General features: G+C 61.5%; 49 protein-coding genes and 1 tRNA gene (1 of these 50 running past the window's edge). 19 read left to right on the top strand and 31 right to left on the bottom strand.

All coding sequences use genetic code 11. The features are described from left to right. From DWZ01_RS08545 to argS, 4 genes are all read right to left on the bottom strand, one after another. A protein-coding gene (locus DWZ01_RS08545) for a VanZ family protein (protein ID WP_117770213.1) crosses the window boundary here: on the bottom strand, positions 1 to 192 show its beginning. The gene continues 258 nt to the left of window position 1, outside the view; only the first 192 of its 450 coding nucleotides appear in the window; the start codon lies at positions 190 to 192; its stop codon lies beyond the left edge, outside the window. A gap of 7 nt (positions 193 to 199) precedes the next feature. Beyond that, a complete protein-coding gene (locus DWZ01_RS08540) occupies positions 200 to 1,600 on the bottom strand; it encodes a hypothetical protein (protein WP_117770212.1) in 1,401 nt (466 codons plus the stop codon). A gap of 313 nt (positions 1,601 to 1,913) precedes the next feature. Next, positions 1,914 to 4,496, bottom strand: coding sequence for a transcription termination factor Rho (rho, locus tag DWZ01_RS08535; RefSeq protein ID WP_233504642.1), 2,583 nt, complete (start codon positions 4,494 to 4,496; stop codon positions 1,914 to 1,916). A gap of 532 nt (positions 4,497 to 5,028) precedes the next feature. Beyond that, positions 5,029 to 6,882, bottom strand: a complete 1,854-nt coding sequence (gene argS, locus DWZ01_RS08530) for an arginine--tRNA ligase (RefSeq protein WP_055286535.1) — start codon at positions 6,880 to 6,882, stop codon at positions 5,029 to 5,031. 342 nt (positions 6,883 to 7,224) lie between these two features. Here argS and DWZ01_RS08525 point away from each other — a divergent pair, with 342 nt between their 5' ends. After that, a complete protein-coding gene (locus DWZ01_RS08525; RefSeq protein ID WP_022094807.1) occupies positions 7,225 to 7,710 on the top strand; it encodes a CarD family transcriptional regulator in 486 nt (161 codons plus the stop codon). Between the two features lie 107 nt (positions 7,711 to 7,817). Next, a complete protein-coding gene (locus tag DWZ01_RS08520; protein WP_089572031.1) occupies positions 7,818 to 8,417 on the top strand; it encodes an HD domain-containing protein in 600 nt (199 codons plus the stop codon). A 71-nt stretch (positions 8,418 to 8,488) separates the two neighbouring features. Here the strand turns inward: DWZ01_RS08520 and DWZ01_RS08515 are convergent, their stop codons facing one another. Further along, entirely contained in the window at positions 8,489 to 9,775 is a 1,287-nt protein-coding gene (locus DWZ01_RS08515; RefSeq protein WP_117770210.1) for a glutamate-5-semialdehyde dehydrogenase, read from the bottom strand. Positions 9,776 to 9,887: 112 nt separating this feature from the next. Between DWZ01_RS08515 and DWZ01_RS08510 the strand changes: the two genes are divergently transcribed. Continuing rightward, positions 9,888 to 11,306, top strand: coding sequence for an alpha/beta fold hydrolase (locus tag DWZ01_RS08510; protein ID WP_117770209.1), 1,419 nt, complete (start codon positions 9,888 to 9,890; stop codon positions 11,304 to 11,306). Between the two features lie 101 nt (positions 11,307 to 11,407). Here DWZ01_RS08510 and proB read toward each other — a convergent pair whose 3' ends face one another. The 5 genes from proB to DWZ01_RS08485 all read right to left on the bottom strand — a co-directional run bounded on the left by proB (position 11,408) and on the right by DWZ01_RS08485 (position 15,896). Continuing rightward, complete coding sequence (gene proB / locus DWZ01_RS08505; protein WP_117770208.1) at positions 11,408 to 12,535, bottom strand: glutamate 5-kinase; 1,128 nt, start codon at positions 12,533 to 12,535, stop codon at positions 11,408 to 11,410. Positions 12,536 to 12,638: 103 nt separating this feature from the next. Then, positions 12,639 to 14,144 carry a nicotinate phosphoribosyltransferase gene (locus DWZ01_RS08500; protein ID WP_117770207.1) on the bottom strand — a complete coding sequence of 502 codons (1,506 nt, stop codon included), beginning with the start codon at positions 14,142 to 14,144 and terminating at the stop codon, positions 12,639 to 12,641. A gap of 84 nt (positions 14,145 to 14,228) precedes the next feature. After that, positions 14,229 to 14,669 (bottom strand): hypothetical protein, encoded by a 441-nt coding sequence (locus tag DWZ01_RS08495; RefSeq protein WP_117635034.1) that lies wholly within the window; start codon positions 14,667 to 14,669, stop codon positions 14,229 to 14,231. Positions 14,670 to 14,733: 64 nt separating this feature from the next. Then, positions 14,734 to 14,806: transfer RNA gene (locus DWZ01_RS08490), tRNA-Ala, on the bottom strand. Positions 14,807 to 14,957: 151 nt separating this feature from the next. Next, entirely contained in the window at positions 14,958 to 15,896 is a 939-nt protein-coding gene (locus DWZ01_RS08485) for a radical SAM protein (RefSeq protein WP_117770206.1), read from the bottom strand. 525 nt (positions 15,897 to 16,421) lie between these two features. On the opposite strand from DWZ01_RS08485, the gene DWZ01_RS08480 reads away from it, so the two are divergent. Together DWZ01_RS08480 and trpS are read left to right on the top strand one after the other, a co-directional pair. After that, complete coding sequence (locus tag DWZ01_RS08480) at positions 16,422 to 17,621, top strand: MraY family glycosyltransferase (protein ID WP_117646362.1); 1,200 nt, start codon at positions 16,422 to 16,424, stop codon at positions 17,619 to 17,621. Positions 17,622 to 17,782: 161 nt separating this feature from the next. Continuing rightward, positions 17,783 to 18,832: a tryptophan--tRNA ligase gene (gene trpS, locus DWZ01_RS08475; protein ID WP_089572045.1), complete on the top strand. Its 1,050-nt coding sequence runs from the start codon at positions 17,783 to 17,785 to the stop codon at positions 18,830 to 18,832. Positions 18,833 to 19,215: 383 nt separating this feature from the next. Here trpS and DWZ01_RS08470 read toward each other — a convergent pair whose 3' ends face one another. The 5 genes from DWZ01_RS08470 to pckA form a co-directional block, all read right to left on the bottom strand. After that, positions 19,216 to 19,536, bottom strand: coding sequence for an MGMT family protein (locus DWZ01_RS08470; protein ID WP_117770205.1), 321 nt, complete (start codon positions 19,534 to 19,536; stop codon positions 19,216 to 19,218). An 80-nt stretch (positions 19,537 to 19,616) separates the two neighbouring features. After that, positions 19,617 to 20,471, bottom strand: a complete 855-nt coding sequence (locus tag DWZ01_RS08465; protein WP_117848665.1) for a DegV family protein — start codon at positions 20,469 to 20,471, stop codon at positions 19,617 to 19,619. A gap of 119 nt (positions 20,472 to 20,590) precedes the next feature. Continuing rightward, positions 20,591 to 21,040 (bottom strand): MarR family winged helix-turn-helix transcriptional regulator, encoded by a 450-nt coding sequence (locus tag DWZ01_RS08460; RefSeq protein WP_035137250.1) that lies wholly within the window; start codon positions 21,038 to 21,040, stop codon positions 20,591 to 20,593. A gap of 173 nt (positions 21,041 to 21,213) precedes the next feature. Beyond that, positions 21,214 to 21,933, bottom strand: coding sequence for a B3/4 domain-containing protein (locus tag DWZ01_RS08455; protein ID WP_117848663.1), 720 nt, complete (start codon positions 21,931 to 21,933; stop codon positions 21,214 to 21,216). A 228-nt stretch (positions 21,934 to 22,161) separates the two neighbouring features. Continuing rightward, on the bottom strand, positions 22,162 to 23,832 hold the full coding sequence (gene pckA, locus DWZ01_RS08450) for a phosphoenolpyruvate carboxykinase (ATP) (RefSeq protein WP_199412423.1): 1,671 nt from the start codon (positions 23,830 to 23,832) through the stop codon (positions 22,162 to 22,164). A gap of 379 nt (positions 23,833 to 24,211) precedes the next feature. Between pckA and DWZ01_RS08445 the strand changes: the two genes are divergently transcribed. Then, positions 24,212 to 25,792, top strand: coding sequence for a lipopolysaccharide biosynthesis protein (locus DWZ01_RS08445; protein ID WP_369832490.1), 1,581 nt, complete (start codon positions 24,212 to 24,214; stop codon positions 25,790 to 25,792). Positions 25,793 to 26,108: 316 nt separating this feature from the next. Here the strand turns inward: DWZ01_RS08445 and DWZ01_RS08440 are convergent, their stop codons facing one another. Continuing rightward, entirely contained in the window at positions 26,109 to 26,948 is an 840-nt protein-coding gene (locus DWZ01_RS08440; RefSeq protein WP_117848661.1) for a metallophosphoesterase family protein, read from the bottom strand. 253 nt (positions 26,949 to 27,201) lie between these two features. Here DWZ01_RS08440 and DWZ01_RS08435 point away from each other — a divergent pair, with 253 nt between their 5' ends. From DWZ01_RS08435 to DWZ01_RS08415, 5 genes are all read left to right on the top strand, one after another. Then, entirely contained in the window at positions 27,202 to 28,803 is a 1,602-nt protein-coding gene (locus DWZ01_RS08435; RefSeq protein ID WP_117770200.1) for a potassium/proton antiporter, read from the top strand. 226 nt (positions 28,804 to 29,029) lie between these two features. Next, positions 29,030 to 30,154 (top strand): 3-phosphoserine/phosphohydroxythreonine transaminase, encoded by a 1,125-nt coding sequence (serC, locus tag DWZ01_RS08430; RefSeq protein WP_117770199.1) that lies wholly within the window; start codon positions 29,030 to 29,032, stop codon positions 30,152 to 30,154. A 71-nt stretch (positions 30,155 to 30,225) separates the two neighbouring features. Beyond that, positions 30,226 to 31,389 (top strand): phosphoglycerate dehydrogenase, encoded by a 1,164-nt coding sequence (locus tag DWZ01_RS08425; protein WP_006235446.1) that lies wholly within the window; start codon positions 30,226 to 30,228, stop codon positions 31,387 to 31,389. A 177-nt stretch (positions 31,390 to 31,566) separates the two neighbouring features. Further along, positions 31,567 to 32,787 (top strand): M20 family metallopeptidase, encoded by a 1,221-nt coding sequence (locus tag DWZ01_RS08420; protein WP_117848659.1) that lies wholly within the window; start codon positions 31,567 to 31,569, stop codon positions 32,785 to 32,787. Between the two features lie 40 nt (positions 32,788 to 32,827). Beyond that, the gene (locus tag DWZ01_RS08415; RefSeq protein WP_117848657.1) at positions 32,828 to 33,511 is read left to right on the top strand and encodes a DUF1015 family protein; all 684 of its coding nucleotides are present in this window, start codon (positions 32,828 to 32,830) and stop codon (positions 33,509 to 33,511) included. Between the two features lie 129 nt (positions 33,512 to 33,640). Here DWZ01_RS08415 and DWZ01_RS08410 read toward each other — a convergent pair whose 3' ends face one another. From DWZ01_RS08410 to DWZ01_RS08400, 3 genes are all read right to left on the bottom strand, one after another. Further along, entirely contained in the window at positions 33,641 to 34,276 is a 636-nt protein-coding gene (locus DWZ01_RS08410; protein ID WP_117770196.1) for a histidine phosphatase family protein, read from the bottom strand. A gap of 17 nt (positions 34,277 to 34,293) precedes the next feature. Beyond that, on the bottom strand, positions 34,294 to 34,836 hold the full coding sequence (locus DWZ01_RS08405; RefSeq protein WP_117770195.1) for a histidine phosphatase family protein: 543 nt from the start codon (positions 34,834 to 34,836) through the stop codon (positions 34,294 to 34,296). A gap of 83 nt (positions 34,837 to 34,919) precedes the next feature. Further along, positions 34,920 to 35,591 carry a nitroreductase family protein gene (locus DWZ01_RS08400; protein ID WP_158556918.1) on the bottom strand — a complete coding sequence of 224 codons (672 nt, stop codon included), beginning with the start codon at positions 35,589 to 35,591 and terminating at the stop codon, positions 34,920 to 34,922. Positions 35,592 to 35,853: 262 nt separating this feature from the next. Here DWZ01_RS08400 and DWZ01_RS08395 point away from each other — a divergent pair, with 262 nt between their 5' ends. Both DWZ01_RS08395 and DWZ01_RS08390 read left to right on the top strand, forming a co-directional pair. Then, on the top strand, positions 35,854 to 36,456 hold the full coding sequence (locus DWZ01_RS08395) for an HdeD family acid-resistance protein (RefSeq protein ID WP_117770193.1): 603 nt from the start codon (positions 35,854 to 35,856) through the stop codon (positions 36,454 to 36,456). Then, positions 36,457 to 36,939 (top strand): DUF188 domain-containing protein, encoded by a 483-nt coding sequence (locus DWZ01_RS08390; protein WP_117770192.1) that lies wholly within the window; start codon positions 36,457 to 36,459, stop codon positions 36,937 to 36,939. A 167-nt stretch (positions 36,940 to 37,106) separates the two neighbouring features. Here the strand turns inward: DWZ01_RS08390 and DWZ01_RS08385 are convergent, their stop codons facing one another. Next, the gene (locus tag DWZ01_RS08385) at positions 37,107 to 38,201 is read right to left on the bottom strand and encodes a putative manganese transporter (protein ID WP_117770191.1); all 1,095 of its coding nucleotides are present in this window, start codon (positions 38,199 to 38,201) and stop codon (positions 37,107 to 37,109) included. 172 nt (positions 38,202 to 38,373) lie between these two features. On the opposite strand from DWZ01_RS08385, the gene DWZ01_RS08380 reads away from it, so the two are divergent. The 5 genes from DWZ01_RS08380 (at position 38,374) to DWZ01_RS08360 (ending at position 44,190) form a co-directional block, all read left to right on the top strand. Next, on the top strand, positions 38,374 to 39,342 hold the full coding sequence (locus tag DWZ01_RS08380) for a hypothetical protein (RefSeq protein WP_006235437.1): 969 nt from the start codon (positions 38,374 to 38,376) through the stop codon (positions 39,340 to 39,342). Between the two features lie 652 nt (positions 39,343 to 39,994). Further along, entirely contained in the window at positions 39,995 to 41,101 is a 1,107-nt protein-coding gene (locus DWZ01_RS08375) for a hypothetical protein (protein WP_117770190.1), read from the top strand. Between the two features lie 389 nt (positions 41,102 to 41,490). Beyond that, a complete protein-coding gene (locus tag DWZ01_RS08370) occupies positions 41,491 to 41,856 on the top strand; it encodes a helix-turn-helix transcriptional regulator (RefSeq protein ID WP_055285819.1) in 366 nt (121 codons plus the stop codon). 62 nt (positions 41,857 to 41,918) lie between these two features. Then, the gene (locus tag DWZ01_RS08365; RefSeq protein ID WP_022095001.1) at positions 41,919 to 42,137 is read left to right on the top strand and encodes a cation transporter; all 219 of its coding nucleotides are present in this window, start codon (positions 41,919 to 41,921) and stop codon (positions 42,135 to 42,137) included. 100 nt (positions 42,138 to 42,237) lie between these two features. Then, positions 42,238 to 44,190: a heavy metal translocating P-type ATPase gene (locus tag DWZ01_RS08360; RefSeq protein WP_199411382.1), complete on the top strand. Its 1,953-nt coding sequence runs from the start codon at positions 42,238 to 42,240 to the stop codon at positions 44,188 to 44,190. 279 nt (positions 44,191 to 44,469) lie between these two features. On the opposite strand, the gene DWZ01_RS08355 is transcribed toward DWZ01_RS08360, so the two are convergent. The 9 genes from DWZ01_RS08355 to DWZ01_RS08315 form a co-directional block, all read right to left on the bottom strand. Continuing rightward, a complete protein-coding gene (locus tag DWZ01_RS08355) occupies positions 44,470 to 44,859 on the bottom strand; it encodes a metal-dependent transcriptional regulator (RefSeq protein WP_117770189.1) in 390 nt (129 codons plus the stop codon). A 187-nt stretch (positions 44,860 to 45,046) separates the two neighbouring features. Then, a complete protein-coding gene (locus DWZ01_RS08350; RefSeq protein WP_117770188.1) occupies positions 45,047 to 45,817 on the bottom strand; it encodes a Cof-type HAD-IIB family hydrolase in 771 nt (256 codons plus the stop codon). Positions 45,818 to 45,823: 6 nt separating this feature from the next. Further along, the gene (locus tag DWZ01_RS08345; protein ID WP_117848655.1) at positions 45,824 to 47,683 is read right to left on the bottom strand and encodes an ABC-F family ATP-binding cassette domain-containing protein; all 1,860 of its coding nucleotides are present in this window, start codon (positions 47,681 to 47,683) and stop codon (positions 45,824 to 45,826) included. Between the two features lie 205 nt (positions 47,684 to 47,888). Continuing rightward, entirely contained in the window at positions 47,889 to 48,761 is an 873-nt protein-coding gene (gene pstB, locus DWZ01_RS08340; protein ID WP_199412244.1) for a phosphate ABC transporter ATP-binding protein PstB, read from the bottom strand. After that, positions 48,758 to 49,684 carry a phosphate ABC transporter permease PstA gene (pstA, locus tag DWZ01_RS08335; RefSeq protein ID WP_117773008.1) on the bottom strand — a complete coding sequence of 309 codons (927 nt, stop codon included), beginning with the start codon at positions 49,682 to 49,684 and terminating at the stop codon, positions 48,758 to 48,760. Before pstA ends, pstB begins: the two co-directional genes overlap by 4 nt. After that, the gene (gene pstC / locus DWZ01_RS08330) at positions 49,677 to 50,585 is read right to left on the bottom strand and encodes a phosphate ABC transporter permease subunit PstC (RefSeq protein WP_117848653.1); all 909 of its coding nucleotides are present in this window, start codon (positions 50,583 to 50,585) and stop codon (positions 49,677 to 49,679) included. Before pstC ends, pstA begins: the two co-directional genes overlap by 8 nt. 24 nt (positions 50,586 to 50,609) lie before the next feature. Continuing rightward, positions 50,610 to 51,548: a phosphate ABC transporter substrate-binding protein gene (locus tag DWZ01_RS08325; RefSeq protein ID WP_117848651.1), complete on the bottom strand. Its 939-nt coding sequence runs from the start codon at positions 51,546 to 51,548 to the stop codon at positions 50,610 to 50,612. A 297-nt stretch (positions 51,549 to 51,845) separates the two neighbouring features. Then, a complete protein-coding gene (locus tag DWZ01_RS08320) occupies positions 51,846 to 53,282 on the bottom strand; it encodes a M20 family metallopeptidase (RefSeq protein WP_055250866.1) in 1,437 nt (478 codons plus the stop codon). Positions 53,283 to 53,336: 54 nt separating this feature from the next. Then, positions 53,337 to 53,999, bottom strand: a complete 663-nt coding sequence (locus DWZ01_RS08315; protein ID WP_233506199.1) for an HAD hydrolase-like protein — start codon at positions 53,997 to 53,999, stop codon at positions 53,337 to 53,339. Between the two features lie 156 nt (positions 54,000 to 54,155). On the opposite strand from DWZ01_RS08315, the gene DWZ01_RS08310 reads away from it, so the two are divergent. Beyond that, complete coding sequence (locus tag DWZ01_RS08310; protein ID WP_117848649.1) at positions 54,156 to 55,016, top strand: DegV family protein; 861 nt, start codon at positions 54,156 to 54,158, stop codon at positions 55,014 to 55,016. A gap of 168 nt (positions 55,017 to 55,184) precedes the next feature. On the opposite strand, the gene DWZ01_RS08305 is transcribed toward DWZ01_RS08310, so the two are convergent. Beyond that, positions 55,185 to 55,943, bottom strand: coding sequence for a TIGR00730 family Rossman fold protein (locus DWZ01_RS08305; RefSeq protein WP_117848647.1), 759 nt, complete (start codon positions 55,941 to 55,943; stop codon positions 55,185 to 55,187). 233 nt (positions 55,944 to 56,176) lie between these two features. Next, positions 56,177 to 57,316 carry a tRNA guanosine(34) transglycosylase Tgt gene (gene tgt, locus DWZ01_RS08300; RefSeq protein ID WP_117848645.1) on the bottom strand — a complete coding sequence of 380 codons (1,140 nt, stop codon included), beginning with the start codon at positions 57,314 to 57,316 and terminating at the stop codon, positions 56,177 to 56,179. Positions 57,317 to 57,671 lie beyond the last annotated feature (355 nt).

Raw genomic sequence — 57,671 nt, 5'->3', positions numbered from 1 at the left:
CGCGCACTTGCGAACAACAAAGTTGGTCACCCATTCATATGGAAGTCCCACGCTGTGCAGGAAACCGCGGATAGCTTCCATGACCGTTAGGCTCAGCGAGCCCGACCCCGAGCCGGGAACCAGCGAATTGCCCCAGATCAAGAGCGCCATCAGGCAGGTTACAACCGCCCATTTTCGATTGATCTTAACCATGCAGAAGTTATGCCTCCGCGCGGAGCGGCGCGAAGCTGGCGGTACCGCCCTCGATAACGCTCAGATAGGCACGGCCCGTACGCTTGGCGGTTGAGGACTGCAGGCGCTCGATCTCTTCCTCGAGGATCTGATTGACGCGCTCGTGACGACGGTTTTCCATAATGCCGGCGGCAATAGCCTCGGCCCGCTCGATGCTCTCGCGCGAGATACGGGCAGTATCCTCGGGGAACACAGCACTGTGACGGCCGACATAGGCGGGGGCAGCAGGCTGAGGGGCAGCGACGGGAGCGGGGGCTGCAACAGGAGCGGGCTCGTCAATCTCATCCAGAATCGCGGTGGCGGCGGCCCACATGTCCTCGTGGCCCGAGTAATCGGCCATGGGAACATCAACCTCGAGCGAGGCGTCCGGAAGGTCGCCGGTGTCGATGCGATCTTGGGCATCAATCGATGCGGTGACGGCTGCAGGCTCATCGAGGTCATCGAGATCGATGTCCACGGCACCGGAGATGATAGGCATGCTGGCGAGGTTTGCATTGTACGGCGCAGCCTCAGCCGCCTGCTGCTGGGCAGGAGCGCCCCAAAGCGAGCTTTCGGCGGCACGGCGGGCGGCAACGGCCTCCTCGTCCGCAGTCATGGCTTCATCAACGTACGAATTGTCGGCAGAAGCGTTCGCGTCCGCCGAGGTAGCGCTGTAGGCGTTATTGGCTGCCGCGTTGGCGACGAGCGCCACGAAAGCCGCCGTGCTGCCCGCAGGGGCGGCCTGGGAGCCAGACACGGCGCGTGCCGCGGCGGCGATGTCGTCGCGATTGAAGGAGCCGGTCTGCCCGCCGTTGGTGAGCTCGTCGATGGCGACTTGATAGACGTCGCGCGAGTGTGCAGGGTCGCAGCTCACCGGCGAATCGTCGTCAAGCATACTGTCGATCATGGACCAAGCCTCGTCCTCGTCCATAGCATCTGCGGCTCGAGCGATGGTAGGGACACCATCATCGGCATGACGGCGCTGGAACGCACCAGTCAGGCCGGAAAGGAATGCCGAGGTAGACTGCTCCGCCTGAGCCTGAGAATCAGAAGCCGCAGCGTAAGGAGTCGCATCCTGCTGCTGAGCTGAAATCGAGGCGGTCTTGAACTCGCTTTGATGCTGATTGAGATTGGCGGCACCGCCCATGGCATCGGGCTGGAACAGACGCTCTTCACGCTGCGCACGATACTCGGAGATACCCAGCGAGGCGGCATAGATGCCCACGCCCGCCACCGCGCCCACGGCGAAGGGAACCGCACCCGCCACGACCGTCTCGTTCACAGACGAAAACGGCAGCGTCGCGGCATACATAACCACGGGAGCGGCAAGGCCGATCCCGCACGAAAGTCCGGCAAGGACTGCTCGTTGTGTTGCATCAGAAGAAGCCATGAGCTCTCCCCATCTTCCAGCACCCAAATCGCATCATTCAGTTGGCTGCGCGAGAGAAGATGAAGCGGGGCTATGCCCCAAAGCAACGGTATATGGTTCGTTTCATCTGCGTTATCCGTCGCGAAGCTTAAAAGCTATTATGCGAAACCGCCCTGTCGATTGCAAGCGACGATGTCGGATTGAAACGGGAAACCTGCTGCTTGCCAGTCTTATGGTCAAAAATAAGCGCGGAGCGGCGATATAGAAAAGGGCCGAGGCTCAAAGCCCCGACCCTTTATTGCATTGATGACTATCGCTGCGTGTGGATGACAACCTAGAACGTCTGCTCGTAGTCGCTGTGCTTTTTGGCCGAACGCACCAGGAACTCCTGGTTGGTGTTGGTGCCCTTAAGACCCTTGATAAACGACGCAGCTGCGCGCTCGGTGTTGTTCATGCCGGCAAGAATGCGACGCAGGCCAAAGACAAACGGACGCATCTGCTCGTCAACCAACAGGTCCTCGTTACGCGTACCGGAGGCAACGGGGTCGATAGCCGGGAAGATGCGGCGGTCGGCCAGGTCGCGGTCGAGCTTGAGCTCCATGTTGCCGGTGCCCTTGAACTCCTCAAAGATGACCTCGTCCATCTTGGAGCCGGTGTCGATGAGGGCAGAGGCCAGGATGGTGAGCGAGCCACCGTTCTCGATATTGCGGGCTGCGCCCAGGAAGCGCTTGGGCGGATACAGTGCCGCCGAATCGACGCCGCCCGAAAGGATGCGGCCTGAGGCGGGCGCCGCCAAGTTGTAGGCGCGGGCAAGACGCGTGATGGAGTCGAGCACCACCACGACATCGCCGCCCAGCTCCACGATGCGCTTGGCGCGCTCGATGACGAGCTCTGCCACACGAGTGTGGTTGTCGGCGGGCATATCGAAGGTCGACGCCACAACCTCGCCCTTGATGGAACGCTGCATATCGGTAACCTCTTCGGGGCGCTCGTCGACGAGCAGGCAGATGAGGTGCACCTCGGGGTTGTTAATCGAGATAGACTGGCAGATCTTCTTGAGGATTGTGGTCTTGCCGGCCTTGGGCGGGGACACGATCAAGCCACGCTGACCCTTGCCGATCGGCGACACGATGTCGATGGCGCGACCGGTAATGGAATCCTTGCCATGCTCCATGCGCAGCGGCTCGTTGGGATAGACCGGGGTGAGGTCACCGAACTTGGGGCGGTTGCGAATCTGCTCGGGGTCTAGACCGTTGACGGTCGTGATTTTGGCGAGGCCGGCGCGCTTGTCGCCGCCGCGCGAAGGACGAAGCGAGCCCTCGATGACGTCGCCCGTGCGCAGACGCGCGGAGCGGATGAGGTAGGCGGGCACGAAGGCGTCGTCGTTGGACTTCATGTAGCCATGGGCATGGATGATACCGGAGCTGTCCGGACGAATCTGCAGGATGCCCTTGATGTCGCGGAAGCCCTCGGCCTTCGCGGCGGTGACGTAGATCTCCTCGACGAGCTCGGCTTTCTTCTTGCCGGTCGTCTCAATCTCGAACTCCTTGGCCTTCTCGCGCAGCTCGGCGACCTTCATGGCCGCGAGCTCCTCGCGCGAAAGCGTGGGCTCGGTGGGAGCGGCATTGCGCTCCTTATTGCGCTGCTTGCGGTCGCGCTGACGGTTGCGGCGATCGTTGTTACGCTCGTCCTTGCGCTCGTTGCGGTCATTACGCTCGTCGTTGCGCTTGTGCTGACGGCGGTTGGGGCGAGCGCTCTCTTCGGTCTCGACGGGGGCGGTGCCATCGGTTGCGGAGGCGTCTTCGTTAGCCGAAGCATCATCGCTGGCCTCGGCATTGGAATCGCCCTGCGGCTCGGCCTCGGCATGCTGCTCGACGGCCTTGGCCTTAGCGGACTTCTTGCGACCGCGCTTGGGCTTCTCGGACGCAGACTGTTCGACGTCTTGGGGCTCGGCGGCATCAGTCGATGCATCGGCGGTCGTCTCGGCGGAAACCTCGGACGCACCCTTCTTGGCAGCCTTGGCCTTGGACGTGCGCTTAGCAGCAGTACGATGGCTGCGACCAGGACGGACGTCGGCGGGCTCGACATCGGCAGAAACGGCCTCGGAAGTCGTAGCATCCTGGACGGGCGCGTCGGCAGCGGTTGCAGGCTCGGCGGTCGCCGCAGCATCCCGAGCGGCGGCGGCTGCGGCTGCGGCCTTCTCGGCCTCGACGAAAGCCTTGGGCTTGCGACCGCGACGGTGCGGGCGCAAAGCCGGATCGACAACGGGAACTTCGCTGGCCTCGACAGGCGCAGCGGGCTCAACAGGCGATGTGCCCTCCCCTGCCGCGGAACGGACCGAAGCCTCAGCGAGCTCGGGGGTTACCTGATCGGCAACCTGCTCGGCCTTAGCAGCCGTGCGACGGCGTGTGCGCGGTACCGGCTTCTCGGTTGGCTGGTCGGCGACAGGGGTCTCGGTGGCGGCAGGCGTCTCGGGCACAAACGGAGCTGCAAGCTCGGTCAGAGCCGCGGCCTCACGCTCGGCAGCACGACGGCGGGCGCGCACCACCTGAGCCTCGCTAATCTGCGCCAACGCACGTGCCTGCGCGACCTCATCGGAAATCGGCGCCGAGGAGTCAGCTGCAACGGTACGCTTGGCGCGCGTCGTGCGCGTGGTACGGCGCTTGGGCTTGGTGACCTCCTCGCCGTCATCGGCAGGCTTGGCCGCGCGGCGCGTACGCTTGGGCTTTGCCGGAGCAGCCTCCTCACCAGTTGCAGACACGGCCTTCTCAGCCGCTACAGGCGTAGGCGTCGAAGCAGCCTTAGGCGTCTCAGGAGCCGAGGCTTGCGCGGGCGCCGCGACCTGGTCCGACGCAACCGGTGCAGCGGGAGCGGCTTGCGTCGTCGATATTTCGTTTTCTTGCTGTTGATCAGACACAGTGTTTGCTCAACTTTCTTTTCAAGCCCTGTGATCACATGCTCCCTGCATAAACCTTCAGGGCGGCTAAACAGTCTAGCTCCGTCAAATACCGACGGACATCATTGATCTGTATCGAGATATTTGCGTCATATACGCAGCGTTAGTGTAACACAACCGCAACCACCTGCAACTTAGTCATTGAGGACGTTCTTAAACGACTAGTCAAAAGGGACAATCTTTGGTTTACCGCCCACAAACCTGAATGCCTCCGCCAAAACTATGACGGTTTACTACGACGAATCGCTCAACCGCGACCACTCCGAAATTTGTTGAACTAAAACCGCAGGTAGATGCCTTGCACTTTTTTGCGAAAAGCCGGCGTGGTTGGAATTTCTCAATTCATCGTAGTAAACCGGCATAGTTTCGTATTTCCAGCAGTCCCAAATTCGTCAATACGACGGCGTTTGTGCAAAAAGCCCGACCTCCATATGGGAGATCGGGCTTTCAAGGCTCAGTTAAACCAAACTTGCGCGGTCAAATGACCCGTAGCTTACATCTGCTCGGGAGCGGAGACACCAACAAGGGTGAGCACCAGGGCGAGCGTCACGCGGACGGCGTCGCAAGCGGCCAGACGGGCACGCGAAAGCTCGGGGTCGACGGGACGGCCCTCGCTCGGCAGAACCTGGCAGGCAGCGTAGAAGCTGTGGAAGTCGCCGGCGAGTTCCTCAGCAAAGTGCGTCAGACGGAACGGGGCGCGGTCGCGAGCGCAGCTGGCGATGAGGTCGGTGAGCTCGTTGAGCTTACGCGAAAGGGCGAGCTCGGTCGGGTCGGTCAGCAGCGAGTAATCAACGTTCTCACCGATGGCCTTGGCGGCGACGGCCTTCATGCCCATCTCGTCAGCCTGCTCGGGCGTAACGTCGGCGGCACGGCGCAGGATGGAGCACACGCGGGCGTGAGCATACTGCACGTAATAGACCGGGTTGGAGTTGTCGCGCTTCTTAACGGCCTCAATATCGAAGTCGACCATCTGGTTGGAGCTCTTGGAGATGAGCGTGTAGCGGGCGGCGTCGGAACCGACCTCGTCGACGAGCTCCTGCAGGGTCACCATGGTGCCCTTGCGCTTGGACATACGGACGGGCTTGCCGTTGCGCAGCAGGTTGACGAGCTGGCCCAGCAGAACCTCAAACTTGCCGGGATAGCCAAGAGCGTCGCAGACGCAGCGGACGCGCTCGATGTAGCCGTGGTGGTCGGCACCCCAGATGTCGATGACGTGGTCGACGCGCTGGAACTTATCCCAGTGATAGGCAACGTCGGAGGCGAAGTAGGTGTACTCGCCGTCGGACTTGATCAGGACGCGGTCCTTGTCATCGCCCAGGTCGGTGGAGCGGAACCACAGGGCGCCGTCCTTGGTGTAGAGGTAGCCCATCTTGTCGAGCTTCTCAAAAGCGCGGTCGACGGCGGAGGTGCCGGCGGTCTCGCCCTCAGTGTCCTTCACATACAGTGAGCGCTCGGAGAACCAACGATCGAAGTCGCAGTTAACGGCATGGCAAAGGTCGCGCATGTTGTCGACCATCTTTACATAGCCGCGCTCGCGGAAGCTCTCCATACGCTCCTGAGGATCGGCGTTGACCCACTTATCGCCGTCAGTGCGCCAGAACTCGGCGGCCTCGTCGATGATGTAGTCGCCGCCATAGGAGTCCTTGCCAAGGGTCTCGGCAAAGTTATCCTGGTACGGATGAGTCTCGGGATGCTCGTCATTCTCGTCGGCAACGAAGGCGTCGCGGTCGGCAATCAGCAGCTTGTGAGCCTCGTCGATATCCACGCCCTGCTTGGCGATGATGTCGGCAAGCTGCATATAGCGCGTGCTGATGGAGTTGCCGAAGGTGTTCATCTGAGAGCCGTGGTCGTTGATGTAGAACTCACGCTGGATGTCGTAACCGGCGTGGTCCATAACACGGCAGAGTGAGTCGCCCAGCGCGGCCCAGCGGCCGTGGCCGATGTGCATGGGGCCGACGGGGTTAGCGGAAACGAACTCGACCTGGGTCTTCAGGCCACCACCGACGTTGGACTTAGCGAAGTCCATACCCTTCTCGCGAGCCTCGCCAAAGATGGCATTCTTGACGGCAACGGAGAGGTAGAAGTTGATGAAGCCGGGGCCTGCGATCTCGACCTTCTCGATCGCGGGGTCCTCGGGCATATGGGCAACGATGGCCTCGGCGATCTTGCGCGGGGCGCAGTGGGCCAGCTTGGCGGACTTCAGGGCCATGGTAGAGGTCCACTCGCCATGAGAAGTGTCAGCCGGTCGCTCGATAGCGCAATCGTCAAGTTCAAATGCGGAAAGGTCGCCGGCCTCCTGGGCCGCAGCAAGCGCAGCGCGTACCAGCTCTTCAATCTTCTCGGGCATAGATCCTCCTTGTGTTAAAGCCCCCGAGCTCTTGGTCACTCGTAGGGCAAAAGCCAGAGTTTGTAGCACTCTATCACAAGCGACGGGCACTGTCGCAGGGTAAAGCTAATAGATATTGCATATGCACAAAAATGACTACAGCTTGTATGGAGTCACTCAAAGATGCCAGTCTGCCTGCAGATTATGCAGGCGTTGAAAATGCATAAAGGTGTGAATGAGCTGCGTCTGTTATCGAATACTCTTACCTATCAGAGTTGTGTGCTTTTCCTGCATAAAGTAAGGGTTTGCGCACGTCAGCGTGTTATTCTAGACATACGTAAATTCGTATAAGTTGGAGGTAGCATGTTCTCAATCGGTCAACACGTCATTCATCCGGGTCAGGGAGTCTGCACCGTCGTCGGTTTTAGGGACGACACGCCGCAGCCCATGCTGTTGCTCGAGACCAAGCAGGGACATGCGCAGACGATCCTCATGTACCCCGTGGCGCAGGCCGATCGTTTGCATGCCGCCATCTCCCAGCAAGATGCCGAGCACCTGCTGAGCCACTATGACGAGCTGGAGTGCGACACCTTTACCGAGCGTAACAGCTCGCTTGAGGAGACGCACTTTAAGCAGCAGCTCAAGCTGGGCGCGCCCGAGACGGTCCGCGTGGCAAAGACCATGATGCACCGCATTCGCCAGGCCGAGGAAGCTGATAAAAAGCCCAGCTCTTACTACATGCGCGTACTCAAGGAGGCCAAGCGTCGCTCCATCGAGGAGTTCGCCGTGGCCTTGGGCGTCACCGAGGAGGACGCCGAAGCCCGCCTAGCCCAAGCCGCCCTCAACTAACCCAACCGCGCCAAAACCACCACAAAGGGGACAGACACCTTTGTGGTGGTTTTCTTGTTCTAGTAGTATTCATTCTTATCGATACCCACGAGCACAAGGAGTCTCTTATGGCAGAGCCGCTTACCGCCGGAATCACCCGCGACCGCGCGTTCGAACTGCTCAACGAACACAACAAGGACCCGTTCCACATCACCCATGGCGAGACGGTCGAGGGCACTATGCGCTACTTTGCGCGCGAGTTCGACCCCGAGAACGAGGAGTTTTGGGGCATCGTCGGTCTGCTGCACGACCTGGATTGGGAGGAGCATGAGGACGACCCCATGAACCACACCATCTATGCTGCCGAGATTCTTGAGGGCGAAGGTGCGTCTCCCGAGCTCATTCGCGCCATCCAGACGCACACGTCGGACTTCAACACCTCGCTGCCCAAACCCGAGCTGCAGATGGAAAAGATCCTGTTTGCCTGCGATGAGCTCACCGGCCTGATCGGCGCTGCAGTCATCATGCGCCCGAGCAAGAGCGTTATGGACTTTACGACCAAGTCGCTCAAGAAGAAGTTCAAGGACAAGCGCTTTGCCGCCGGCTGCTCGCGTGACGTGATTTCGCAGGGCGCCGAGATGCTGGGCTGGGAGCTTCCCGAGCTCTTCGACCGTACCATCGCGGCCATGCAATCCTTCGCTCCCGATCGCGACACCTTCCAGGCCTAACCGCCCACGCCACCTATAACCACCGCAAAGGGGACAGGCACCTTTGTGGTGGTTTTTCGTTTGCAACAGGTTTAGGGACGGACCTGGCCGGTGCCGCGGAGCTTGTATTTGTAGGTAGTGAGGGCCTCGGCGGCAAAGGGGCCGCGGGCGTGGAGCTTTTGGGTCGAGATGCCGATCTCGGCGCCCAGGCCAAACTCGCCGCCGTCGGTGAAGCGCGTGCTGGCGTTGGCATACACGGCCGAGGCATCGACCGCGTCCAGGAAGCGCTCGCAGGCATCCTCGTCCTCGGCAACGATGGCCTCGGAGTGCATGGTGCCGTAGCGGTTGATGTGCGCGATGGCTTCGTCCTCGTTCGCCACGACCTTCACGCTCATCTCGAGCGCCAGATACTCGCGGCCCCAGTCCTCCTCAGTCGCGGCTACATAGTCGTCGCCCTCGGCAAGCCCGGCGGCAGCGCATGCGGCGCACGTGGCCTCGTCGCCGTGAATCAGCACGCCGTGGTCGTGCAGCACGGCAACGACCGCCGGCAAAAACGAATCCGCCACGGCACGGTCGACCAGCAGCGACTCGGCGGCATTGCACACGCCCACGCGCTGCGTCTTAGCGTTGACGATAATGTTGAGCGCCTTGTCAAAATCGGCGGATTCATGCACGTAGATGTGGCAGTTGCCTGTGCCCGTCTCGATCACCGGCACAAGCGACTCGCGCACGCAGCGCTGGATCAGGCCCGCACCGCCACGCGGAATGAGCACATCGACAATACCGCGGAGCTTCATGAGCTCGCCGGTGGCCTCGCGGTCGGTGGACTCGATCATCGAGATAGCTTCGCGTGGAAAGCCCTGGGCCTCAAGCGCATCGGCCAGCAGTTCGGCAATCATGGCGCACGAGTGGTAGGCCAGCGAACCGCCGCGCAGGATGCAGGCGTTGCCGGTGCGGATGCAGATGCCCGCGGCATCGGCCGTCACGTTGGGGCGCGCCTCGTAGACCATGGCAACCAGGCCCAGCGGCACACTCACGCGCGTAAGGTCCACGCCACTCGCAAGCACACGGTGATCGAGCACGCGGCCCACGGGATCGGGCAGCTCGGCGAGCTTCTCCAGGCCGGCGGCCATGCCCTCGACGCGCTCGGGCGTCAGCAGCAGACGATCGAGCAATCCGACCGAGGTGCCCGCATCACGCGCAGCGGACATATCGAGCTCGTTGGCGGCGACGATGGAGTCGATACCGTTGCGCAGTGCTGCGGCCATGGCGCGCACGGCCTCCTGGCGCTGCTCGTCGCTCGCCGTGGCAAGCGAGGCCGACGCTGCCTTAGCGGCAACGGCAAGATCGTGGACATACGTGGCTATATCGACCGACATGGACGGCCCTTTCTCCTAGAAGTTTGCAACCATGGTAGCCGATTTGCGCATGGCCTCGCCCGCGGCGGTAGAATTGGTCAACCCGAAACACCGCAACGAACGGAAGACTCACATGGCCCTCATTACTTCGTACCACGTCCCCGGCCTGTATGTCGAGGACCACAGCATCGACGTCCCCCTCGACTGGCGCGGCCTGGAGCCAATGCTCCTGGCCGTCGGCAGCACCATGCGCCGCGGCGCTATGCCGGCACCAATCGCCGGCGCGCCCGAGAGCATCAAGCTCTTCTACCGCGTGGTTTGCGCGCCCGACCGCATCAACGACGATCTGCCGCTGCTTCTGTTTTTGCAGGGCGGCCCCGGCGGCGAGAGCCCGCGTCCGCTGTCACCCACAAGCGATGGCTGGATCGAGGAGGCCGTCAAGCACTTCCGCGTGGTCCTGCCCGACCAGCGCGGTACCGGGCGCAGCAGCTGTGTAGACGGGCGCACGATTGCCGCACTGGGCGAGCGCGCCGAGGCGGCAGGCTCCGATGCGGCCCGCTCGCAGGCGGACTTCCTCAAGCGTCACCTCACCAGCTCCATCGTGCGCGATTTTGAGTACCTGCGCCTGGTGGGCTTTGGCGGCAAGCCCTGGGTCACACTCGGGCAGAGCTACGGCGGCTTTTTGACGTTGAGCTATCTGTCGCTCTTCCCCGAGGGCGTGGCGGCAAGCTTTACCTGCGGCGGCATTCCGCACGTGCCGGCGAGCGCCAGCGAGGTCTACGCGCACACCTTCCCGCGCATGGCCGCCAAGACGCAGCAGTATTACGACCGTTACCCCGCCGATGTCGAGCGCGTGGCAGCCCTGGCCGATGCGCTCGAGGCTCAGAAGCCCGTACTGCCCGACGGCTCGCCAATGACGGTCGAGCGCCTACAGCTCATGGGCAGCGACTTTGGCATGAAGCCGAGCTTTGAGCGCATGCATTGGATTATCGATCACGCGTTTGTTACAGGCGACGGTACGCTGAGCTGCGGCTCCTCGGTATCCGACAGCTTTTTGATGCGCGCCTTCGAGCGCACCAACACGCGCACGAATCCGCTGTACTGGACGCTGCAGGAGTTCATATACGCCGACGGTGACACTATGCCCATTGGCTGGGCCGCAGCTGAAGAGAAGGCACACCACGCCGAGTTCGACACCCTCGCGCGCCCGCTCATGTTTACCGGCGAGGCCATGTTCCCGTGGATGTTCGAGCAGATGCCCGAGCTCAAGCCCTTCAAGCCCGCCATGGACCTGCTGATGGAAGACACCAGCTGGGACAAGATCTATGACCCGCAGCGCCTGGCCTGCAACGAGGTGCCGCTCCAGGCCGCGGTGTACTTCGATGACATGTACGTCGATTCGAGTCTGCAGCTCGACACGCTCAGCCGCGTGGGCAACTCGCACGCCTGGGTAACCAACGAGTTCGAGCACGACGGCCTGCACGGCAGTGTGGTATTCAAGCACCTCTTCGACGAGTCCCTCAACCGCGGAGACCTGCGCCGAATCTTCTAGCAAAGGAGTGTCCCCACCTGCCGGCACAATAGGAACGTCCCCAAGTGCCGGAAAAGGAGAGGCAGCACTGCTGGCAAAACGAGCCGCAGCGCTGCCTCTCTTTATGCAAACACTATCAAGTTGTCCCTATGGATTGCGGGCTTCTCGGCCAGGTCTGCGAGCAGGCGGTTGCTGGCAATCTGGTCCTGGCGGCGGCCGGCGGCGAGCTCCAGCACGTCCGAATCGGCCTCGGCGATACCGCGGGCGACAACCATGCCGCTCGGGTCGCACACGTCGAGCACATCGCCCTCGGCAAACTGGCCATCGACCTCGCGAATACCCACCGCGAGCAGCGACGATCCGCGGCTGACCAGCGCCTTCGCGGCGCCGTCATCAACCGTCACCGAGCCGTGCGCCTTGTCGCCCAGTGCAATCCACAGCTTGCGGGGTGCAATGTCCAGGCGCTCCGCCGGCGGATCGAACAGCGTACCCACGCTCTCGCCGAGGGCCAGGCGCACGAGCGCATCGGGCTCCTCGCCCGAGCAAATCACGCTCTGAATGCCCGCCGTCATGAGAATGCGGCTCGCGCGAATCTTGGTAATCATGCCGCCCGTGCCCACCGATGTGGAAGAATCGCCCGCCGAGGCGATGATCTTGGCATCGATCTTATGCACGACCGGGACAAACTCGGCCGTGGGGTCCTCATGTGGATTGGCGGTATAGAGACCATCGATGTCCGAGAGCGTCACACACAGATCGGCAGAAACCAGGCAGCTTACAAGCGCCGCCAGTGTGTCGTTGTCGCCAAACTTGATCTCATCGACGGTAACGGTATCGTTCTCGTTGACGACCGGCACCACGCCAAGCTCCACCAGGCGCAGCAGGGCGTCGCGCGCGTGCAGGTAGGACGTACGGCGAGCCGTGTCGTGGCGCGTGAGCAGCACAAGCGAGGTGAGCAGGTCGCGCGCATGAAACTCCTCGTCGTAGGCCGACGAGATGATGCACTGACCGGCCGAGGCGCAGGCCTGCAGGCTCGGCAGATCGCCGACCGGTTTGCGGTCGAAGCCCAGCACGGGATAGCCACAGGCGATAGCGCCCGAGCTCACCACGACCAGGCGCCAGCCGAGCTTGCGCAGGGCTGCGGCCTGGTCGGCAAGCCCACCGATAAAGGAGCGGTTGACCTTGCCATCGGCGCCCACCACCGTGGACGAACCGATCTTTACCACCATCGTCTTATAAGAAGTCGTCATACGTCAAACCAATCGAGTGTTGAGCAGGCGGGCGAGCTGGAGCAGCCGGGGCACCCGGTGCGGGACGGACGAAAATGATCCGTTTTCCTCCGTCCCCTTCGGATCATTTTGCCCAGGGGAAGGCCGAAGCCGCGGCCATGTTCTTGCGCACGAGCTCGTCGCGCACCTGAGCCAGGCCCTGCTCCATGCCCACCACATAGGTCTGCGGGTACAGGAAGCGCTTGAAAGCTGCGTCCAGATGATCGAGCGCCCAAGCACAGCGCTCGCGCGCGTCCTGGATGCTCTCACGCGGAGCCACCGCACTGCCATCGCGCACGATCGGCACCAGCAGCTCGCGATACTCAAGTTCGGACACGTCGGTCACCAGGGCGGCATCATTCACGGCCACGAGGGTATTGCCGCGCGCGGCGCCCTCCCCCGCCAGATGGTCCTCGTCGTAGATCATGTCGCAGACTGGGCCGCCAAAGCCGTCGTAATAACGGCGCACGCGTTGCACACCCGGGATCGTGCGCTTATAGGGCTGCTCGGAGAGCTTGACCACCGGCGTCCATGGATCTGTCTCGCTCGCACGGCGGGCGGAAAGCTTGTACACGCCACCCAGCGCCGGCTGGTCATAGCAGGTCGCGAGCTTGGTACCCACGCCAAAGCTATCGATGGGCGCGCCCTGGTCCAGCAGCGACTGAATCGTGTACTCGTCAAGATCGTTGGAAACCGAGATCCCCACATAGGGCAGGCCCTCGGCATCAAAACGGCCGCGAACATACTTGGAGAGCTTGGCGAGGTCGCCGGAGTCGATGCGAATAGCCGACAGACGCTCGCCCACCGCCTCCATCTCCTTGGCAACCGTAATGGCATGCTCGCAGCCCTCGCGCACGTCATAGGTGTCGATGAGCAGCGTACAGTTCTTGGGGCTCGACTTGGCAAAGGCGCGGAAGGCCTCGAGCTCGGAATCGAAGCTCATCACCCAGCTGTGCGCATGCGTGCCAAAGACGGGAATACCATAGCGGCGGCCGGCGAGCACATTGGACGTAGAGGAGCAGCCGGCAACGTAGCTCGCGCGCGCAACGGCCAGGCCGCCATCGGGACCCTGGGCGCGGCGCAGGCCAAACTCCGCCACGGGGCGACCGTCGGCGGCGAGCACCACGCGCGCCGTCTTGGTGGCGACAAGCGTCTGGAACCCAACGATGTTGAGCAGCGCCGTCTCAAGCAGCTGGCATTCAAGCGCGGGGCCGGTGACGCGCACCATGGGTTCGCGCGGAAAGACGAGCTCGCCCTCGGGGACGGCGTCGATGTTTACATGCGCACGAAAATCGCGCAGGTAGTCGAGGAATCCAGGCTTGAACATCGCGCCGCCGGCCGGGGCCTGGAGCGAGGCGAGGTAGTCGATGTCCTCGGGCGTAAAGCGCAGATTCTCGACCAGCTCGGGCAGTTCGGCGGTGCCGCACATGACGGCATAGGCGCTGCCAAAAGGATGGTCGCGGTAAAACGCGGTAAAACAACCCTGCTCATTGGCCTTGCCGCTCTCCCACAGGCCCTGGGCCATAGTGAGCTCGTACAGATCGGTGAGCATTGCAATGTCGGTGGGATGCGAGATGTCGGTCAAAGCCATGGGGCGACCTTTCGGATGCGTTGTGCAGAGGTTGAGGGTTGGAAAAGGGCAGAGTGTTCGGGCATGGCACCCAGCGCGAATGGGCTAGAGCAGGCCCATGCTGGTCAGGATCGTGTAGCCCATAAAGATGACAAACGCGATGAGGGCAAGGACAATGATGATTTTTTGAGCCGGCGCCATGCCAGGGATCTCGTTCTCGCCCGTAGGCTCCTTGGAGGTAACCATGCGCTGGGCAAAGGTCATCTCGTCACGGCTCGGCTTGGGCTCGACGGACTTGGAACGAGCGACCTTTTTAGGCTGAGGTTTAGGTGCGGTGGGCGCGGGCTTCGCGGCGGCGGGCTTGGGCGCGGGGGCGACGTTCGCGGCGGCCTCCTCGGCCTTCGCACGCTCGGCACGCAGGGCGGCCAGCTCCTCACGCTCGCGGCGTGCCTCTTCCTGGGCCTCGCGACGAGCTTTCTCGGCGCGGAGCTCTTCCAACTCGGCGCGTTCCTCGGCAGACAGTGGTTGGGACTCAAGCTTGGCCATGGTACAGCCCTTTCTTTTAAAAAAAGCCGCCGACACAATGTCAGCGGCTTATCAAATCCAAGGGTGGAGACGAAGGGAGTCGAACCCTCGGCCTCTGCCATGCGACGGCAGCGCTCTCCCAACTGAGCTACGTCCCCAAGACAAGTTGATATTTTACCTACGGCTCGCCAACTGTCAACGCCCAATACCCAGTCTTTTTGGGACGCGGCTATTTTGACAACTTTTCGAGCAGGCGATCCTCTCGATGATTTTTTAATCCCCGTCCCAGAAAAATCATCGGCGAGCGCACTACTTTGCGCTGGTGAGGACGCCGGTGGTGTCGAACGCCGGGGTGAAGCTCTCGTCTACCGCTCCGCCTTCTTGCCAAAACATCGTCGTAAAGCCCAGGTCGTCGGCATGGTCGAGCACCTGCTCGTACTCCTCGCGCGTCACGGCGCGCGCCAGGTCGCCGCCTTGTTCGCGCATGAGGGCATTGGGCGTGTACTGGTTCATGACCGAGATCGGCACGTCGCCCATCGTCTGCCACACCAGGTCCAACACGCGGCACGAATCGTCCGCATGCCCCGGCAGCACCAGATGACGCACGATTATGCCGCGCTTCATGAGCCCGTCCCCGTCTACCAGCTCTCCCCCGCGGCGCTCAATTTCGCGCGCCATCTGGGCCAGACCCGACACAGCCACGCGCGGGTAGTCCTTAATATGAGAGAGTGACTGCGCAAGCGCCGCATTGGCATACTTAAAGTCGGTAAGCCACACGTCGACCAAATCGCCGAGCGCCGCCACGGCACTCGCACGCTCATAACCGCTCGTGTTGTAGACGATTGGAATGACCAGTCCGCGCTCCCGAGCTGCGGCAATCGCGGCCGGCAGCAGGTGAGCATAATGCGTCGCCGTCACCAGATTGATGTTATTGGCACCTTGGTCCTGCAGCTCCAGCATAATCTCGACCAGGCGCTCGGGCGAAATCTCAAGCCCAAAATTGCCCGTCGAGATCTCGTGGTTCTGGCAATAGATACATTTGAGCGAACAGCCGCTAAAGAAAATCGTACCCGAGCCGGCCTCGCCCGAAATGGGCGGCTCCTCCCACATATGGAGCGCCGCGCGGGCGACCTTAAGCGTGTTGTCGGCGCCGCACACGCCACGCGCGCCCTCGTCGCGCGCCGCACCGCAACGGCGCGGACACAAATGGCAGGCGGGCGAAAAAAGTTCGGTCAACGGCGTCGGCATAAAAACATGCTCCAAAACAACGATTCAGCAGCTCAAACGTAAAGGGACCAACCGCACAGACGGCTCGAGCCCAAGGCGCCGTAATCGTCCGACACGATTTTTGTAATGTCAAGACTGGAATCGATAAAGTGCCGCTTTATGATGTAGGTATTCCGCCCCCCGCGGAGCAACTGGGTGAACCGTCGCGTTTATTTAGGGAGCCCACACAGTCGTACCTAGTACAGGTATCCTTCGTTGTTAAGGACGCTGGAACAGTCGATGAGGGCACCCACCTGTTTTAGGTGGGTTCATTTTCGTAACGTGGGGGGTGGTTTTCTTTTGCCGAAAATCGCCATTACAGTCCATATGGATCCCCACCGGCATCCCAACAATCCATCGACAATACCCTAATATCTGGTAAGCGCGTGATTATCGCTGCGCGCAATTCCATGCACCCCCCTTGGTCGAGTATCATGATTCGGCTATGCCCTTTGCGCATGGCGTTCTTCTGACCTTTCCCTTCTACGCTTGGCGGTTTTTAGATTCATGGCTTCATCCCCGAGCTACATACCGTACCTATGCGTGGCAGCGGCGGCCTTTATCACGACCTTCCTCACGGTGCCTCTGGTCAAGCGCCTGGCAATTAAGCTCGACGCCGTCGACTATCCTTCCAAGCGCCGCATCAACACCAAGCCCATCCCGCGTTTGGGCGGAACGGCGGTGTTTTTGGGCCTGGTCGTTGCCTGCATTGTGCAAATCCTAGGCACCTGGTACCTGGGTTGGCCGCCCGTTTTGGTGCCCCACCCCCGTCTGCACATCAGCTACCCCATACTTGCGCTTTCTTTTACCGTCATCTTTGCGACCGGCGCTATCGACGACGTCTTCCAGCTCAAGCCCAAGCAAAAGCTAGCCGGACAGGTCCTCGCCGCGCTTATCGCCTGTATCGGCGGCCTGCGGATCGGCGTCATCGTCAACCCGTTTGCCCCCGGCGAGATCATGCTCGGATGGCTCGCCTACCCCATCACCGTGATCTATCTGGTGGCATTCACCAACATCATTAACCTCATCGACGGCCTCGACGGCTTGGCCACGGGCATCTGCGGCATCGCGTCGTTCACCATGTTTTCGATGGCCGTTCTCTCGGGCCGCATCGACGCCGCCGCGCTCTCCATTGCGCTCTTTGGCGCTTGCCTGGCCTTTTTGCGCTACAACTTCAACCCCGCAAGCATCTTCTTGGGCGACTCGGGGTCGTTGCTTCTGGGCTTTGCACTGGGCTCCATCTCGCTGCTCAACGTGAGCCGCACCGCCGCGCTCACCTCGCTTATCATCCCGCTCATCGTTGCCGGCGTGCCCATCATCGACACGTTTAGCGCCATCGTGCGCCGCAAGCGCGCCCACATTAGCATCGGGCAGGCCGACAAGGGCCACATCCACCACCGCCTGATCCAAGAGGGCTACAACCAAAAGCAGGCAGTGCTCCTCATCTATGCCTGGTGCATCATGCTTTCGGCCGGCGCCGCCGCGATTAACCAGGTCGAGGTGCCCATGCGCGTGCTCATCTTTACCGTGCTCGCCATTGGCTCGGCGGCCTTTGCCAAGCACCTGCACCTGTTTGAGCCCGTGCTGCGCCACCATTACAACAAGCGCACGCACGAGGACGAGCTCGTCACCCCCGACGATCCCGCCTTTAAGCAGGAGGAGCAGGCGGCAGAAGAACGCAGGGAGGAGCGCCACCACAGGCGCTAGGGTAAGCTGCCGAGGATGCGCCCAGGCGCCGCCGGCCAAACGCGCAGCCACGCCGCGCCCATCGCACATGCCGCCGCTCTCCCGCCCCTCGCGTACTTACGCCCCGACCCTCCAATAAACGCGTTATCATCTTGACCCATGAACATACGTTAGGAGCAATCATGCCAAACGAGAACAGCTACGAAGTCGCGCTGCAAAAGAGCAACGCCATTCGCGAGGGCCTGGCCAAAACGCCCGAGAAGTTCACCATGCTCACCGGCGACCGCCCCACCGGCCGTCTGCACCTGGGTCACTACTTCGGCACCCTCAAGGGCCGTGTTGAGCTGCAGAACATGGGCGCCAAGACCAATGTGCTCATCGCCGACTACCAAGTCATCACTGACCGCGATACGACCGAGCACATCCAGGACAACGTGTACAACATGGTCATGGACTACCTTGCCTGCGGCATCGACCCCGACAAGACCATGATCTACGCGCACTCCGCCGTACCCGCCGCAAACCAGCTCATGCTGCCGTTCCTGTCGCTGGTCTCCGAGGCCGAGCTGGCGCGCAACCCCACGGTCAAGGCCGAGATGGAGGCCTCGGGCCACGAGCTCACCGGCCTTCTGCTCACCTACCCGGTGCACCAGGCCTGCGACATCCTGTTCTGCAAGGGCAATGTGGTGCCCGTCGGTCGCGACCAGCTGCCGCACATCGAGCTCACCCGCACCATCGCCCGCCGCTTTAACAACCGTTACGGCAAGGTGTTCCCCGAGGTCGACGCGCTGCTGTCCGAGACCCCGCTGCTGCCCGGCCTGGACGGTCGCAAGATGAGCAAGAGCTACGGCAACGCCATCAATATTTCGATGACCGCCGAGGAGACGGCCAAACGCATCAAGAAGAGCCAGACCGACTCTGAGCGCATGATCACGTTCGATCCCGAGAACCGCCCCGGCGTGTCCGGCCTGCTTTCAACCGCCGCCATCTGCACTGGCCGTTCCGAGGTCGAGATTGCCGAGGAGATTGGCATGGGCGGCTCCGGCCAGCTCAAGAAGTACGTGACCGAGGCCGTCAACGAGTACTTCGCGCCGATCCGCGAGCGTCGTCAGCGCTATGAGAACGATCTGGACTATGTGAAGGACGTGCTGCACGAGGGCAACCGTCGCGCCAACGAGATTGCCGAGCAGACCCTGGCCGAGGTTCAGGACGCCATGGGCATGGTGTACTAGATCGATCTGCTGGCTAGAACTTTCGATTGCTATAGGGCGGGCGCTACGGCGTCCGCCTTTTTTGGTGCCCGACCGGTTCGGCTCTGCCCATTGCACTCCCCCGACAAACAGGAACAGGCCCGCTGGCAGTTAGTTGCCAGCGGGCCTGTTCCCGAAGTACACCGTTGAATCGCACAGAGGGGAGGAATGCGAATCAAACTCAACAGGGCAGGCTTTTTCATCGCCTATTGCCTGCTCCGTTGCTGAAACCAATATAGTTCACCGTGGTTTACTTTGCAGCATCAATATCCGCCGCCATAGCTTCTCCATAAGTTAGCCCAAGTAAACTAAACCACCACAAAGGGGGCAGGCACCTTTGTGGTGGTTTTGGCCACGGCAGAGCGCTAGAGCCCTGCTGGCCAGCGACAGGCGGGCAAGTCGACGTGCATGTCGTCCTTAAACGCCACACCCTCCCCTAGCAAAAGCTCACGTTGAGCATCGGGACCGCCAAAAGCGAAGCCCTCGCATATGTGCCCGTCGGCAAACACCACGCGGTGACAGGGAATCTCGCCGGGACGCGGATTACTATGCAGGGCATACCCCACGTACCGCGCACTTCGTGGACGACCGGCAAGCAGCGCCACCTGACCATACGTGGCGACCATCCCCTCGGGGATCTGCTCGACCACCTCGTACACCCGTTCAAAAAAGCCCTCAGACGCCATTGCTCGCTCCCTTCCACCCGGAAAAGCATAAACCACCACAAAGGTGCCTGTCCCCTTTGTGGTGGTTTATGGCAGATCGGTTAGTTGGCGGGCTGGAAGAAGGCTACGGCGACGGCGCCGGGGCCTACGTGGGTGCCGATGGTGGCGCCGATGGTGTGAACGGGCAACTCGCCTTCGGTGTGGCCAGCCCAAAGTGCCGCGCTGTCCTCGATATACTTCTTGAGCACCGCATCCGAAAGGCCCGTATAGCCGAGCGCCAGCGGCATGGAAAAGTCGATGCCGCCCGCTTTTTCGACCTTCTGATTGAGCAGATTGCGGCCGTTCTTGGAACCGCGCGCCTTACCCAGCTGCACGATCAGACCGTCCTCGACAGCCACCACGGGCTTTACGTTGAGCAGCGTGCCCACGGCGCCGGCCGCAGCAGACAGACGACCGCCGCGCACCAGGTACTCCAACGTCTCGAGCAGGCCGATAACCACCACACGGTCGCGCACGGCCTCGACGGCCGCCGCGATCTGAGCTGCACTACGACCCTCATCCACCAGGCGCAGGGCATACTCGACCATGACACGCTCGCCCAGAGTGACGTTATTGCTATCCACCACGTAAACGTCGCCGCCTGGCGCCTCGGCAAGTGCGGTACGGGCACTCTGATTGGTGCCTGATAGCTTAGCGCCCACGGTAATAATCACAGCCTCATCGCCGGCTTCACGAACCTTGGCAATCGCCTGCGAAAACGCGTACGGGTTGACCTGGCCGGTCTTGGGCAGCTCATCGCGCTCCACGAGCATCTCGTAAAAGCGCTGGTGATCGATGTCGATGCCATCCATGTACACATCGGTGCCAAAGGTGACGGACAGCGGCAAAACGGCCAGCGCTGGGTGCTCGACCGGCGACATATCGCTTGCGGAATCGGTAATAATGCGGACGGACATAGCGAATCCTTTCTTGCGCAGGTCCCGCGCAGGGAATTTTGACAGCAAGGCCCCGGCACGGTATACGCGCTCAAACAGGACTATGCAGTTGTTAATTGGAAGCAAAAGCCTTGGCGGCCCTACAGCTCGCGCAGGGTGTTGAGAATCGTGCGCAGCGACGCATACATCTGCTCGCGCTGCTCCACACCCATAGCCTTACCGGTGGTATCGAGCACCTCGCGAATGATGCGGTCCGCTTCGCTCATGCTCTCGCCGCCCAGAGCGGTCAGGCGCACCGGAGCACGATACTTAACGGCGGCATCGCCCGAATCGTCGACCTCGACGTAGCCGCCCTCCTCCAGATGAGCGAGCGTACGCGAGACGGCGGCGCGGGTCACGCCTGCCATGCGAGCCAGGTCAGCGCCAGTCAGGCCGTCCTTGCTGCGCTCAAGATAGTACAGGCACATAACGTCGGAGCCCTTGAGGCCCAGCCTTGCGCCCTCGGATGTCTTAATGCGCTGGATCTCCTTGTAGAGCCCGCTGATCAGTCCGACAAAGTCCTCGAAACGTGTCTCGTCGTTCTGCTGCATGGGAGACGACCGCCTTTCGCTTGCATAATGCTAACGGGTAAACATCTTAACCGTACTTATCGGCCGCCAGCCCTGCGCACCCTATTTGTTAACCCATCAACATAAAAACCACCACAAAGGGGACAGGCACCATTGTGGTGGTTTTGACCGTCGAGTTTGATCCGCAGACTTCGCTACAGCTCCACGCAGGGATTGTCGCGAGTCACAAGCGTCTTAACGACAACCGTCGCTCCCAGATAACGCTCGAGCAACTCAGCGAGGCGATCGATCGCGGCCTGGCAGTCCTTCATTCGCTCGGGCTCCACGCACTCAATCGCCAGGAACGCATCGGCCGAATCATCGGACAGAGCCGTTCGAACGCCGTCGCGCCAGTTCCAGCAGCGGCACACGGCGCCCGCATCATCGATATAGGCCAGCTCGCAGGGCAGCGTCGGATCGTCCGCCTCCTCGCCAAGCGGCAAGAACGCGTCGCCACCGTCGGTCACCTTCAGGCGAAGGTCTCCCTCGATCGCATGCAGATCCTCGCCTCCCACGGGCAGCGCGTAGGTCAGCGACACCGTGTTGTAAATATCCACCGCCGGCGTGATATGACCGACCGGCTTGCCCTTGAGCACGCGCTTAAGCAGGTTCTCGATCGAGCAGCGCGCGCCTTTCTTGGTCTTGAACAGACGATAGGCCTCGCGCCATGCCTTGACCGGTGCGTTCTCGCTGATAGTGTCGCTGGTCAGATGACGCTCCGCATCGATATTGGCGCGGTCGAGCAACGCCGCAATCGCATCCACGTCCTCTTGAGGAATCTGAGCCGTGGGCTTCATGCCCTCCACGATCACAACACCGACCGCTGCCTGCGGAAACAGCTCCCAGAATGAATCCTCGGTAATAAAGCTCTTCATACGCTCTCCCTTCATTGTGCGCGCCCGAGCGAGGGCGCCTAAACAAAAAGCGCCCTTACAACGGCCACCTTCAAAGTCCTACGGTGCCGTCACAAGAACGCTTGCGCTGTCCCCATCCGGAGAAGGGGACGATATGTCAGGCGTATTGTAACCCGAGTCATCCACGCGAGCAAAACCACCACAAAGATGCACTGGCCCCTTTATGGTGGTTTTGGGTCTGAGGCGACGCTAGTGGCGGAGTCCCAGCAAGCCGTGGCCGCGATGACGGGCCTCGGCGGACACCTGGGCGTGCGGGCCGGCGGCTTTGACGGACTCGGGCAGGTGCGAGTACTTCTTCTCGAAGTTCTCCTCGAACATCACCGCCAGGTTGTGCGCGGCCTCGTCGTAGCGCGCGGTGCTCTGCCAGTATTGGCGCGGCACCAGGATGCCATCGGGCACGCCGTGGCACGTCGTGGGAATGTCAACGTTAAAGATGTCGTCGTGCACGAACTCGCTGTCCTCGATGGTGCCGTCGAGGGCGCGCGCGACCAGCGAGCGCGTGTAGGCCAGCTCGATGCGATGACCCACGCCGTAGCCGCCGCCAATCCAGCCGGTGTTGACCAGGTACACGCGCGTGCGGCCGTCGGCAATGCGCTCGCCAAGCATCTTGGCGTAAACCATGGGGTCGAGCGGCATAAACGGCTCGCCGAACAGCGAAGAGAACGTGGGCGTGGGCTCGGTGACGCCGACCTCGGTGCCGGGAATCTTAGCCGTAAAGCCCGTCACAAAGTGGTACATAGCGGCATCGGCCGTCAGGCGTGAGATGGGCGGCAGCACGCCAAAAGCGTCGCAAGTCAGGAACAGCACGACACTCGGAGTGGTGCCCATGCCCTTAGTCCACGCGTTAGGAATGTGCTCCACGGGATAGGCCACGCGCGTGTTGTGCGTGATCGAGATGTCGTCGTAGTTGGGCTTGCGGTTCTCGTCGAGCACCACGTTTTCGCAAATGGCGCCAAAACGGACGGCGTTGAAGATCTCGGGCTCGTGGAAGGCGTCCAGGCCCTCGCATTTTGCGTAGCAGCCACCCTCAATGTTGAAGATACCCATGTCGGACCAACCGTGCTCGTCGTCGCCGATCAGCAGGCGCGTGGGATTGGCCGAAAGCGTGGTCTTGCCGGTGCCGGACAGGCCAAAGAACACGGCGGTCTCGTGCGTGACGGGATCCATGCTGGCCGAGCAGTGCATGGGCAGCACGTCGTCCTCGACGGGCAGCAGGTAATTCATAACGCTGAAGATGGACTTTTTGATCTCGCCGGAGTAGCCGGTACCCGCGACCAAAATCACGCGCTCCTGGAAGTTGATGACCACGGCGGCGCTGGAGTTGAGGCCCTTGATGGCAGGGTCGCATTGGTAGCCCGGCGCGGCGAGCACGCAGAAGTCCGGCTCGCCGGTGCGCGCGATTTCGCGGGCGAGCGGGCGGGCGAGCATCTGCTTAATGAAGAGCGCCTGGCTGGCACGCTCGCAGGCGACGAGCAGGCGGCGCGTATGGTTGCGGTCGGCGCCGGCCATGCCGCGGGTGACGAACACATCGCGCTCGTTGAGATAGTCGACGATGCCGGCTTTGATGACCTCGTAGCTTTCGACGGACAGCGGGCGGTTGACGGCGCCCCAGGCAATCTTGTCGTGGACATCGGGGGTGTCAACGATAAAGCGGTCGTTGGGCGAACGTCCGGTACGCTCCCCCGTCTCGATCACCAGCGCGCCGTTGGATGCCATGCGGCCTTCGTTGCGGCGGATGGCATGCTCGACGAGCTCGGCTGCCGGCAGGTCAACCAGCAGGCGGGGCTGGTTCTCAGCGGGGTCTTCGACCAGCGTAATGCCAAAATTGGACAGAACTTCTGCAGGGGTAACACCAGGCATGGGGCCTCCTTTAAAAACGCGGCACGTGGACGCGGCGCGCACTTTACTCACGTAAAGCCCGTTGTACCCGATATGCAAAAACGTTTTTGCGGCAAGGGCGGCAAGCCCGCCCAACGGTCAAAAATCGCAGGCAAGCGGCCCAGTCATTGGGAACGTTCTTAAACGACTAGTCATTGGGGACACTCTTGAACAGGCAACATTCAAGGAGCGTCCCCGGATGCCGGCACTTAGGGACGTTCCCAAAGTGCCGGCACATAAGGAACGTCCCTAAGTGCCGACTACTGAATGGCGCCGCCGAAATTATTGAACAACCTGTTCAAAAACACGAATGGATACCACCGCGACTATACTAGAGCGCAGCAATAGAAAGGACCCCGCTTTGAGCATCACGCCCCTCGATAGCATTCGCCGCGCCATCGCCCGCCGCAACGGCATCTCCAACCCCGCTGCATTGAAAGACGGCGCCGCGAAGGCCCAGGGCGGCCGCATCGAGAACGGCCTCTTCCCTGCCTCCCACACGGCCGAAGAGCTCGCACGCATCCAGGAGCTGAGTCAGCGCAACGCCGGCGGACCCGATAGCAGCCAAGCCACACGTCGCCGGCGCGAACGCGATCAGGAGCCCGGCCCCGTCCGCCGCATGGTCAACGCTTGGTGGAACCGCCTGCTCGGCGCCATCTACGGCGGCGGCTTCTCCATGCAGGAAGCGGAATACGAGGAGCACGCCACCCGCCGCGACTATCTCTGGAATACCCTGGGCACCGCCGTGTGGGGCATGGCGTTTCCTCTGCTCACCATCGTGTCCACACAGCTCGTGGGCGCCGAAGAAGCAGGCAAATTCTCCATCGCCTTCGTCACCGGCACGCTCATCATGATCGCGTGCAACTACGGCGTGCGCAATTTCCAGGTCTCAGACATCGACGAAAAGACGTCCTTTGCCTCCTACCAGCTCAACCGCTGGCTTTGCGGAGCGCTCGCCCTAGGCTGCGGCCTCATGTACAGCAGCGCCCGCGGCTATGACGCGCATATGGCGACGATCGGCCTGGGCGTCTACCTCTACAAGGTGATCGACGGCGTCGCCGACGTGTACGAAGGCCGCCTGCAGCAGGCCGACAAGCTCTACTTGGCTGGCATGAGTCAAACGCTACGCTCCGTCGGCGTCATCGCGGTCTTCAGCGTGGCGCTGTTCCTCACGCGTAGCATGCCCATCGCGGCCATGGCCATGGGCATCGCCGCGATCGCCTCGCTCGTGCTGGTCACCGCGCCGCTCGCCCTGCTCGAGACCGAAAAATCGCGCCGCGTAAGCCTGCGCGAGGTCGGCCACCTGTTTGTCCAGTGCGCCCCACTCTTTGGCGCGCTATTCCTGTTCAACCTAATTGAGAGCATGCCCAAGTTTGTGATGGAAGGCAAGCTGGCATACAAATATCAGCTGTACTTTAATGCCCTGTTCTTTCCGGCGCAGGCTATTCTGTTGAGCATTGGATTTATCTATAAACCGCAGCTCCTGCGCTTGTCGAGCATTTGGGCTAATCCTCGCAAGCGTCGTCGCTTTGACCTGATTATTGTTGCCGTTATGGCGCTGATCGTGGCCATCACCGGCGTGTGCGCCGCATTTATGGCAGGTCCCGGTATTCCCCTCATGAGCTTTATGTACGGCCTCAGCTTTGAGCGCTACCGTACGCTGGCGTTGCTGATGGTCGTCGCCGGCGGCGTCACCGCGGCCATCGACTTTATCTACGCCATCATCACGGTGCTACGCCACGCTGGAGACGTCACCAAGATCTACCTGATCTGCTTCGCCGTAAGCGTGGTGCTGCCGGTGATCTTGATTAAGCTGCTGGGTCTGATGGGCGCTGTGGTGAGCTACCTAGCCATCATGGCCCTACTCCTGGTGCTACCGATAATCGAGTACGCCCACATCCGCCAGCGCATAGAACGCGACCGCAACCCATACGGCGCCTAATTAGCTGCCCGGTCACCGGAATTTGCGATGGAATCACCCCGTCTGGGGTCTCGTTGCGGACAATATTCATCACGCAAAACTAAGTGAGTAGACTTTTACCGAATCTCCGACCACACCAACAGAGCACAAGTCTGTGACCTGCGGTTTTATTGAGGCAAATATGTTGGGTGCTCGGCATTTCCAAAAAAGTCTACTCACTTAGCCAGCGGGCAGCCAAATGATTATTTAATCCCCGTCCCAGAGAAATCAATTAGCGGGCAGAAGGGCAAAAGTAGTCAAAAAAGCCCCGTCCCAAATTAGCTACCCCTTGCACCGATTATTCGCCCGGGTTGATGTTCGCGTAGAACTCCGCCCCGTCGTCCAGGCGCAGGATGCCCACGCGACCGAACTCGGAGCCGGTGGCGGCAGCGCAGTCGATGTCGATGCGATCGGGCACACCGGCGGCATCCTCGCCGCCCAGGCGCACGATCTGCCCGCGGCCCGACTCCTCATCGAGCCCCGCAAGACCAACGACCTCGCAATAACGCCCGAGCGACACCGTTGGCGTGTGACCGCTCACCACGACCGGACCCTTGCCCTCGGCAGAAAGCAGCCCGGTCGGCACATCCCAATAGCCGTGACGAATCCACAGCAGGTCATCGGACGACTGCACTGCGAGCATCTGCTGCAGCAGCTCGCGATCAGCACCCACCGCTCCGACGCCATCGGCACAATCGACACCATGCTCAAGCAAAAACGCACGCGCCGCCTCGGTCTGAATGCCGGCGTGCACCAGCAGGTACGGCCGCTCGGCAGTCTCGACCACCGCGTAGAGCGGCAGCGCGGCCATCCATCGCACGAGCTCCTCGTATGCATCAAATTCCATGTCGTTGAGCTGCTCGCGCGTCGTCCAGCCACCGTTGATATCCCAGGTCTCGGCATCGAGCGGATCCTGGCCAATGATGGCATCGAGCATGATCTGCTCGTGATTGCCCTTGAGCACGCGGGCGTTGGGCAGCGAGCGCACGAGCTTAATAACACCGACCGGATCGGGCCCGCGATCGATCATGTCGCCCAGCACGTACAGTGTGTCGTCGGACGTCAACGAGATCTTAGACAGGGCCTCGTCAAGCGCACGCACGTGCCCGTGAGCGTCAGATGTCACATAGATCGCCATGGTACGCCTCTCCTTGCATTGCGGCCGAAGCCCGGTGCCGCAACTAAAACTTCAAGTTGAACTTAAACGTTACCCATTGTACTCCGTTGCAATAAAGCTGGAAAGGGTTTCCGAGCAGAGGCAAAGACGGCAGCCGTCTATGACGATATCGCGCACGCCCGCAATCCAACCCCATAAACCCACCATCTTTGGGTACAAATAACCGCAGACAACTGACCGTGCCACGCCAACCACCCAGGAGCGGACACCATCTATGAACCAGATCCTTCTCTTTATCGGCCTCGTCATCATTTTGTGCCTGACCATCAAACCCGTCGGCAAAAAACTCCCCTTCCCCACCCTGCTCATCTTTATCGCGCTCGGCATGCTGTTGGGCGTCAACGGCCCGGCGCATATCGACTTTAGCGACTACGCGCTCACCGAAACCGTCTGCAGCACGGCGCTGCTGTTCATCATGTTCTACGGCGGCTTTAACACCAACATCGACCGCGCCAAGCCCGTCGCCGTGCCCGCGGTGCTGCTGAGCACGCTCGGCGTCGTCATCACCGCAGGCATCACCGGCGTGTTCGCCCACTTCGTGCTGGGCTTCGACTGGATCGGCGGCCTGCTGCTGGGATCAGTCGTGGCATCCACCGACGCGGCCAGCGTCTTTAGCGTTCTGCGCGAGCACAGCCTGTCGCTGAAGGGCGGCACCGACTCGCTGCTCGAGGTCGAATCGGGCTCCAACGACCCCGTCGCCTACATGCTCACCGCCGTGCTCGCCACACTCGCGGCCGGCGGCGACATCAACATTCCCGCACTGCTGGCCAAGCAGATTATCCTGGGCGCGGGCCTGGGCCTTGCCATCGGCTGGGCGGCGGGCCGTCTGATTGAACGCGCACACGCAACGGCCGAGGGCGCGCAGACCATCTTCTTGTTCGCCGTGGCGATCGTCGCCTACGCGCTACCAAGCTATCTGGGCGGCAACGGCTTTTTGGCCGTATACCTGGCCGGCATTGTGCTGGGTGCGAGCGACATCACCGGCAAGGTCGAGATGGCGCACTTCTTTGACACCCTCACCGAGATGGCCGAGATGACGATCTTCTTCTTGCTCGGCCTGCTCGTCACGCCCGCACGCCTGCCGCAGATGCTGCTGCCGGGCCTGGCGCTCATGGCGTTTATGCTCTACGTGAGCCGTCCCATCGCCGTCGGCGTGCTCCTGGCGCCCTTTAAGACGAACCCCCGCCAGGTCGCGCTCGTAAGCTGGGCGGGCCTGCGCGGAGCAGCTTCGGTCGTGTTTAGCCTCTTTGCCGTGGTGGCCGGCGTTCCCGGCGGACACGACCTATTTGACCTGGTGTTTGTGATTGCCGTGTCGAGCATTGTGGTGCAGGGCTCGCTGCTGCCAGCGGTGGCGAAGAAGCTCGATATGATCGATGCGACCGGCGACGTGCGCCGCACCTTTAACGACTATCGCGACGAAGACGGCATGTCATTTGTAAAGCTCAAGGTGGGTGCTGGCCATCCGTTTGCCGAGCGCTCGCTCGCCGATATTGGCAGCGCGACGGACATGCTCGTGGTCCTGGTGCTGCGCGACGGGGCGCACCCGGTGCTGCCCAACGGCGATACCGTGATCCAGGAAGGCGATCTGCTGGTGATGGCCGCCCCAACGTTCGAAGAGCGTGCCGAGGTTACGCTGCGCGAGGTCACCGTAACCCCCCACGGTCGCCTGGCCGGCCAGCGTCTTCGCGATGTGCCGCAGGGCAAGCACCCCTTTATCGTGGTGATGCTCAAGCGCGACGGCCAAACGATCATCCCCGACGGCAACACCCTAATATACGCCGGCGACGAAGCCGTCATCGCCACGCTCGCGTCGTAGCGGGCAGGAGGTAGCTAATTTGCGACGAAGAGATCAAACGCCTAGAAAGCCTCATGCCTTCGCTCGCAGATTTGGATTTGACTGAGGAGTAAAGCACCCCTCCCCCATGTAACCATCCTGTAAATCATAGCGGCGCACTCGGGTTTTGCTGTGATGCGGTCGCGCCTAGCGCTCCACTGTGCTAAAGTATCCCGAACGTTCAAACGACTACGAGGGAGACTAGAAGATGGCACGTGTGCACAACTTCTCAGCTGGCCCGGCCGCGCTGCCTACAAGCGTGCTCGCCGAGATCGCCGACGAGATGATGGACTACCGCGGTTGCGGCATGTCCGTGCTCGAGATGAGCCATCGATCTAGCATGTACCAGCAGATTATCGACGACGCCGAGGCAACCCTGCGCCGTCTGCTGAGCATCCCGGACAACTACCGTGTCCTGTTTTTACAGGGCGGTGCCACGCTGCAGTTTGCGGGCATCCCCATGAACCTCATGCACCGCGGCCGCGCCGGCTACATCGTGACCGGCAACTTTGCCAACAAGGCATACAAAGAAGCCGCCAAGTACGGTGAGGCCGTGTTGCTCGCGAGCTCCGAGGACACCAACTTCGACCGCATCCCCGACATGGCCGACATCAATGCGCGCATTGCCGCCGAGGCCGCAGGCGACGGGCTCGACTACGTCTACATCTGCCAGAACAACACCATCTTTGGCACCATGTACCACGAGCTGCCCAGTTGTGGCGATGTGCCGCTGGTCGCCGATGTCTCGAGCTGCTTCCTGTCGCAGCCGCTCGACGTTGAGCGCTACGGGCTCATTTACGCCGGAGCGCAGAAAAACGCCGGCGCCGCGGGCGTGACCGTGGCCATCGTGCGCGACGACCTCATCGCAGATGGCCCCGCCTTTGCGCAGACGCCGCAGTACCTGGACCTTAAGACCCAGGCCGCCAAGGGTTCCATGCTCAACACGCCCAACACCTTTGGCATCTACGTGTGCGGCAAGGTGTTCCGTTGGGTTGAGCAGACCGGCGGACTTGCCGCCATGGCCGAGCGCAACTGGGCCAAGGCCAACCTGCTCTACGACCTGCTCGAGCACAGCGTGCTGTTCCATGGCACCACACAGGCCGACAGCCGCTCCATCGCCAACGTCACCTTCCGCACCGGCGACGCCGAACTCGACGCGGCCTTTGTCGCAGGCGCGGCAGAGCACCAGATTCAAAACGTCAAGGGCCATCGCCTGGTGGGCGGCATGCGCGCTAGCGTCTACAACGCCGTAACCATGGAAGATGTGCAGGCACTGGCCTCGTACATGAAGGACTTCGAAGCGCAGCTTAGTTTGAGCCCGCGATCTAACTAGCCCGCAACGCGCGGGCCGATCAGCCATCTCAGACCACCCTGTATAGATCAAAACCTGCTAAGGAGTTTTCCATGCGCAAGATTAAAACCATCGATGACATTACCAAGGACGGCAAGGTCGAGTTTGGTGAGGGCTACGAGTTTGTGAGCACCGCCGAAGAGGCCGACGCCATTCTGATGCGCTCGACCGACCTGCACGGCTACGAGCTGCCCGAGGGCATCCGCGCCATCGCCCGCTGCGGCGCCGGCGTCAACAACATCCCCGTCGAGGAGTACGCCAAGAAGGGCGTCGTCGTCTTTAACTCCCCCGGCGCCAACAGCAACGCCGTTAAGGAGCTCGTCCTAGGCATGCTGGTGCTCTCGAGCCGCGGCGTGGTGCAATCAATGAACTGGGTGCGTGACAACGCCGACGACCCCGAGATTCAGGTCGATGCCGAAAAGGCCAAGAAGGCCTTTGTGGGCCGCGAGCTCAAGGGCAAGCGCATCGGTGTCATCGGCCTGGGCAACGTGGGCTCCAAGGTCGCCAACGCCTGCGTCGATCTGGGCATGGACGTTTACGGCTACGACCCGTTCATTTCCGTCGAGCACGCGTGGGTGCTGAGCCGCGAGGTGCAGCGCGTGGGCACGCTCGAGGATCTCTGCCGCGGCTGCGACTACCTCACCGTGCACGTGCCCAGCAAGGCCGACACCATCGGCATGATCAGCACCGAACAGATTAACCTGCTGGCACCGGACGCCGTGCTCATCAACTACGCGCGCGAAACCATCATTGACGAGGACGCCGTCGACGCCGCCCTGCGCGAGGGCAAGCTCAGCTGGTTTAGCTGCGACTTCGCCACGCCCAAGACGGTCAAGATGCCCAATACGTTTATCACCACGCACTCGGGCGCCGGCACCGGCGAGGCCGAGGCCAACTGCGCCGACATGGCCATCAGCGAGCTCAAGGATTACCTGGAGAACGGCAACATCGCACACAGCGTCAACTACCCCGCCTGCAGCATGGGCAAGGCGCGCGCTGCAAGCCGCATTGCCTGCCTGCATGCCAACGTGCCCAACATGATCGGCCAGATCACGGCCATCCTGGCCAAGGACAACGCCAACGTGCAGCGTATGACCAACGAGTCCGCCGGCGAGAACGCCTACACCATGTTCGACACCGACGAACACCTAGACAGCAGCACCATCGAGGCGCTCAAGCAGATTCCGTCGATGTATCGCGTGCGCGTGATCAAGTAGCGCCGACTGACCTGACGGGCAGTTCCCCATGTGGCCTGCCCGTCGCTGACATTGAATGCCCGCGGGGGCGCCTTTCGCACGAGAGGCGCCCCCATTTTTGTGAGCGCTCCATTAAATGCACTGAGCCGCTTCTTGGCATACAATCTGTATGTTGACCTAACTATCTGTGAGGTGCCTATGGTTGATACAGATTTTGCTTGGCGGCTTACGCAAGGGCTCGTGCGGATCGACAGTTCAGACCCGGGTGCGTATGAGGACGAGATTGAGCGCTATATCAAAGCGTTGGTTGAGGAACGGTTGGCGCAGCTGAGCTATCCGGTACTCGATGCCGTGCAGATTGCAGAGCACGAAGTACTCCCCGGACGCCGCAATCTAATGGTCACCGTGCCGGGCCAAAGCGACGAGCCACGGCTCGTCTACATCTGCCATTTGGATACCGTCACCTTGGGCGATGGCTGGGACGCGGACATTCCGCCGCTCGGAGCGATCGTGCGCAACGATAAACTCTACGGCCGTGGTGCCTGCGATATGAAGGGTGGCCTGGCCTGCGCCATTGCCGCACTGGTCCATACGCTCGAGCGCGTGGCGGCAGAAGGCGAGCTGCCCCACCGCGGCTTTTCGCTCATCTGCTCGGTCGACGAGGAAGACTTCATGCGCGGCTCAGAGGCCGCGATCGATGCTGGCTGGGTCGGCTCGCGCGAATGGGTGCTGGACACCGAACCCACCGACGGACAGATCCAGGTAGCGCACAAGGGGCGTACGTGGTTCGAGATCGAGATGGCCGGCGTCACGGCTCATGCAAGCCAGCCTTGGAAGGGCGCCGACGCCGTCGCCGCCATAGCCGAGGTCGTGTGTTCGCTCCGTCGCGCGTTTATGGCGCTGCCCGCGCACGATGAGCTGGGGCCTTCGACCATCACGTTTGGCCAAATCGAGGGCGGATATCGCCCCTATGTCGTGCCCGACCGCGCCAAAGTCTGGGTCGACATGCGCCTGACCCCGCCGACCGATACGGCCGCCGCAATCAATATGGTCGAGCATGCCATCGCCGTCGCCGAAGCCACCGTTCCCGGTTGCCATGGCAGCTACACCGTGACGGGCGACCGCCCCGCCATCGAGCGCGATCCGGTCTCTCCCCTTCTAGCTGCACTCAAGTGCGCAGCAGACGATGTAACGGGCACGGACACGACCGTCGGCTTCTTTACCGGCTACACCGACACTGCCGTCATTGCCGGCAAGACGGGTAACCGTAACTGCATGAGCTATGGCCCAGGCTCGCTCGCGCTCGCCCACAAGCCCAACGAATATGTGCCCCACGCCGACATCGTTCGTTGTCAGCAGGTGCTAATCGCGCTCGCCGATAACGTGCTCTGGGACGCGAGCGGCCAAGTTGGGGCATAATAAGCCGCGAACAAACCGACTCGTGCGTTAGGACCTCCCCATGAAAGCACTTCCGTTTCCCTGCATCCGCCCGGCTCAGGACCGCGTGCTCGAGGCACTACCTGCAATGGGCAGCATCCTGAGCGGCAACGATGCTCTGCGCGGAGCCATTGCCGATGGTCTGATGCTCAAGGACCCGGGTGCGGCGTATTACGTGTACGAATGCTCGGGCGAGCCGGGACGTGCGACGGGCGTCGTGGCGATCTGCCCGACGAGTGTACTTGCGGGCGGCAAGGGCGATGCCAGCGCCGACGTGGCCGCCGCTGCGCACGCGATCGCCGAACTCAAAGTTCAGCCGCGCCCCGTGTCGCTCGCCTACGAGGCGTCGCCCGTCATGGACATCATCCTGGGCGCTGCCAAAGAGGGCGCCTCGCTCTACGCCGTCACCGACCCCGCGGGCATTACGCACCGCGTGTGGGAGGTCAAGCGCGAGGACGCCGTCGGCGCCATCCGTGCCATGCTCGACCAGGCGCCGGAGCCGGCACTGGCCGACGACCCTGCCTACGCTGCCGCACTAGTCGAGGCATCACAGCTCCTGGCCGACGATGCCCATGCTGCCGGCACCTACACGGGCAAAGAGCCGTTCAACTTTGCTGTAGCCGCACTGTTCCCCGCCGCGCAGATCGCCGGCGCCGCGCCGCAGGTTCCGACGGGTCTGCTCACGCACCAAGTCGCGCGGTTCTAGCAAGACCAGACCACGCAGCACAAAAATCGGCAGCTCAACAAACAGGGGGCGGAGATGCAGCAGGTACATGTATCTCCGCCCCTTTTGCGTCGAGAAGTTATGCCGGCGACCCGAGCCGCCACGCTCGCGTTATCCGCGCTGCGGACCTGCAGTAGCCACAAGCGGTTCAAGGCCCAGCTCGCGTGCGTAATCCTCCTGCGTAAAAATCTCAATCAGCTCAAACGTGTCGGATTCGTCGTCAAACGCAAAGTGCAGCACCGAGCAGTTGCCCGGCACACGGTCGCGCTCGTCTGCCGCCGCGCCCTTCACGTGATCCATAAACTCCTTGATAGCCGAGCCATGACTTACCGCGAGCACGCACGCATGGTCCGGACGCTGCATAAGCTCGGTCAGCGTCGCCACCATGCGCTCGCGCACCTGCATCTGGCCCTCGCCGCCAAACTGACGATAGAAATCGCGCCACGGGCGCTCGGGCATAAGCATCACGCGCTCGGCCTCAAAGTCGCCAAAGAACCACTCGCGCAGTCCGTCCAGACGCTCGTACGCCAAGCCCGGCCACAGGTTGGCGATAGTCTGCTCGGTGCGATGAAGTGTGGAGGTGTAGGCATGATCGGGCTCAATGCCGCGCGCACGCAAAAACATGCCGGCACGCGCCGCCTGGTCGCATCCCAACTGCGTAAGCGGCGAGTCACTCCAGCCCTGAATAATACGCTTAAGGTTGAATATTGTCTGCCCATGACGGACCAGATACAGATCTTTATTCATAGGGGTCCTTTCGTTCGTTACCAACCCAAGAGCGAAAACGCCCCGTCGCAATAGCCAAAATGAAGCACGGCACCGTTGTCGGGTAGTTCTCCCTCGCCAGTCACATACTCAAGAAACTCCTGGCAGGCTGAGCCGTGGGAAACCGCCAGCACGCAGTCGTGCTGCGGCCTGGCCATGATGCGGGACAGCGCCGCGACCATGCGCGACTGAAGCTGCACTTCCGACTCGCCGCCAAAGGCCACCGGATAATCGCCCCAGGGCTGCGGCGGCATCTCGCGATTTGATGTACCCTCCAGCGAGCCCAAATGCCACTCGCGCAGGTCATCGACCAGCTCTATCGAGCGGCCCTCACCAGCAATTAGCTCAGCCGTACGCCGCGCCCGGCCCAACGGGGAGGAATACACATGGTCAAAGGCCACGCCGCACGCCTCAAACGCCGCGCGCGTCGCCAGCGCCTGCTGACGCCCGCGCGCCGTAAGCGGCGAATCGTGCCAGCCCTGCAAAATGCTCTGCACATTGAGCTCAGTCTGCCCATGCCGCACCAAATACAGATCGGCCACATGCCCTCCCCTCGTACCACCACAAAGGGGACAGGAGTCTTTGTGGTGATTTTGCCGCCGGATTGCGCCGCAACGACGCACAACTACAGCAGCACGTCGGCAAGCGGACGCTTGGGCACGTGATGCACCTGCGCCCCATCGCGCCAGTAATTGATAGAACCATCCGGGTTGGAATCGATCGCATCGATGATCTGCGTTTCGGCCGGAACGCCAAACGCCATGATCAGCTTGAGCTCGTATCTGTCGTTATCGAGCCCCATGGCATCGATTGCGCGGGGCGTAAAGGCCTTGAACATGCAAGCCGCCACCTCGGGCGTTGCGCTGCGCGCGGCGAGCATCATCGTCTGAGCCGCGATGCCCGTGTCGACCTCGGTGATAGGCGCGGCGGGCTTGCCGGGAACGGCGCGCTCGGCAAGAATCGCGATGTAGCCGGTCGGGCGCTCGCCCTCGGCAGGGCCCGGCCAGTCCTTGAGCGCGCCGGCCCATGCGAGCTCGTCAAACACACGAGCGCAGTCCTCGGCGTCGCTCACCACATGAAAACGCAGACGCTGAGCATTAGCGCCGCAGGGAGCCAGGTGCGCCAGCTCTGCCAGCTCAAGCAAAAACTCGCGCGGTACGCGCATGGACTCGTCAAATCGACGGCATGTGCGGGCACGACGGACCAGCGCGTCAAACGATTCCAGACCGAGCTTTTCGCAACCTTGCTTTGCCATCAACTCCACGCTCGACGGCGCCGCGGGAACAGCTTCGTTCATAGAGACCCCCAATACAAGGCAATTGTTCTTAGGAAAATCTAACCTAAAACGCAGGCAATAACGAACAGAGCCGCAATGTTCTACACCTGTTGAATAGAAAAACGCGACATGGGGAACAACGAGAACAAATCGGGACCTTTGGGTTACACTTCGCCCTCCCCGACCCATACGCCGGTGCCTTTAGGCGATACTTGTTGTAGCAACTGCGACATACGCCGCAAAAACAACAATGACGGCAAACGCCGCGCGGAAAGGAGACCTCATGGGCATCTTTAAGAACGACGACCAGCAGTCGAATCTGTTTGGATTTGACGAGAAAAGCATGGCAGGCAAGGCAATCAAGGCCGTGCGCTGGATCTACGCCGTCACGGGCGTCATCGCGCTGCTTGCCGGCATCGCGCTGCTGTTTGCGCCCGCCAAGTCCCTCGTCTTCCTGACGACCGTCCTGGGCTTCTACTTTGTGATCACGGCTGGCGTCAGGCTGTTCACCGCCATTTTTGAGCCGCTGCTGCCCGCCGGCTGGCGCGTCACGAGCATCATCTCCAACCTGCTCATCATCCTGGGCGGCGTCATAATCCTGCGCAACCAGGCCTTCTCGACCGCGACGCTCACCACGCTCGTGGTGGTCGTGGCCGGTTTTGGCTGGATCGTCGAAGGTGTCATGTCCATTCTGGAGTCCGAGCTTTCGTCTAACCGCGCCCTTGCCATCCTGAGCGGCGCGCTCTCCATCATCGCCGGCATGTTCGTGTTTATCTATCCACTGTGGTCGGCAAAGATGCTCGTCATCTTTAGCGGCGCCGCGCTCCTGGTGTTTGGGGTGACGCTGATTATTCGCGCTATCCGCTTTGGCAAGCTGGTGCGCTAGATGCCGCGAACGCTGTTTATTGATGCTGACGCCTGCCCGGTCACGCGCGAGTCGATCGACTGCGCGCGGCGGGCGGGCGTCGCCGTGGTGATTGCCGGCAACAGCACGCAGAACCTGGAGCGGCACATTCGCCGCGACGATCCACGTGATGCCGAGCACGCGCGGCGCGGCTTTTGGGTCACCACGCTCGATGTGAGCGTGGGCGCCGATAGTGCCGACTTTGCCATTGTCGAACGTCTGCAGGCGGGCGACGTGGTCGTGACGCAGGACATTGGCCTGGCGAGCATGGTGCTCGGCCGCGATGCCTCCGCCATCGGCGTGCGCGGGCGCGTGTACGACAAGGCGACCATCGACACGCAGCTGTTTATTCGTCACGAGGAAAAGAAGGTGCGCCGCGCTGGCGGTCGCACCCGCGGGCCAGCAGCCTTCACCAGCGAAGACCGCGCCCGCTTTAAGCGCAACCTCACCGAGCTGCTGCGCTAACCAAGGCAGATTTTTGGGACATGCCTAAAACTCTGCCTTTTTGTTTTGGACGGTGTGAGCGCTCAGGATCCGTGGCTCAACAAAAAACGGGCTTCAAAATGCCATGCGTCGCCGCATTGTGCAGACGCCGTGCATGGCTATTTTGAAGCCCGTTTTGTTAGGACTACTTAGAGGCCAAAGGCAGATAGGACGAGGCCCCAGCCCGCGCCGATGACATACATCATGACCAGGAACACGGCGTTTTCGCGAGCGCTGCGGTTGGTGCGGAACAGCACCAGGTAGCCCACTCCGGCGGAAATGAGCGTGCCGGCGAGCATCGGCGCCAGCTGCAGCGCGCCTTCCAAATACAGTTGCGTAATGACCACGCTCGCCGAGCAGTTGGGGATCAGGCCGACAAGCGCCGAACCCAGGACGGCGAGCGTCTCGTTGCCACGCAGGAACTGCTCGATCGCAGATTCGCCAAAGGTCTCGAGCACGGCGACCAAAATCAGCGTCACCAGGAAAATGAATACCGATACCTGCACGGTATGCGAGATGGCGCTGCGGATAATCGACAGGACGGGCGCGCCTTCATGGGAGTGAGAGTGACCATGGCCATGATGGTGTTCATGCTCGCCCTCATGACCGTGATCGTGACCGTACCCATGCCCGTGCTCGTCCTCGTCCTCGTCGTCATCACAACCGCAATGGTCGCGCTCGCACAGCTCATGGATGTGATCGGCGCTCACGCCCGCCTCGGCCACCTCGTCGATGATGTCACCGCCGCTGTGGTCATCGTGCGCGCAGTTAACGTGCGCCGGATTGACCGCGGTCCCCAGCACGGTACGACGAATCGCCGCATGCGCACGAGCGTTGCGACGCAAACCGCGAATGGCGGCATCTACGATAAAGCCCGTGACCAGTGCGATCAGCGCTTTCGAAGCCAAAAGCATCGCCATAGTCTGCACGGGAACCTGCTCGGCAAGTAGCAGCGGCAGCATCTCGTCGGAGGTCGAAAGAAACACCGCCACCAGGGTTCCCAGCGTCACGACACGACCGGCGTACAGCGTTGCCGCCATGGCCGAAAAGCCGCACTGCGGCACCATGCCCAGCAACGAGCCAACGACGGGGCCAGCGGCGCCGGCACGCTTGATGGCGCCGTTGACGTGCTCGCCTGCCACATGCTCGAGCGTCTCGAGGGCCAGATATGTCACCAATAAGAACGGCACCAGCGCGAGCGTGTCCTTGCCGGCGTCGAGCAGAATATCAATCAGCAAATCCATGACGGATGGAACCTTTCGTGTCTTTCGGCAGCATTGTAAAAGTCCTAGCGGTCAACTAGGGTATTGTAGTTGTCCTAGGCGGGATGCCAATAGTTGCCCATGGTAAACTATCATCTCGCCACATCTCAATGAACCCGAGCCGCGCGGTGCGGCCCGTCCAAGGAGCAGTTATATGAACGTTTCACAAGCACTCGAATACGAGCGCCAGCCGTTTATTCCCATGTTTATCTATGGCGATCACGGCGCCATGGAGTCCGAGCGCCAGAAGGGCGAAGAGGCCCTTAAGGTGCTCGAAACCGAGTACTTTACCGCCGAGGGCGACCCCAGCTTCGACTTTGCCACCGTGCGCGACCTGGCTGACCGCAACCGCGACCTGTGCGACCAGATTGGCGAGGCACGCCTGCGCAACGTGACGCCCGCGACGCTTTCGCGCGGCCTGTCCGATGCCGACACCTGCGCCGCCATCGGCAAGATGCAAAAGCGCACCGCCGCGTCCGTTATGCGCGAAATCCGCGGCGACCGCGACGCGCTCGGCGTGGCCTACGCCCGCAAGCCCATCCAGGGCACCGTGCTCGGTATCGACATCGAGACCACCGGCCGTGCACCCGAGCGCGGCTATATCATCAACGTGGGCTGGGAGATCATGGAGCTCACCAGCGACGCCGTCCCGCATGACGCCGAGGCACACTACTGCGGCCTGCCCGACATCTACCGCGGCGAGGATGTGCCGCTATCGAACATCCATCACATTACCTGGGACGACATCGACGGCAAAAAACCATTCCGCGAGAACAAGGAACTGCAGAAGCAGCTGCTCAAACTTATGAAGAAGTACCCGTACATGGCGCATAACGCCGCGTTCGAAGACAGTTGGTTCAAGATCCACCTGGACGGTTACGCCGAGGCACGCCGCGCCGGCAAGATCATCGTCATCGACTCGCGCCAGATCTGCCGCAGCCTGGATGCCGACGTCCGCTCGCTCCCCCGCGAGTCCGCGCCCGCCGCGCTCGAGAACTGGGCGCGCCGCCGTGGCACCCTCGCCGCCGACGCCAACGAGCAGCACCTGGGCCTCGACGACACCGACCTCATGCTCCGCACGGTTCAGGCCGAGTTCAACCTCAAGAACCTATTCGCGAAATAACCGATCCATCTGCGGGAGCGCCTGCCAGGCACAGCGCAATCCGTCTGGGCACACCGACACGCAGTAAACTAGGGCGCAGCCTTATGCTGCACCCTAGTTTTCATCAAAACGAGCAAATACGCGTGCTTCACATAGTCGGCAGGTTGGCCCACCTACATTTTTCGAGTTGTTCGGCCAGCTGAACCACTAGTCAAGGCCCCTTGAACCGCAATCGAAGCTAAAATCGCCTTAATTTCGCAACCAAGCCCCATAAATCTACCTGAATCAATTCGAATAGGACGTTGCGATCGCACCTATTTGTATAGGATAAGGCCGAATAACTCAAATTATGTTGGTGAGGCATCTGAGCGGTCGGCAAAAACGCTTAGAAGCTACGAATCCGCAACTAAAGTTCATCAAAAAGGGGCAGCCGGCAGAAACCTCCCCAGCCAAAGCTGCTCCCTCAATACGACAGCTCAAAAACCCACCGTTCGCAGAAGATAAGCCGCGCCCCAATACCGTTGCCCGAAGTTTCGGGCGTATGCGGCGTCCGCTATGCCATCATGCGCGTATGGGAATCATTCTGTCACATACCACGGCACGCGCTGTATACCAAACAGCCAACTCGCTCGCAAGCTACGCGACCGGTCCCATACCTATGGAAAAGATCAGGGTGTCTGCGCCGACCACGTCCGACCTGGAAGCGGCACGAGCATGGCTCAACAGAAAGAATGTCGATTCTGAACGTATCCATGTGCTGACGTTTTCCAATAATGCCAAAAGGCACCGCAAGGGCTGCATCTGCCACTGCACGCACTATACGTTTGATGCAGAAAGCTACCTAGAACTCGAGCCGAACGTCTACATCGTCGATATCAAGCTGTGCGCGTTAGAAGCAACAGCCGACCTCAACCTTTCGGAGCTCGTTGAGTATTACTTTGAAATCTGCGGCTCCTACGCGCTTGGAACGTCCGACGAAACTCAATATCGCGAGCGCCCAGCCCTAACCAGCGTTGAAGAGCTCAGAGCCTTCTTTTCAGAGGCACCGGGGTATCGTGGATCTAATAAAGCACTTAAGGCACTTTCTTATGTACACGAAGGCTGTCGCTCCCCACTCGAAACGGCGTTTGTCATGATGCTGACAATGCCCAAGTCAATGGGTGGCTTAGCCATACGCGCTATCAAAACGGATTATCCAATCCCAGTCCCCAAAAGATACGCCGCCCTAACGCGACGGACGGTTTTCTACCTCGACGCGCTGCTCGAAAATTCGATGACCGATATCGAATACAACGGCTTTTACCACGACGAACCCGAGCAGCAATCAATTGACGAGGAGCGCCGAAACACGCTGCGAAACATGGGATATGCCGTTATCACAGTTAATCGTCATTCGTTTTTCAAACAGTCCGCTTTTAAACGGGTCATGGAAGCGATTCGCATTCGCGAGAAGATATGGCCCGGTCGACTCCCGGATAACTTCGCCATCCTGCAAGAAACTCTTCGTCAATTTGTCTTGCGGCGCTACTTCGAATACGGTCGCCGCGTCCTGGAGACACTCAAAGAAGAAGAGGCCGCCAAGCGCGAAATTGCAAGCCAATATCCGCAAGCTGATGACCCGAGCATCAACGATGTGCCCGAACCCGACGACATGCAACACGTCGGGGCCCTTGCTGAGGAAATCAATGGGGCTTGGGAATGCGACATGTTCGCAAAAATCGATGAAAACCGCACGGAAGACGACACGATTATTGATCTAATTGAGAATTCGCTCTTCTAAAGGCGATCTCTGCGGATGTCCACCTACATTTTTCGACTTATTCGGCCACCGATGTGCCAGATTGGCTGCAGCAATGCTCAATATAACTTTAGATAAAACTGATTCTGCAGGAACTCCCGTAGAGGAAGAACTGATTCTCGCGGTATTTGACACGATAAAGTACAAATATGAACAGTTCTAATGCTTCTCAAGGTGGCTTTCTTAGCATGCTAGCCGAACATCTCGAAATATGTTGGCGAGCATTGCGTCGATGTCTCCCAACCCACAGAAAATCGCAGAGGCGGCAAGCAGTCATCGAAATTAACGCAAATTGTATTGACATATGAACATACACTCATATAATCGAAAGCAAGTTATATGAGCGCATGTTCATATGAAAGGATATTGCAATGAGCATCCGCGTTGATGAAACGAAACCCGACATCGAGGCCACCGAACCCGCGATCCCCACCACCTGCTCGCCCGAGGACCTTCCCGACGAGGAGCTTCTCTACGACCTCGCCGACCTGTTCAAGGTCTTCAGCGACACCACGCGCATCAAGATCCTTTACGCCCTCATGGGCCGCGAGCTCTGCGTGGCAGACATCGCCGAAGCGACCGAAACCTCGCAGTCCGCGGTGTCGCACCAGCTGCGCACACTCAAGCAGTCGCACCTGGTTAAATTCCGGCGCGACGGGCGCAATATCCTATACTCGCTCGCCGACGACCACGTCTACACCATGCTCAACCAGGGCATGAGCCACATCTGCGAATAGCAGCCAACCACGGTACCAGCGCGGCCTGCACCCAAGCCGCAAAAACGGGAAAGGAACCCACCATGAAAAAGCAGTACAAGCTCGATGAGATCGATTGCGCCAACTGTGCGCGCGAGCTTCAGGACGAGCTGGCCAAGCTCGAGGGCGTCAAATCCGTGTCCGTCAACTTTATGACCCAGAAGCTGACGCTCGAGGCCGATGATGCTGAGTTCGACGAGGTGCTCAACCGCGTTGTTGAGTTTACGGCCGACGCCGAGCCGGACTGCGAGATTATTCTCTAGCCCAGGTTTACGCCAACCTGCAAGGCCGCGCTTGCTGCGGCCTTTGCTCGCGAAATTATATGAGCGAATGTTCATACATTCAAATGGGAGGATACGAGTCATGGCCACCGCCGACCCCAAAAAGAAAAAGAAGAAGCGCAAGAAAAAAGAATCACTCGAGCATAAGCGCAACCGCATCCTGGTAGCGCTGGGCATTTTTGCCGTGGTGTACGCCCTCGATGAGTTCAGCACCCTTACCGCCGCATTCGGCACCCCGGGCGACATCTACGCCAGCTTTGTGCTGTTCCTCGTGCCGTTTTTGATTGCCGGCTACGACGTACTGCAAAAGGCATTCAATAACATCCGCCGCGGCAAGGCCTTCGACGAGAGCTTCCTCATGGCCGTCGCAACCATCGGCGCATTTGCCATGGTGCTCTTCCCCGACACAGACCCGCACATGGCCGAAGGCGCCGCCGTCATGCTGTTCTACCAGGTCGGCGAGCTGTTCCAGGCATACGCCGTGGGCAAGAGCCGCAAGTCGATCAGCGCCATGATGGACATCGCGCCCGACTACGCTAACGTCGAGCAACCCGACGGCTCACTCGAACAGGTCTTCCCCGATGACATCGCCGTCGGCACCGTGATCGTGGTCAAGCCCGGCGAGCGCGTGCCTATCGACGGCGTCATCGTCGAGGGCGAAACCCAGCTCGACACCGCCGCCCTTACCGGTGAGTCGGTCCCCCGCCCGGCCAAAACCGGAGACGATATCATCAGCGGCTGCATCAACATGACGGGGCTCATCCACGTGCGCACCACCAAGCCCTTTGGCGAGTCCACCGTCGCACGCGTCCTGGAGCTCGTGGAGAATGCCAGCGAAAAGAAGGCACGCACCGAGAACTTCATCACGCGCTTTGCCCGCATCTACACGCCCGCCGTCACCGGCGCTGCCGCGGTGCTCGCGCTCGGCGGTGGCCTGGTCACCGGTGCCTGGTCCGACTGGATTCTGCGCGGCCTGACCTTCTTGGTCGTCAGCTGCCCGTGCGCGTTGGTGATCAGCGTGCCGCTTAGTTTCTTTGGCGGCATCGGCGGCGCATCCAAGCTGGGCGTTCTCATCAAGGGTTCTAACTACCTCGAGACGCTCGCCGACGTGGACACCGTCGTCTTTGACAAGACGGGCACCCTCACCAACGGCACGTTCTCGGTGGTCGCGGTACACCCCGAGGCCGGCTATACCGAGCAGTCGTTGCTCGAAGTCGCAGCCCTTGCTGAGTCGTTCTCCGATCACCCCATCGCGCAGTCCGTACGTGTCGCCTACCAGGGCGAGGTCGACCCCAAGCGCGTAAGCGACTCCACCAACGACGCGGGCCATGGCGTGACGGCAACCATCGACGGCAAGCACGTCGTCGTTGGCAACGCAAAGATGCTCGCCGCGGCCGGAGTCGAAGCGCCCGATTGCGAGGTCGTCGGAACGATTCTGCATGTGCTCGTTGACGGCGTGTACGCCGGCCACATCGTGATTGCAGACACCGTCAAGGCCGATGCTGAGCAAACGATTCGCGACCTGCACGCCGCCGGCGTCAAGCGCACCGTCATGCTCACGGGCGACCGCGAGGAAGTGGCTGCTGCGGTGGCCAAGCAGCTGGGGCTCGACGAGTTCCACGCGCAGCTGCTGCCGGGCGACAAGGTCGAGCGCGTCGAGGCATTGCTGGCAGCCGAATCGGGCAAGGGCAAGCTCGCCTTTGTCGGCGACGGCATCAACGATGCGCCCGTGCTCACCCGCGCAGACGTTGGCATTGCCATGGGCGCTATGGGTTCCGACGCCGCGATTGAGGCCGCCGACGTGGTGCTCATGGACGACAAACCGTCCAACATCTCCCGCGCGATCCGCGTGGCGCGCAAGACCATGTCGATTGTTTGGCAGAACATCATCTTTGCGCTGGGCATTAAGCTGCTGATTTTGGTGCTGGCAGCGCTCGGCATCGCCAACATGTGGCTTGCCGTGTTCGGCGACGTAGGCGTGGCGATCATCGCCATCCTGAACGCCATGCGCGCGATGGGTGTCAAGAACCTGTAGCACTCGTGGTCCCTCCGGCCGGGGCCGGGCTTGGTTTTGAAAACGTCCTCGCGCATGAGGCCCGCCTTTCCTGCTCCTGCGGAGCAACGGAAAGACGGGCCTCGCGCTGCGGAGTGTTTTCAAAACCAAGCCCGGCCCCGGCCTGCGGTGACGTAGCTGGCAGTTCTTGGGCATCGCTTGCTGGCAGGGTTCCTTTGCTGAAATGGACTTGGCCGAAAGGGCCGCTGGTCCCGGTCGCTGGTTCGCGCTTTGCGCGAACTCCGCGCTACTGGGGGTTCGTTAGGATTCCGCCGCTTGGCCCGTCGCCTCGCCCCGGTTCAGCATCGCACTCAGTTTCTCGAAGCTTTCCTCGCTCAGGCAGTGCTCCATGTGGCAGCCCTCTTGCGACGCCACCTCGGCCGATACGCCTGCATCCTCCAAAAGCCCCACGAAAAAGCAGTGGCGCTCCCACATTTGGCGCGCGACCTCCAGACCGCGCTCTGTCAGATGAACATCTCGTTTGCCCATTTCGACATAGCCGTTGCTTTCCAGCGTCGCCATGGCCTTGGAAACGCTCGCCTTGGTTACGCCGAGGTACTCCGCAACGTCGATCGAGCGCACGATGCCCTGACGTTCCGACAGAACGTAGATCGATTCGAGATAGTCTTCTCCGGATTCACGTAGGGCCATGGGCCGCCTTTCGCGATGATTGCTAGTTAGCCTTTGGATACTTTTCACAGCTTACTTTACCGCAAAAGTTGCCCATGTCTTACTACTTTGCCTAAAAGTTAGCCGTGTTTCACAAAACGTGCGGGACGAAAACAAAATGGGGACGCCCCGCAAGGAGTGTCCCCAGGCGCCGGGTGCCGATCCACAGTTACATCAATCCAAAGTGCTTCGCGGCGTTGTAGATGCCGTCATCGTCCACGGCGGTCGTTACGTAGGTCGCCGCGGCCTTCACGGTATCCTGCGCGTTGCCCATGGCCACACTTGTGCCCACGGCCGAGAACATCGACAGGTCGTTCTCGCCGTCGCCAAAGGCAATCGCTTCACTCGCGTCGATGCCCAGGCGCTCGAGCGTCGCCGCCACGCCCAGGTCCTTGCCGCCGTTAGCGGGAATAATGTCGCAGAACAGGTCGCACCAGCGCGTGGTGAGCGAATGCGACACGGCGTCGGTCACGATATGTTCGTCGGCCGGGTCCACAAAGGCGCAAAACTGGTAGACCGGTGCGTCAAAGGCGTGCTCAAACGGCTCCTCGTGGTAGACGATTCCCGCGTTGCTGCCAGCCGTCACCACGCGCTCGGACAGGCGGTTCACAAACGAGTTCTCGCCCTGCATGCACAGCGAGTCGTAGCGCCCCTGCGCCACCTGGTCCACAATCACCGCAACGTCGTCCGGATCGATCGGACAGCTGCGGTAAACCCCCTCGGCATCAAAACAGTGCTGACCCGAGAGCGTAATGTACGCATCCCAGCCCAGGTCGAACAGCCAGTCCGGCATCTGGTAGGTCGGGCGACCCGTGGCGATCACGCATGCGATCCCCTGCTCGTGAAAGCTGTCGAGCACCTGCTGCGCCGACGCCGGAATCCGGTGGGTCTTAAAGCTCAGCAGCGTGCCGTCGATATCGAAAAACGCGGCTTTGATCATCCTCGTCTACTCCTCGCCCTCGAGCTTTTCGCTCGCCTCGAGCCACGCCATCTCCAGCTCGTCCATGGCGGCGTGAGCCTCGTCGATCTTTGCCTGCTGCTCGCCGAGCGCCGTGTAGTTGGTGGGATCGACTTGGGCCATTGCTGCCTCGGCCTCCTCAACGCGGGCGCGCTGCGTCTCCATCTTGCGCTCGAGCGAACTCACCTCGCGGCGGAGCTTCTGGCGCTCGGCATTGGAAAGTCCGTTGGGCTGGCCGCTCGACTTGGGCTTTTCGGCTGCAACCGCTGCGGCGCCGGTGTCGAACGTGCCGGTCTTGGCGCTCGGCGCACCCACGGGCTCGCCCTCGGCGGTGGCGTTGCACAGGCGCAGATACTGGTCCACGCCGCCGGGCATATGCGTCAGGTGGCCGTCGAGCAGCGCCCACTGCTGGTCGGTCACGCGCTCCATCAAGAAGCGGTCGTGCGTCACCAGGATCAGCGTGCCGGGCCAACCGTCGAGCAGATCCTCGACAATCGCGAGCATGTCGGTATCCAGATCGTTGCCCGGCTCGTCCAGGATGAGCACGTTGGGCTCGTCCAGGATCGTCAGCAGCAGCGACAGGCGACGGCGCTGACCGCCCGAAAGATCGCCGATGCGGCTCCAGAGCTGCTGCGTCGTAAAGCCCAGACGCTCGCAGAGCTTCTCGGGCGAAGTCTCCTTGCCGTCGATGACGTAGTACTTCTTATAGTTGCTGAGCACCTCGCGGATCGTGTCGCCCATATAGGGCTCGAGCTCCTCGAGCTGCTGCGACAGCACGCCAAAGCGTACCGTCTGGCCAATCTTCACGCGGCCGCGCGTGGGCGCAATTTTACCCTGGATCACATCGAGCAGCGTCGACTTGCCAGCGCCATTCTCACCCAAAAGACCATAGCGGTCGCCCGCACCAATGAGCCAGGTCACGTCAGAGAGCACCTGCTTGGGCGCGCCATCGGTATCCGCATAGCCAGCGTCCACGTCGACCACATCGATAACCTGCTTGCCCAGGCGGCTCACGGCTAGGCGCTTGAGCTCCAGCTCGTCACGCACGGGCGGCACGTCGGCGATGAGCTCGCGGGCGGCATCCACGCGAAACTTGGGCTTGGTGGAGCGCGCCTGGGCACCGCGGCTCAGCCACGCGAGCTCCTTGCGCGCCATGTTGCGACGACGCTCCTCGGTAACCGCGGCCATGCGGTCGCGCTCCACGCGCTGCAGGATATATGCGGAGTAGCCGCCCTCGAAGGGATCGACCTGGCCGTCGTGGACCTCCCACATACTGGTGCAGACCTCGTCCAAGAACCAGCGGTCGTGCGTGACCACGAGCATCGCGCCCTGGCCGCGCTGCCAGCGGGCCTTTAAGTGACGCGCGAGCCAGTTGATAGTGCGCATGTCCAGGTGATTGGTGGGCTCGTCGAGCATGAGCACGTCATAGTCGTCGATCAGCAGGCGCGCGAGGTCCACGCGACGGCGCTGGCCGCCCGAAAGCTCGCCCACCGTGCCCTCCCAGGGCACATCGCTAATAAGGCCAGCCAGAATCTGGCGCGTACGCGGACTCGACGCCCACTCATACTCGGGCGTGTCGCCCACGACGGCATGATGCACGGTGTCGGTATCGACCAGGTTGTCCTTTTGGCCGAGCAGACCGATCGTGGTGCCGCGACGGTGCGTCACGCGCCCGTCATCGGGCTCCAGCGTGCCGGCGAGCACGCTCAGCAGCGTCGACTTGCCGTCGCCGTTTTTGCCGACAATACCAATGCGGTCGCCCTCGCCCACGCCGAGCGTCACGCTATCGAAAATATGCTTGGTGGGAAACTCTAGGCTGACGGAATCGCATCCCAAAAGAATCGCCATATGCCCTGCTCCTTCGTAGAAATTCAACGTTGTCCATGATAGCAGCGAGCCCCACCCCAAACCACCACGAAGGCGCCTGTCCCCTTTGTGGCGGTCGTTTCGGTCGCAGAGCAAAAAGGCGGGCCATCTCCCAAAAGAGATGACCCGTCTCTCCAATCAGTCCCGTGACAACCGTGGCCGCCGCGGGCCTCAAGCATGTCCCGGACTAGGAGAACATGCCGGTGAGGTAATCATTCAGCCGCTTATCCTTGGGCCGTTGGAAAATCTCGTCGGTCTCGTCGTACTCGACCATATCGCCCATGTAGAAGAACGCCGTGCGGTTGGACACACGCGACGCCTGCTCCATGTTGTGCGTCACGATGACGATGGCGCGGTCGGCCACAATCGACGACATGAGGTCCTCGATCGCCAACGTCGAGATGGGGTCGAGCGCCGAGCAGGGTTCGTCAAACAGGATCACATCGGGGTTGAGCGCCAGCGTGCGCGCGATGCACAGGCGCTGCTGCTGACCGCCCGAAAGCGCGTAGGCGCTCTTGTCGAGCTTGTCCTTGACCTCGTCCCACAGCGCGGCGCCACGCAAGCTCTCCTCGACCATGCGGTCGAGCTCGTCGCGGTCGGTGATGCCGTGGCGCTTGGGCGCAAACGTAATGTTGTCGCGAATGGACTTGCGGAACGGGTTTGGCTGCTGGAACACCATGCCAATGGACCGACGCAGCTCGTAGGTGTTCTCGGTCTTGGTGTTCACGTTGCGGCCGCGGTAGTTGATCTCGCCCTCCACGCGACAGCCGCGAATCTCGCGATTCATAAGGTTGAGGCTGCGCAAAAAGGTCGACTTGCCGCAGCCCGAAGGCCCGATGAGCGCCGTGATCTCGCCCTTGTGAAAGTCGAGCGACGCATCGTGCAGCGCATGGTGGTCGCCATAGTACACGTTGACGTCCTTGGTGGAGACCACGACCTCGTCGCTCACGGCCTTGCCGCTCACGCGAACACGTTTCTCGCTCTCCCCCACGCTCGACAAAAAGTCCTGGGTGTCGGACGATGCCGCCTCGGTTGCGGGCGTTGTGTTCATCTCGCTCATTCGGCCGTCATCTTCCTTGCCAGTTGCTTGCCCACGATACGGGCGACTACGTTAAACAGCAGCACGCAAATCATCAGCAGTGCCGCGATGCCCCAGACGATCTGCTGGGCCTCGGGGCTGCCCTCGCCATAGATCTTGTAGATGTGCACGGCCAGCGACTCGCCGGGACGGAACACGTTCCAGGCGGAGGTGGGGCTCGACAGGTTAAAACTCAAGAAGTTCAGGCGAACCGGCGAGCTCATGCCCGAGGTAAAGAGCAGCGCCGCGGCCTCGCCAAACACGCGGCCGGCCGAAAGCACGATGCCGGTCACGATGGCGGGCATGGCCTCGGGAATCAGGATGTGCAGTGTGGCCTCCCAGCGAGTGAGGCCCATGGCCAGGCATGCATCGCGCTGGGCCTGCGGCACGTCCTCGAGCGCCTGCTGAATCACGCGCACTAGGATGGGGATGTTGAACATGGTGAGCGCGACGGCGCCGGAGATGATGGAGTACTTCCAGCCCAGCTGCACCGAGAACACCAGAAAGCCGAACATGCCTACGACAATGGAGGGCAGCGAGGACAGCGTCTCGATGGCGGTCGAGGCGATGTCGCGAATAGGCCCATCGGGCGCGTACTCAACCAAAAAGACCGCGCCGCCCAGGCTGATGGGCACCGAGATGATCAGGGTGATCAGCAGCAGATAGAACGAGTCGAACAGCTGGTAGAGCACGCCGCCCTGCGTTCCGTTGGCGCGTGCGGGCTGCGTGAGAAAGCCCGGCTGGAACAGCGTCGAGATACCCTCGAACAGGATGTAGGCCACCATGGAGACGACGATAAGCATGACGATGGCGACAATCGCCGTCAGCACGCCCGTGGCGATGCGGTCCTGCTTTTGGACACGCCCGAGTCTCGCCTCGTCGATGTGGATGCGCGTGCTAGCCACGAGCCTTCGCCCCCTTGCGGCCGATAAGGTGGATGATCAAGATGAAGATGAGGCTCATGCCCATCAGCAGCAGACCGAGCGCCCACAGAACATCGTCTTGGGCCGAGCCCTCGGCATAGACCGCCATAGACGTGGTGAGCGTGGTGGTGATGGTGGACGCCGGCGACAGCAGCGACGTCGGCATGGCCTCGATGCCGCCGATGACCATACGCACGGCGAGCGTCTCGCCAAAGGCGCGGGTCATACCAAGGATGACCGCGGTCATGAGCGACTGCATGGCGGACTTGAGCACCACGTGCCAGATGGTCTGCCAGCGGGTATAGCCCAGCGCGAGCGAGCCCTGACGGTAGCTATCGGGCACGGCGCGCAGGCCGTCGACCGAAAGCGTAGTCATCGTCGGCAGAATCATGACCGCCAGTACGATGGCGCCGGGCAAGATGCCCAGACCCGTGCTTACGTGGAAAACGCTCTTCATAAGACCGACGACCACGTGAAAGCCAATCAGGCCAAAGACGACCGAGGGAATGCCGGTCAAAAGCTCAATAAGCGGCTGAAAGACCTTGGAGCCAAACTTAGGCTGGATCTCGACCGCAAAGATGGCAGAGCCGATGGCGATGGGCAGCGCGATGAGCGTGGAGAGCACCATGACCGCAAACGAGGTGACGATCAGGGGCAGGGCGCCGGTATAGGGCAGGCCGTTTTCGGCTGTGTTGGCCAGGTCCCACTTGGTGCCGGTGAAGAACTCAACGATCGAGACGCCGTCCTTAACAAAAGCCGAAAGGCCCTTTTGGGCGACCATAAAGATGAGCGCGGCAACGACAAGCGTCACGAGCGCAACGCACGCGCCCGTGACGCCCAGGCCCACGTTCTCAAGGTCGCGCTTTGGCAGCTGTTTTGCCATTACAAACCTTTCCGGGGCGATTGCTTATTTAGCAGAGACCTTGCCGCTGGCGTCCTTGACGACCTTCATGGCAGAGACGGGAATAAAGCCCTGCTCCTCGACGAGCTTGCCCTGGACGTCGTCGGAAAGCATGAACTCCAGAAAGGCCTTGGTGGCCTCGTCGGCGTCCTTTGCGCAGTACATGTGCTCGGTCGCCCAAATCTTAAAGGAGTCGTCGGTGACGTTTGCGCTCTTGGGCTCCACGCCATCGGCCTTGATGGCGTTGAACTTGGAGTCATCGAAGTGCGAGAAGTCGAGGTAGGAGATGGCGTTGTCGGTGCTGCCCATCTGAGTCTGGACGTCGCCGGACTTGTCGAGCTCGGCGTCGCCCTTAAAGTCGACGGCCTCGTCGCCAAAGACGGCAGCCTCGAAGGTGGCGCGGGTGCCGGAGCCGGCCTTGCGGTTGAGGACGACGATGGTAGCGTCGTCGCCGCCGACCTCCTTCCAGTTGGTGATCTGGCCGGAGAAGATGCCCTTGAGCTGCTCGAGGGACAGGTCGTCGACCTTGACGTTCTTGGAGACGACGGGGCCCATGCCCACGACGGCGACCTCGTGGTCGACGAGGTTCTTGACCTGGTCGGCCTCGAGCTTGGTCTCGGCGAAGACGTCAGAGTTACCGATGGTAACGGTGCCGGCGGCGACGGCGGTCAGGCCCTTGCCCGAACCGTTACCCGAGCCGGAGACGGAGACGTCGGGGTTGGCATCCATGAACTTCTCGGCAGCGGCCTCGAGGAGCGCCTGGAACGAGGAGGCGCCGTCGTAGGTCACCTCGCCCGAGACGGACTCGGCAGCAGCGGCGCTGCCCTTGTCGGCGGCGTTGGAAGCGCCTGTGCCGCCGCAACCAACGAGGCCGAGGCCCACGAAGCTGGCAAGACCACCAGCGAGGCCGAGGAACTGACGACGAGAATAAGCCTGATCGAGCATGATCTTCCTTTCATACAAGCGACTCGCGGGCACCCTGCCCGCTTTGCTGTTTGGAAAGATACGGTCTCGATCGGGCAGCGCCCGCGTCAGCTGCGCTTTATTACGGGCATCTGATAGACCCTTACCGCAAGCGCGGCCCAGCCTTTACAAACGGATAACAAACCCGCCGCCAAGCATGGCCCGCCTTTTACACCAGAGGAACGTCCCAATGACTACCCCACCGCAACAGAAAAAGCCCGGGCAAAAGCACCGGGCTCGTTATGCAAGCTTGTATCCAAGCAGGATATAGGGGAAGCCCTACAGTTCGAGTTCGTTTAGACGAAGGATTGCCACGATATAGATCTTGAGCGCTTGCTTGAGCTGTTCCTCGTTGGCACACTCGTTGGGACCGTGCATCTGGCCGCCCCACGCGGGCAGCTCCAGACCGGTCTCCTCGGGGCCAAACGATACGGCGCGGGCAAAGTTGCGCGCGTACGTGCCGCCGCCCATGGCAAAGGGCTCGGCATGCTTGCCCGTAAACTCGTTATAGGTATCAATAAGCGCCTTCACGGCCGGATCGTCGGCAGATACCGAGAACGGCACCTTCGCGCGACCCAGCTGGCACGTCACGCCAAAACGGCCCACGAGCGGCTCGAGCTGCTCGCGGATGGTATCGGCACTCGTGCTGTCGGGGAAGCGCACGTCGATGACCTGCTCGATATGGCCATCCGCCACGCGGATGACGCCAGCGTTGCAGGTAAGCGGGCCAAACGCCGGACTCGTCGCATCGATACCCAGGCCGCGGCCATAGGCATCCGCATGCACAAAGGCCAGGAACTTGACGAATTCGTGCTCGGCAGGCGTCAGCAGGCGCTCATCGCGTGCACCAAACGCGTCTTCGGCCTCGCGCAGATACGCCACGATGAGGCCGACGGCGTTGATGGTGCCCTCAGGCATCGAAGCGTGGCCGCCAATACCGTGGGCGAAAATCTGCGCATGCCCGTTATCAAGCGCCGTGATCTCCAGGCGGTCGGCGTTCTCAACGGGCGCCGGCAGCTCATCGGCGGCAATCGCGAGCTCGCAGATGGACTGCGACGGAATAGCGTTGCTCGCCTCGGCACCGCTCCAGGACACAATGCGCCCGCCGTCGATCTTGGAGCTCACAAACGTCGCCCCAAACTGGCCCTTCTCGGCATTGCAGACCGGGAACTCGGCATCGGGCGTAAACAAAAAGTCGGGGTCTGCGTGGTTCTCCAGATAATGGTGAACGTCGGACATGCCCACTTCCTCATCGCAGCCCAGCAGCGCGCGGAAAGTGTAGCGCGGGGTAATGCCGTGCTTGAGCAGATAGGCGCCGGCGTAGAGCGACAGCACGGCAGGACCCTTGTCGTCGATAACGCCGCGGCCGAGCAGCCAGCCCTCGCGACGCTCCATCGCAAACGGGTCGGTGTTCCAGCCGGGGCCGGCGGGCACCACGTCCACATGGCAAATGGTCGCGAGTTGCTTGTCGCCGCAGCCCGGGATATCGGCAATGCCCACATAGCCCTCGTCGTCGCTCGTCTGGTAGCCGAGCTTTTGCGCAATGCCGAGCGCGCAATCGAGCGCATCACGGACCGGGCGGCCAAACGGCGCGCCGGGCTCCGCATCGGCAGAAACTGCCACGGACGGATAACTCACCAGCTGCTCGATATCGGCGACGACATCCTCCCAGACCTCGTCGACATACTCGGCGACGCTCTGCTCCACCTGATTCATGGACGACCTCCTTACCAATGAGCGGCAAGCGTACCCGCCCCTCACATTTAGTTCCTAGATAGAGAAAAGTTTAGCAAGCTCAGCCACCGAGTGCACCACCGCATCGGCACCCGTCGCTTCATGCTCACCCGGCGCCGCCGCGCCCGAATAGATGCCGATGCACGGCACGCCCATCGCGTGCGCGCCCTCGACGTCGTTAAAGCGATCGCCGATCATCACGGCCTCGTCCGCGGCCGCACCCAAGGCCGTCAACGCGTCGCGAACCGAATCGGCCTTGGTCTCGCGCCCCTGCGGAGGATTCATGCCAACCACGGCTTCGAACTGAGAAAGACCCAGCTCATGCACCATGTCAATGCACTTTGCCTCCATACGCGATGTCGCGACGGCCATGCGATGACCCTGCGCCGCCAAGCCATCGAGCAGCTCGGGGATTCCGTCGAACACGGGATACTCCTCCGGACCCAGCTCGTCAAAATAGGCACGGTACTCGTCGGCCACCACGAGCGACTCCTCGCGCGTAAAGTCGTAAAAGTCGTGGAAGCTCTTCCACAGGGGCGGCCCGATCATGCGGCGCAGGTCACCCATCTGCGCCTCCGAAAACCCGCGCGCGGCCAACGTTTTGCGTGTCGAGGTCATCACCGCCCGGCCCGTATCTGCCACCGTGCCGTCAAAATCGAACAGCACGACCGGCCGCCTGCATATCTCCAACGCCTCCATCGGCATTCCTCTTCCCCAGTTGACGATTTCCACACCGACACTTCAAACTGTTGACTATTCAACAATTGAACCTAGCAATGTAGAGCAACTCCACTATACTTGTCGCACTTTGCTCTCAATCGGCGGCGCCGTGGCGCCCCATCGAAAGGTGCAATTATGTCTTTTGCCATCATAACCGACTCCACGTCGGACATCTCCCCCGCCCGCGCCCAAGAGCTCGGTATTTACGTGATTCCGCTGCATGTGATTATCGAGGGCGAGGACCTGCTCGACCAGGTGCAGATTACTGCCGAGGAATACGTCGCGCGCATGGCCGGCTCTGAGCAGCTGCCGCACACCTCGCAGCCGAGCGCCGGCGAGTTCAAGGCGCTGTTTGACCGCGTGCGCGCCGATGGCCACGACAGCGCGATCTTTATCTCGCTGTGCAGCGAGTGGTCCGCCTGCTATTCCAACGCATGCCTGGTCGCCGAGACCCACGAGCTCGACGTGCGCTGCATCGATTCGCGCACCGGCTCGGGCGCCGAGGGCTTGCTGGTGGAGTACGCGCTGGCCATGCGCGAGGACGGCCGCAGCTTGGACGAGACCGAGGCGCAGATCCGCGCGACGCTGCCCGACGCCCACCTGCTGCTGATTCCCCGCACGCTCGAGAACCTAGTCAAAAACGGCCGCGCCCCCAAGCTCGCCGGCCAGCTGACGCAGATGCTCAACATTCGCCTGGCCGTTTCGCCGGAGTGGCAGTCGGGCGAGATCAAGGCCATCAAAAAGGGCCGCGGCGCCAAGCGCATCGTTGCCAACACCATGGCAGACTGCCTCACGTTTTTGGACGAGCACCCGGGCTCCAGCGTGCGCGTACTCACGACCGGCGCCGCTGAGGAGCAGGAACTTGTCAACGAGGCGCTCGCGGGCCAGGACTACGTAGACGCCGGCACCGGCCCCATCGGCTGCACCATCGCCACCCACGTAGGCGTCGATGCCATCGCCATCAGCTACTGCCCCCGCTACCAGCCAACTCACTAGGGACGCCCACATCAGTTGCGGTGAAATAGGGACTGTTTTTGGCTTATCAGCCGCAAATCAATCCCTATTCCACCGCAACTTAGAAGCAGTTCATTTGGGACGGGGCAAAAAAGACTGATATCAAACGTTTCAGACCAGTCTTTTTAGCCCCGTCCCATTTTAGCTACTCTACATCAGCCCGCTCAGGGCGATGTCGACGGCCTCGTTGAGGTCGTCGGTGATGTGCACCAGCTCCGGATCGAGCGGGCTGATCATACCGGCGTCCATCACCGGACCGTTAAGCCAGTCGAATAGGCCCTGCCAGTACTCGCTGCCTACCAGCACAAGCGGCATGCGCTTGACCTTGTGCGTTTGCACCAGCGTGAGCACCTCAAACATCTCGTCGAGCGTGCCAAACCCGCCGGGAAACACAATAGCGCCCGAGCTGTATTTGACGAACATGGTCTTGCGCACAAAGAAGTAGCGGAAGTCCATACCGAGGTTCACGTATTTGTTGAGCCCCTGCTCGTGCGGCAGCTCAATGCCCAAACCAACTGACTTGCCGTTGACGCTCGCCGCTCCCTTGTTGGCCGCTTCCATGATGCCGGGGCCGCCACCGGTGATAACCGCCACGCCGCGCTGGGCAATCTTACGCCCGACGGTGCGCGCCGCCTTGTAGAGCGTATCGGTCTTGGGCGTGCGGGCGCTACCGAAGATGGTCACCGCAGGTCCGAGCTCGGCAAGCGCGCCAAAGCCGTCGACAAACTCGGCCTGGATGCGCAGTACGCGCCACGGATCGGCATGCAACCAGTCGGTCGACTCCTCGGGCGCCAGCAGGTTAGCGTACGTATTGTCCTTAGGAATCATCGGGCCGCGCATGACCACGGGGCCGCGGCGGTACGTCTCGTCGTAGGAAGGCTCGCCCTCGACATTCTCGTTCTTAATCATGGGTACTCCTATCGAGAAAAAGAAAAACGGGCGGGGTCGACGCCATGCGCCAAACACCCGCCCGAACATCAACTATTCGGTATGGTACCCACGATGTATCAAGTGCTTGCAAGCTATCGGTTAGCGGTCGCGCAACCGACGCCGGCGAATGCGATGCCCGGCGACGGCTGCGCGCGGTCGATTGGCACGCGGTCTCGACATCGCGCGAGTGCCTGCAAGCGCCCGCGCCGCCCTTAGTAATCCACCGCGGCAGGGCTATTCATCCAATCGCTCACGAATGCACCATAGCGACCCTCGATAATGGCCTGGCGAGCACGCTGCATAAGGTTGAGCAGGTAGTAGATGTTGTGCATCGAAAGCAGGATGCCGCCGAGCATCTCCTTCTGCGTGACCATGTGGCGAATGAGCGCGCGGCTGTAGCCGCCCGTGCACACCGGGCAGGTGCAGGTGGGGTCGATGGGGCCGTCGTCGTGCGCAAAACGCGCGTTGCGGAAGTTAAGGCGACCTTCACTGGAGAATGCCGTGCCCATGCGGCCGGTGCGCGTCGGCAGCACGCAGTCGAACATATCGATGCCCACGCCCACGCCGCGCACGAGCGTCGTCGGGTTGCCGACGCCCATCAGGTAGCGCGGCTTGTGCTTGGGCATGTACTCGCTCACAAGCGGCACCAGGGTCTCGAACATGGTCTCGTGGTCCTCGCCCACCGAGTAGCCGCCGATGCCGTAACCGGGGAAGTCGCCGCACTCCTCCAGATGGCGCAGAGAGCGCAGGCGCAGATCCAGATGCATGCCGCCCTGGACGATGCCAAAGAGCGCCTGGTCATCGCGGGTGTGAGCCTTGTAGCAGCGCTCGGCCCACATGCTCGACAGCTCCACCGCGCGCTCAACGTAGGCGCGCGTGGCGGGATAGCCCGGGCACTGGTCCAGCTGCATGCAGATGTCGGAGCCGAGCTTCATGGCGATTTCCATGTTGTCCTCGGGCGTCCAGAACACGTGGCGGCCGTCGTAGTCGTTGACGATAAAGCGCACGCCCTCGTCGGTGAGCTTGACGGCGTCGTTGTGGCTGAACACCTGGAAACCGCCCGAGTCGGTGAGGATAGGACCGTGCCAGTTCATAAACTTGTGCAGGCCGCCCAGCTCGGCGATAGTGTCCTCGCCGGGACGCATGGACAGATGATAGGTGTTGGCAAGCACGATCTGGGCGCCGAGCTGTTTGACGGTCTCGGTGGGGATGCCCTTGACGTTTGCCTTGGTGCCCACGGGCATAAAGATCGGCGTCTCGATGTCGCCGTGCGGGGTGTGCAGCACGCCGGCACGCGCATGCGTCGTCGGATCCTCGGCGATCAGGTCGAATTTAAAAAGGCTCTGGTCCATAAACTGGAACTCCTTGGTTGCGGTTCATACGCAAACCATTATACGGGCAACCCGCAAGAAGCACCGACTCGACAGAAACTAGTGCATTAGGATCAGGTTCCCGAGCTAGTCGTTGGGGACGTTCTTAAACGACTGGTCGTTGGGGACGGTCTTCAGCGCCACCTTGCAAAGGAGTGTCCCAATCTGCCGGCACTTAGGGACTGTCCCCAAGTGCCGGCAAGAGTGTCCCTTTCAACTAGTCATTTAAGAACGTCCCCAACGACTACATCCAACAGCCAAGGGAACGCCGATGCTTTGTCAACGACAGACACTATGACCCAATCCGAGGGCACTAAAAAGATAGGAGCCCCCGCTC

The sequence above is a fragment of the Collinsella sp. AF28-5AC genome (assembly GCF_003457875.1).
Classification (GTDB): Bacteria; Actinomycetota; Coriobacteriia; order Coriobacteriales; family Coriobacteriaceae; genus Collinsella.
The sequence above is the reverse complement of the archived record's forward strand: the minus strand, read 5'-3'. Positions and strand labels throughout refer to the sequence as shown.

What these genes read in the sequence shown, in the direction of transcription:
- DWZ01_RS08455 (WP_117848663.1), bottom strand. Translation starts at nt 21,933, where the DNA reads ATGAAGAGCTTTATTACCGAGGATTCATTCTGGGAGCTGTTTCCGCAG.
- DWZ01_RS08410 (WP_117770196.1), bottom strand. Translation starts at nt 34,276, where the DNA reads ATGAATAAAGATCTGTATCTGGTCCGTCATGGGCAGACAATATTCAAC.
- DWZ01_RS08320 (WP_055250866.1), bottom strand. Translation starts at nt 53,282, where the DNA reads ATGAATCAGGTGGAGCAGAGCGTCGCCGAGTATGTCGACGAGGTCTGG.
- pstB (WP_199412244.1), bottom strand. Translation starts at nt 48,761, where the DNA reads ATGAGCGAGATGAACACAACGCCCGCAACCGAGGCGGCATCGTCCGAC.
- proB (WP_117770208.1), bottom strand. Translation starts at nt 12,535, where the DNA reads ATGACGACTTCTTATAAGACGATGGTGGTAAAGATCGGTTCGTCCACG.
- DWZ01_RS08480 (WP_117646362.1), top strand. Translation starts at nt 16,422, where the DNA reads ATGGCTTCATCCCCGAGCTACATACCGTACCTATGCGTGGCAGCGGCG.
- DWZ01_RS08420 (WP_117848659.1), top strand. Translation starts at nt 31,567, where the DNA reads ATGGTTGATACAGATTTTGCTTGGCGGCTTACGCAAGGGCTCGTGCGG.
- DWZ01_RS08385 (WP_117770191.1), bottom strand. Translation starts at nt 38,201, where the DNA reads ATGGATTTGCTGATTGATATTCTGCTCGACGCCGGCAAGGACACGCTC.
- DWZ01_RS08510 (WP_117770209.1), top strand. Translation starts at nt 9,888, where the DNA reads ATGGCCCTCATTACTTCGTACCACGTCCCCGGCCTGTATGTCGAGGAC.
- DWZ01_RS08470 (WP_117770205.1), bottom strand. Translation starts at nt 19,536, where the DNA reads ATGGCGTCTGAGGGCTTTTTTGAACGGGTGTACGAGGTGGTCGAGCAG.
- DWZ01_RS08495 (WP_117635034.1), bottom strand. Translation starts at nt 14,669, where the DNA reads ATGGCCAAGCTTGAGTCCCAACCACTGTCTGCCGAGGAACGCGCCGAG.
- DWZ01_RS08395 (WP_117770193.1), top strand. Translation starts at nt 35,854, where the DNA reads ATGGGCATCTTTAAGAACGACGACCAGCAGTCGAATCTGTTTGGATTT.
- DWZ01_RS08355 (WP_117770189.1), bottom strand. Translation starts at nt 44,859, where the DNA reads ATGGCCCTACGTGAATCCGGAGAAGACTATCTCGAATCGATCTACGTT.
- DWZ01_RS08310 (WP_117848649.1), top strand. Translation starts at nt 54,156, where the DNA reads ATGTCTTTTGCCATCATAACCGACTCCACGTCGGACATCTCCCCCGCC.
- argS (WP_055286535.1), bottom strand. Translation starts at nt 6,882, where the DNA reads ATGCCCGAGAAGATTGAAGAGCTGGTACGCGCTGCGCTTGCTGCGGCC.
- pckA (WP_199412423.1), bottom strand. Translation starts at nt 23,832, where the DNA reads ATGCCTGGTGTTACCCCTGCAGAAGTTCTGTCCAATTTTGGCATTACG.
- DWZ01_RS08435 (WP_117770200.1), top strand. Translation starts at nt 27,202, where the DNA reads ATGAACCAGATCCTTCTCTTTATCGGCCTCGTCATCATTTTGTGCCTG.
- trpS (WP_089572045.1), top strand. Translation starts at nt 17,783, where the DNA reads ATGCCAAACGAGAACAGCTACGAAGTCGCGCTGCAAAAGAGCAACGCC.
- DWZ01_RS08390 (WP_117770192.1), top strand. Translation starts at nt 36,457, where the DNA reads ATGCCGCGAACGCTGTTTATTGATGCTGACGCCTGCCCGGTCACGCGC.
- DWZ01_RS08525 (WP_022094807.1), top strand. Translation starts at nt 7,225, where the DNA reads ATGTTCTCAATCGGTCAACACGTCATTCATCCGGGTCAGGGAGTCTGC.
- tgt (WP_117848645.1), bottom strand. Translation starts at nt 57,316, where the DNA reads ATGGACCAGAGCCTTTTTAAATTCGACCTGATCGCCGAGGATCCGACG.
- DWZ01_RS08345 (WP_117848655.1), bottom strand. Translation starts at nt 47,683, where the DNA reads ATGGCGATTCTTTTGGGATGCGATTCCGTCAGCCTAGAGTTTCCCACC.
- DWZ01_RS08540 (WP_117770212.1), bottom strand. Translation starts at nt 1,600, where the DNA reads ATGGCTTCTTCTGATGCAACACAACGAGCAGTCCTTGCCGGACTTTCG.
- DWZ01_RS08415 (WP_117848657.1), top strand. Translation starts at nt 32,828, where the DNA reads ATGAAAGCACTTCCGTTTCCCTGCATCCGCCCGGCTCAGGACCGCGTG.
- DWZ01_RS08465 (WP_117848665.1), bottom strand. Translation starts at nt 20,471, where the DNA reads ATGTCCGTCCGCATTATTACCGATTCCGCAAGCGATATGTCGCCGGTC.
- DWZ01_RS08325 (WP_117848651.1), bottom strand. Translation starts at nt 51,548, where the DNA reads ATGCTCGATCAGGCTTATTCTCGTCGTCAGTTCCTCGGCCTCGCTGGT.
- DWZ01_RS08350 (WP_117770188.1), bottom strand. Translation starts at nt 45,817, where the DNA reads ATGATCAAAGCCGCGTTTTTCGATATCGACGGCACGCTGCTGAGCTTT.
- DWZ01_RS08380 (WP_006235437.1), top strand. Translation starts at nt 38,374, where the DNA reads ATGAACGTTTCACAAGCACTCGAATACGAGCGCCAGCCGTTTATTCCC.
- DWZ01_RS08515 (WP_117770210.1), bottom strand. Translation starts at nt 9,775, where the DNA reads ATGTCGGTCGATATAGCCACGTATGTCCACGATCTTGCCGTTGCCGCT.
- DWZ01_RS08440 (WP_117848661.1), bottom strand. Translation starts at nt 26,948, where the DNA reads ATGGCGATCTATGTGACATCTGACGCTCACGGGCACGTGCGTGCGCTT.
- DWZ01_RS08400 (WP_158556918.1), bottom strand. Translation starts at nt 35,591, where the DNA reads ATGAACGAAGCTGTTCCCGCGGCGCCGTCGAGCGTGGAGTTGATGGCA.
- DWZ01_RS08365 (WP_022095001.1), top strand. Translation starts at nt 41,919, where the DNA reads ATGAAAAAGCAGTACAAGCTCGATGAGATCGATTGCGCCAACTGTGCG.
- DWZ01_RS08500 (WP_117770207.1), bottom strand. Translation starts at nt 14,144, where the DNA reads ATGGCTTTGACCGACATCTCGCATCCCACCGACATTGCAATGCTCACC.
- pstC (WP_117848653.1), bottom strand. Translation starts at nt 50,585, where the DNA reads ATGGCAAAACAGCTGCCAAAGCGCGACCTTGAGAACGTGGGCCTGGGC.
- DWZ01_RS08360 (WP_199411382.1), top strand. Translation starts at nt 42,238, where the DNA reads ATGGCCACCGCCGACCCCAAAAAGAAAAAGAAGAAGCGCAAGAAAAAA.
- serC (WP_117770199.1), top strand. Translation starts at nt 29,030, where the DNA reads ATGGCACGTGTGCACAACTTCTCAGCTGGCCCGGCCGCGCTGCCTACA.
- DWZ01_RS08485 (WP_117770206.1), bottom strand. Translation starts at nt 15,896, where the DNA reads ATGCCGACGCCGTTGACCGAACTTTTTTCGCCCGCCTGCCATTTGTGT.
- DWZ01_RS08460 (WP_035137250.1), bottom strand. Translation starts at nt 21,040, where the DNA reads ATGCAGCAGAACGACGAGACACGTTTCGAGGACTTTGTCGGACTGATC.
- DWZ01_RS08520 (WP_089572031.1), top strand. Translation starts at nt 7,818, where the DNA reads ATGGCAGAGCCGCTTACCGCCGGAATCACCCGCGACCGCGCGTTCGAA.
- DWZ01_RS08425 (WP_006235446.1), top strand. Translation starts at nt 30,226, where the DNA reads ATGCGCAAGATTAAAACCATCGATGACATTACCAAGGACGGCAAGGTC.
- DWZ01_RS08370 (WP_055285819.1), top strand. Translation starts at nt 41,491, where the DNA reads ATGAGCATCCGCGTTGATGAAACGAAACCCGACATCGAGGCCACCGAA.
- DWZ01_RS08315 (WP_233506199.1), bottom strand. Translation starts at nt 53,999, where the DNA reads ATGGAGGCGTTGGAGATATGCAGGCGGCCGGTCGTGCTGTTCGATTTT.
- DWZ01_RS08305 (WP_117848647.1), bottom strand. Translation starts at nt 55,943, where the DNA reads ATGATTAAGAACGAGAATGTCGAGGGCGAGCCTTCCTACGACGAGACG.